Origin of the sequence: Thermoactinomyces sp. CICC 23799, from assembly GCF_016055145.1 — a bacterium.
GTDB lineage: Bacteria > Bacillota > Bacilli > Thermoactinomycetales > Thermoactinomycetaceae > Thermoactinomyces > Thermoactinomyces intermedius.
In genome coordinates this window covers 230,685-288,355 of the sequence record NZ_JAECVV010000002.1, presented here as the reverse complement: position 1 = coordinate 288,355, position 57,671 = coordinate 230,685, and the positions used below count along the sequence as shown (strand labels likewise).

Below are 57,671 nucleotides of genomic sequence, written 5' to 3'. Positions count from 1 at the left end.
TTCTTTTCAAGATCAACAAAAACCTCAGTGTCTTTTAATGCATTCAGATTTGCATTTGCAATCTTTACCTCTTCCCACTTGTCATCAAGTTTTTTAACCTCTTCCATTTTCGCGTTTGCTTCATTTGCCTTCCCTTTTTCAATCAAAGATTCTGCTTCATCCATCAAGGCCTTGCGTTGAGCCTTATACTGTTCGAGGTTCATAAAATCACTCCTTTTAATTTCAAATAGTTAAATTTGGCCAACAAAATACCCGGTTGAATCTCGTCTTTAGAAGATTCAACCGGGTTCTTGATTTTGTCTTGCATATTACGGAGCTTGTTAATGACTTGTTTTGGCAAAAGTTGCAAATGGCTTGCACACGCCACCATTTGCATGTTCTTTTCTTCGAACAGGATTTCATCAACAAACCCTTTTTCCTTCGCTTCCTGGGCATTCATCCAGGTTTCGCGATCCATCATACCAAGCAATTCATTTTCACTTAAACCAGTTTTATTTTGGTATGCCGCAGCAATGGAACGATTCATATTTTTTAGCACATCCGACTCATGTTTCATGTCTCGATAATCTCCTACAGCCATAGACCACACATTATGAATCATGATTTGCGCTGTTGGGCTTATTTTTACTTTGTCACCAGCCATCGCAATGACTGAACCCATGCTTGCGGCTACACCGGTAATCTTAATCGTCACCTCCCCTTTGTAGTCTTTTAGCAAAGTGTAAATTTCTGAGCCTGCAAACACATCACCGCCAGGGGAGTTAATTAAGACTTCTAACTGTTCGCCATTTGCTTTTTCAAGGGCATCTGCCACTTCATTGGGGCTTGTGGCCTCAAGTCCGAAAAAGTCATAAGCCCATTTATCGTCATTAGACACAATAGCCCCCTTAATTTTGACCTTCGCCATCTTCGACACCCCCTTTCAATTATTCATCAGCCGGCCTGGTATCCAGGCGGCGAATCATTTCATCTCCTCCCTCATATGGGGCACGACCAAGGGTTTCCCTTACCTCATTCGGGCTCATGATTGCCCGGTCAACATATTCAACTAATCTTAATTTTGTATCCATGCTTGCAAATGTCAGGTTAGAGCTTTCAAACACAATTCGATTTCCAAATCCTCTTTCTCGCCTGGTAAACAACTTCCTTGTAAATTCATTACTCATTTGTACGATGTCAGGTTCAATCGCTGACTCGTAATATGAAATCCATTCATCTTCAGTGTAATTGCCCTGGACAATCTTTTCATTTGTATTGAAAAAGGAGTAAATTCGTTGTACTGTTTTGTCCATTTGCTTATCGTTTGGTACATAATCTTTGGGTTCAACTTGTATAGCATCAGCTTTTGCATCTGTTGCAGCTGCGCCGGCACTACTTTCAGTTGAAAGAAAGTCCTCTACAAATCTTTTTGTCTCTTTTTTGATGTCCTCGGGCCTCAAACTTTGATGGAACTTCAACAGCCAGCGAATAACTCCGCTGTTTTTAATGGCTTTTACGATCCCTTGGTCTGTCGTATTGACGATTTCCATTAATGGGGTTAAAGCCTCTGCCGGGGATGTCCCAAAAATATCATCTTCGTTGAAGTCTTTCCTTAAATGAATAATATCCGCATACGGCAGTGTGGCTGTTTTCCCATTTCGCAATGTAAACCGTAAATAAAGACGATTCTGATCATCTAGCAGAGCAGAAACGCTGGTTGAAGTAATCGGGTAAATCGCGATTGGCATTCCGTTTTCATCTCGATCAATATAGGCAAAAGCGTTATTGTTTAATTCAAGTTGTGTCGCCAATTTTTCTTGTAGCTGTTGACCGCTCATATAGCTGTTTGGTTCTTCCAGTAAAAATCGCATATATGCATCAGGATTAACTTTTGTTCCTTTGGGATCTTGGCGGACATGCTTTGCTACAGCTTTCCCTATAGCTCGAACCTTCGGTCTGATAGCTGCTCTTACTATGTCTGATTGATACAAGCGGCCATTCCAAGCATAAAAACCATGGCCATTTTCCGTGATCATTTGATACGATGTTACCTTCACTTTTTTATTTCTAAATCTATCTAACAATCCAATCTGAAACACCCCCTTTACTGAGCTGGCCAAGGAATATCATACGTTGTTCCATCAGACATATGAAATGTAATGTTTGTTCCATCTGATGTGATATTTACAACTCCAACTCCATCCTCACCAGGATCACCTTTTGGTCCTTGTTCCCCTTGCGGCCCTTCTGGTCCTTGAGGCCCTTGAGGTCCTTGGGGTCCTCTCAATGTCCCGATCTGAGTCCAAGTGCCATTTTGATTTTGATAAAAATCACCATTGACACTGTTTAAATAAACATCACCCGGCGCGCCTAGGCTTTCTCCAGGTGCACCTTCTCCAAAGTGAAATCTCATATTTCCGCCACCTCCGCCTGTTTGTAATAAATCAACAATGTTATAAATCTGGCCATCTTCTCCAATGATTCGCCCGCTACGCGGGGCATAATCATTAATACTTGGCATCTAACGCACCCCCTAAATGATGTTTACATAATCATTCCACTTGTCTTGTAGCACAACATAGGCATTTAACATGGCCGCTGTTCCATCAATCCGTCGACGCTGAGCATTTTTGACTGGCTGGATATTATCGTTTTTATCTATATCAATTGATGTATTACTTAGGCACCATTTCGTAATAGGATTGTTGTTATATACAATTTTCTTCGCTTCCAAATCTGCCCCGAGTTTTTTCATTGGTCCTGAAAGTGTCTTTTTCCCCTGGATGACCGGAACCATCACTTGCTTCCCGAATGTATTTTCCATTTCTTCAACCCAATATTTAGCGCTCCAAGAATCGTAACCCACCCATGATAAATAAATATCTTTTTCGTTCATCATCTCCAAAAACCATTCAGTGACATATTTAGGGTGTACGCTATTCCCTGGGCAGGTTCTCAATAACCCTTGTTCATGCCATAAGTCATAAGGGATTTTGTCTTCCTGCGCGCGCTTCTCCAGCAAGTCTTCAGGAAGCCAATACATATGCTCAAAATAAATTTTGTCACTCCCTGGGACCATGAACAGAACACAAGCAGCCGTCAAGTCTGTTGTACTGGAAAGGTCCGCGCCGCCGATCCCATAGCGCGGTTTAAGCTTGGATATATCAAATGTTTCTTTGTTGTCGAGCTGTTCAAAGGTAAGCCAGGCTTCAGTTGTTGTTTCCCGAACATTGAAATCCTTTGTCAGCAAATTTTTTACTAACAAAGGATTTGCTTGGGCTTTCTTCACCTTTTGGCGTAGCTGGTCAATGCTTTTGATCGTTCCCAAGCCAGGATTTGCTTTTTTCCATGCCTTTTCATCTGTCCATTCTTCGCGCCTGTCGAGCTCGTAGATGATCGGTAATACTCTTTCATCTTTGTATCCATCCGGATCATCATAACCATTAATAATCCGCTCGGCCTCGTCATATTTGATATCAAAAATCCCCTCGCGAACGGTTCCGGCTGTTGTGGTAATGATCGAAAGCGGCTGTTCACGAGCCGACATACCATCCACAATAACGTCATACAAGTTCTTGTCTTGAATCGCGTGAAGTTCATCGATAAGAGAGCAATGGACATTAAGGCCGTCAAGCGTGTTGGAATCACTTGATAGCGGTCTGAACGAACCATCATTAAAATCACTAATTAGTTCTGCAACAAGTGTCCTGATTCGCTTGGATAATACCGGCGATTTCTTAACCATTCGCTTTGATTCCAGCCAGATGATTTTTGCCTGGTCCTTTTTAGTCGCTGCTGATACAACTTCTGGCCCTGCCTCCCCATCAGCAACCAACATATAAAGAGCAATCGCAGAGCCGAGAGCTGATTTACCATTCTTCCTGGCAACAATAAATAAGAGTTCCCTATATTTTCGTGTCTGGTCGATCTTATGAACAAAGCCAAAAAGCGCCGCGATCATTGCTTTTTGCCACAGCTCCAGGATAAATGGTTTTCCGCCCATTTTCCCTTTACTGTGTTTGCAAAAGTTCTCAATAAACTCAATGGCATGATTGGCCCTTTTGGGGTTATATTCCCATTCACTCTTTTTGTCATTTAAATCAGATACAAGCTTCTGATATACACGCTTAACTTTTTGAGATACAACCTCTTCCCCGGCTTGAATCCTCTCCCAATACTCAAGGATCGGGTTATAATCAAGCGGATACCTAATCACGGGACATCACAAACGCCTCAAATCCGTCATCCGGCTCTTGCTGTATTTCTTTAGGCAATAGATCAGTCAATTGCTTCATAATTGTTCCGTATCGCTGAATCATAGTGTTATAAGTCTTAACAGCCGGATGTTCCCTTAGAATTGAATAATCTCCCTGTGGCATTTCATCAATAGGCCCCTTCTCATCAATTAATATCTTCAACTCTTCAAGTGTAGCTTTCATAAATGCAGCTTCATTAATAAGTCCCTCTGCAACCTGCTTCTTTTTACCTTCTAAGTCTTTGTATATCCTCTTAAGTCTCCTAATCTCTTTCTTTATCTTTTCATCTTTGGTTAATTCCTTTTTTCTAGCCATCGTTATTTCACCTCTTTATCACTCCTCAATGGGTGGGGGTCATGGGAGATTGAGGCGTGTATTTTTCGAAGGTGCCCCCACCGGTCCCTAGCCAGGGGGTTTTACTTTTTGAACCGGGGGGGCTATAACTTCACCAGGTTCCCGCTCTCATCAAACATGACATCATCTCTTGTCGCTTTACCACCATGGTGTTCTTTGTTGTGACAGTCCTGGCATAACAACTCCAGGTTATTAAAGTTAAGACTTATGCTAGGATCATTGATATTGTCTTGAGTTAGATAAACTTTGTGGTGAACAATTTTGCCTGGACCGCCACACCTTTCACACAATCCAAACTTAGATGCAAAAAAAGCGTCACGACACTGCCGCCACGCCTTCCCTTTATAAAATGATTTGGCCCATTCCTTCATATCTTCACCCCCAAACAAAAAAGACCACATCAAGTGGTCCGCCCCATCTTCTTCAACGCTTTTTTCATTTGTCTTTCATTTGCTTTGACAGCTTGGCTGTCTACATCATCAACACCACGATAAACATACTTAGTGTTCTGCCAGAAATCAAAAGCAAATTCATCAATTGGCACTTGATATTTATCGTGATACTGCCGATTAACTACATCAGCCTTGAAAATGTTTGTTAACATGTACAAATCATCCTCAGGCGTTTTCAAATACCGGCCGCTTATAAATTCGCGAACTATATGTGATTCAAAATCTGCTAGTTCATTTTCATCCGGCCTGTAGTTTTTCGATAGGATTGATACCTCGTCAAATTTTTCTGTTTTAGTCTTATCTGACGCCGCGATCTTTTTAATTTCGCCTTCCCAATCCTCCACTTTTATTGTTTCTGCTGACTTAGTTACATCTTTTGTTGCTTCCTCTGACTTAGTCGGATCTTTTATCGGCTCTTGAGCTGATGGCTTAACAGGTTGCGCTGGTCGGCTTTGCGCCTCAGGATCCGGCGAATTAATGACCACAACAAAAAAAGCAATAAAGGACACAAAGAACAAGGCAACATTCCTCAATCTATTGCCCAACTTCATTCGTTTGTGGAGTTTGGTTGGATAAATGGCCCCAACAAATCCAAAAATAAAAAACAATACAAATATTGACGCTAAAAGTATAAACATCATATCTCCCCCTACTTTTTCATTCGGAAGGAGAAAGCGATTTATTACCTTTCCTGGTCAAACAGACAGTTTCAATCGTTCATTTGCGATCTTCACATACTCTGCCTCTTTCTCGATGCCGACATAATTAAACCCCTCGCGCTTGGCGGCTACCAATGTGCTGCCGGATCCCGCAAAGGGGTCAAGCACAATTCCACCTGGTGGAGTGGTCGCTTTTATTAATTCGGCAAGCAATTCAACTGGTTTCTCTACAGGGTGTTTCCTATCTTTGGATTTAGTCGCCTTGAATCGTAATATATCACTTCTTAAAACCCCGTCGTTCGGCTCATAAGCGCCTTTATTCCGACCAGCAATAATTAATTCATGTTGATGTCTCCATATTCGGCCTAACCCAACTCTTTCTTTATCCCACACCAAACAGACCAATTTATCCCATCTGTTAAACATCGGAGGGTAAAAGGCCGGATAACTATCGGAATTACAAAATACTATTATATGACCGGTTGGCTTCAAAACTCGCCTCAAGTTATCACAAATAAGCCTCCACCAATGCTCTAAAACGCTCATATCCGACCATTTTCTGCCCCAATTAACCCTGCTTTGATAGTGGGTAGCTGGACAAAAAAATGGTGGATCAGTGATGATACTATCAATGCTATTATCAGGTAGCTTTTTCAGTTCTTCTAAACAATCACCCTGTATGATTCTCTCCATATTTTCCCCCCAAATAAAAAAGACCACATCATGCGGTCTGCTTTCCATTTATCCATTTCTATATAAAAAACCGGGAGGCACTACATATAGAGAGAGAAGAGAGGGGATACACCTCCATGTTTTTAGTATCTCCCGGTTTTTAGCAAATCCTATTTTAGGTCGTACTGGTTTCACGTTCTTTTAACTGTATAACATCGGTCCGCAAGTCGCAATCAAACCCATTAGTAAGTTGGTCATTGCAAAAAGCCCTTAACGCCTCGTTAAAAACAGCGACTTTGTCTATTTCTTCTAGCGATTCGTATTTGTAAGTATAAATAACGGTATTGTCAGTAGAAGGGTTTTTAATAAAATCGACTATTAATTGATTCACATTTTGAACCTCACTTACTTCTGCCGCTGTTAATTCTAAAGGCTGATATCTCTTTGCCAAAAAGCCATCAGGGTCATCAATCATTTGAAGATAGTGAATGAAAGGAGCTTCTTGTGAGCTTTCAGCAACAATCTCACGCGGTCCATCACGGAAACCATCACTAACTTTACCTGTACCTTCGCTCCAACATGTAAAATAGATCTTCGATTCGAATACAGCCATTAATTTCATTCTCCTATCTTGTTTACTTGAAATACCAGAAAGCGGCCATAAACAGCCGCTTCCTCCCCCTTAAGCTATTGCAATGCCTTCGATTCGGCACTATCATATTATCATCTAAATGGCCTTTAAAACGGTCAAAAAACGGCCAAAAAACGGTCAAGCTAAATTTAAAGCCACGGCAATTTTCTCTAACGCCCTAGACTTGATCCGTCTATAGGTTCTTTCACTAAACTTTAACTCCATGCAGACTTGAATCGTAGACAGTTCTTCAAAGTAAGTCCTTTCAATAACTTCCCGCTCTTCCTGGCTTAATACATTCAGGGCCTTCTCTATTTGCTGAACAAGCTTTCTTCTTTCCGCTCGTTTAATAGCGTAACGCTCAGTAGATGAACAAAAAGAAGAAGCTGAACCGCTCTCTTCTCCATATGCCGGGACACAGGAAGGGAACAGATCCCATCCCTTTAATGACTCTTTCATTGGCACAAAGTCACAAAGAAGACGTTCAACTTTTTTCCGGTGTTCTGGTTTTTTCCATTTTCTTGCTGCTCCCATCCTGCTTCCCCCCATATTATAATAATGTTGTCTAATCTTAGGGCAGCCCAAAATGACGGGCTGCTCTTTTTCACGCGCCTTTTTCAAACAATACATCCCAAAGCTTTTTGTAAAACTCATATTTATCGCTCTTTTTTAATTTTCGGACGGTCTGAGATATGGTCTTTGGTGATCTATTCAGGGCTATGCCTAAACGGGACGGCCCGTCATACTCATAGAACTTGCATATGTACGCAAGCTCTGCTGTGGTATAATCGTCAGTTCGATATCTTCCCATTTCTCTTTTCTCCTTTCTCCATTGCAAATTGCCCCAGACAAGCCCACGAGCAAAAATGCCACTCGTCGGGGTCTCCTATTTGCTTTAGTTCAGAGTCGACTGTAATGTTTGCATAGGGGCCAATAGTGTTTTTGCATTGATCGCAGATAACAGCTCTCATATCTTTCACTCCTTCATCATCCTCCGACCGCAACCACAAACAACAACGGCCGGGATATATACTTCGATTGCTCTTTTGCATTTAGCGCATGAATAAACAACACCTTTGTTTCTTTTACGCGTTATTGTCTTTGTTTTTGGCCTAGCAATGGCTTTCATGCTCCTCGACTCCTAGGAATTTCTGATATTCTCGCTTTTACTGCTTGCATCAGATCATTTTGTGTCAGCGCCTTCCTTGCCAGAGCCTTCATCACATTCTCGTCAATCGTTCCCTCTGTGACCAGATGGTAGATGATCACATTTTCCTTTTGCCCTTGTCGATATAATCGGGCGTTTGCTTGTTCGTAAAGCTCAAGGCTGTGAGGAAGTCCAAACCAAACGATGGTATTACCTCCGGCTTGCAGGTTTAGACCGTGTCCGGCGCTGGCCGGGTGAGCCAGTAAGACCGGAATCCGGCCGGCATTCCAATCGGAGATGTCCTTGGAAGATTCCAGCGTCCTCACGGAAAAACGTTTTTGGATCCGGTGTAGATCGTGTTGATAGGTATAAAACACCAGAATGGGCTTCCCATTAGCTGCTTCGATGATATCCCCCAACGCTTCCAACTTGGCTTTATGGATTTCCTGTACTTTGTGGTTTTCGTCATAGACCGCCCCGTTTGCTAGTTGCAACAATTTGCCGGCCAAGACCGCCGCTGTATTCGCCACCACATCCCCATCGGCAAACGGTAAAAGGAGATCCCGCTCCAATTGCTTGTATCTGGCCCGTGCCGCTGGCGGTAGCGTAACAGTTACGGTTCGGTCTATCCGTTGCGGCATATCCAACCAGTCCTCCGCCTTCATGCTGATGCAGATGTCCGATATTTTCTCGTAAATCACCTCCTCTGAAATCGGGATCCACTCATACACGATGTGGTCCCTCCTCTTACCCGGTATGAAATACCGGTTCCTGTAGCCGGTAATGGTCGGACCTAAACGCTCCCCCTGATCCAGCAGGTAGATTTGTGACCACAGGTCAATCAGTCCGTTCGGAGCCGGGGTCCCGGTCAGCCCGACGATCCGATTAATTAGCGGCAGCACTTTTCGCAGTGCCCGGAATCGCCGGGAGGATGGGGACTTAAAGGAGCTCAGCTCGTCGATGACCACCATGTCAAACGGCCAGGACCGACCATAATGATTCACTATCCACTCTACATTTTCACGGTTGATCACATAAACGTCCGCTGGCGTATTCAAGGCCTCAATCCGTTTCTTTTTCGGTCCCAATACCTTGGAGATTCTCAGGTGTCGTGTATGGTCCCACTTCTCAGCCTCTGCGGTCCACACAGTATCCGCCACACGCAGAGGCGCGATGACTAGCACCCGTTCAATTTCAAAGCTGTTGTGTAGCAGCTCGGTAATCGCGGTTAGCGTAATAACACTCTTTCCAAGCCCCATCTCTAAGAACAACCCGGCAGAAGGATGGTCGAGAATATGTTGAATCGCGCGCTTCTGGTATGGATAAGGTGTAAATTTCATGACAGCCACTCCTCGATAAATTCATTTATCCCATCCACTGAATGAATCACTGCCACATAAAACCCCATGGCCCGGAGTTCATCGATCCGTTTTCGTTGAAGAGGTCTCACTCTTCCTCCAGGCGCTTTCAGTTCAACAAATGCCACACGGCCGCCAGGCATTAATACGATTCGATCCGGCGCGCCTACCCAGCCAGGGGGCGTAAATTTCAACGCCAAACCTCCCCGTCTCTCCACCTCACGTTTAAAACGCTGTTCGATCTGTTTTTCTCTCATTTCTGCCTCCCGATGACACTGTGAACAATGTGCGTGTTCAAAAACATCTATCCCCTAATAGAGCGTATAGAGGGTATTTGAGAGGTCATTTTACCTCTCTAACCTCTCTAATCTCCCTACCACCCCATAACTTTATTTAACCGTTCACATTGTATACACTGTTCACTTAATAAAAGAGAATATAGATAATATAAGGGTTTAGGGGCGTGAACAGTTTTAATGTCAGGTGTGAACAATGTGAACGCTGGAAAATTTTAGGTGTGAACAGTTTACCCTAAACTGTTCACGGTAACTGTTCACGGATAAAGGCCCTTTGGGTTCCGTAGTGTTTGAACCGCAGCCTGCCCCATCGTTTCCAGCCCGGAGTATTAGCGATGATCGCCCCAATTTCTCTTGAGGCCCTCAAATCCAGCCTTGCCGGGTCGTTTCCCAGCAGCTCCGTCCAGACTTCCATGACGCAGACTTTTGTCCGGGGCTGGCCATTCATTGGCGCGCCCTCAATCCCTTCGAGGTATGCCCGCCGGCTGGCAATGTCCCGCTCTTCCCAATCTTCCGGCAGTGGCAGGTCGAGAAAATCTTGGATGAGTCCAGTCAGGGAGTTTTCCTCTGTGTGCTCGTGTTGCATCTCCTTCACCCAAGCGATGGTATCCGCGTCTTCTTCCGGATCCAAGTAAGTGGGGTATCCTTCCCGGTAGTACGTGACCGCCTCCGCCCAAATTTGATCAACCTCATCATCTGTTAGCTCCGCCAACGACCGCACCGGCTCATTGACACATTGGAAAGGCCAAAAGCGCCGGTTACCGGTTTTATCAACCAAGAATTCAAAAGTGTTGGTGGATCCGATAAAAATACATTGCCTTGGATACTCCTCCACCATTCGGGAGTAAGGCGGCCGATAGCGGTCATATTGTTTCGAGAGAAATTTTTTCACCATTTCCACATCTGCCGCCCTTTTAATGGCTGACATCTCGGCCATTTCCACCAACCACACGCCCTGCAGGGATTCATAAGCGTCCTTGCCATTCAGATTGTCCAGAGAATCCGTAAACCACCCTTTGGATAATTTGTGGATAATCCGGCTCTTCCCAATACCCTGTGGCCCGACAAGTGTAATCATTTCATCGAATTTAGCGCCAGGCTCAAAGATGCGTTTGACGGCGGCGACAAGGGCTTTCTTGGTCAGTTTCCGGGTATGCAGACTGTCTTTAACGCCTAAATATTCAATGAACACCGTCTCCAACCGGGGGACCCCATCCCATTCCAAGCCGTTCAGGTAGTCTTCGACCGGGTGAAAAGCGTTTTTCCGTGACGTCATCAGCAGGGCGTCCGTCAAGCGGTCCTTATGCCGGATGCCGTATGTGTTCTCGATGTAGCCTCTAAGCGCGGCATCGTCCATGTTGTCAAACAGCCCGGGTTTATCTTTCCACGGCAGAGGTCTTAGCACGGCGACACGATGTGCAAAACGGTCATAACCAAAACAGCCTTTTAACTTCGGGTCGTTCTCAAGGATTAATTCAAAGTTACGGAAAGTGACCATTAATTGCCCGGATCTCGGATGACGTTCGAGCCTTGACAACCAATCTATGCTGCCGTCTTGGAAATCTTCTTTCGCAGCCCCCAATTGCTCAAGGCCCATTGTCTTTTTGACTTCCTCATCCTCCAAAGCCAGACTCATCATGGCCTTATAGGAGGGTAGCCGGTTGACGGGCGTACCCGGTGCTGCCTCTTCATCCCGATCGCCGAACAAGTGGATCCTCACCAAGTCGAAAGCGTTAACCAATTTTCCGCCGATTGGGTCTGTTGCATGGAAGGAATAGGCGAATTTCCCATCGTCGTAAACCACTACACCGCCGGCGGTGGATCCGGCTTTATACGTATATCGGGCTTCCCCAAACGGCTCATACACGTCGCTTAAAAATTCCTCAATGGCCATTTCGATGTCATAGGTCCGGCAGAACGCCCCAACAACACCGGGTTTTTCGTGCGGGTCGCCCTGCTTTTTCGCCTGCCGCTTTATCCCCCGGTCCTCTCGGGAGGATCGTGGCCACTGTGCGGCATCTTCCCAGTTTTCATACTGTGCCAGGATCTCAGCCGGATCCACCCAACGTCCTTTTTGTTCCCAGCAGACAAATTCTCCATCTTTCGAAGCGCTTGGCCAGTACATCAGCCGGTTAACCTCGAAAGTCGTCGGATCCACCCATTCCATAATTCCGAGACTGTTTGCCACCCAGCGCGCGACCGCCGGATATTGCTCAGGGCTGATGTTATATTTAAGCGGCACGATCAGGCGAAAGCGCGGCTTGTCGGGTGAATGGGAATGGGTCGTATACAGAAAGCAGGCGAAATCCACTTCTGACTGATCAAGCAGCCTTGGAGCGTAATCGCAATCCAAGGTGATGAGGCTGCGCCAAGCAACACTTTCCGCCCGGCGCCGGCCACCTTTTAGCGCGCCTCCGACAAATCCGCCGACATCTTTTAGGCTGTCACGTTTTGTTTTTGGCATGCTTTGGTAAGCTTCAAAGGTCTCATAGGTCCGCACCACTTCTGACAAACGGCCTACAAGCTCCCCCCATGTCAGGGTTTCAGGGGACCACTCGCGCGCGTCCCGGCTGGGGCCAACATAAATGGTTAATTCATGTGTATTTTGGAGTTTGTATTCTTGCAATCATTTTCACCCCTTCGTGTAATAGTCAGTTTCAAAAGCGTCAGCCTCCAGCGGCAACCCTGGAGCCCACGGGATCGGCTCGGACATAATTGCCGCCATCTCATCAGCTGAGCCGTGAGCCTGATCGCAAACAACCTCATCGTGTACATGGAATGCAATCCGGTAACCCGCATTTTCCAGCCGGCGCAATGCCTCCGCCAAGCAATCCCTGGCGACTGCCTGAACGCAGTTTTCCACCAGCTTGCCGCCATAGGTTTTCTCCCGTCCGTTGTTGGATTCATAAGTTAAAGACTCTTTGCCAAATTGATCGTCTGTTTCAATCCTCGGTCTGACATAGGCGATTTTTCGGCTGGATGGCAGCTGGAGAAACAAGACACCGGGGCGATAGATAAACGCCAGCCCGTATTGAAGCCGGACCGTTTTTTTATCCCGCACCGCCTCCAACGCTGCATGCTCCATATCCCGCCAGAACTGAACGATTCGGGGATTTGAGGACCGCCAGGAGCTTACCAAGTCCGGGAGGTCATCTTCCGTCAATCCCTTATCTAACGCTCCCATTTGGATTAGCGCTCCTTTGCCGCCTTGGTAACCCAAAGCCAACTCCGCCACTTTCCCTTTCTGCCGCAGTTCGCTGCCTTTGGTGATCTGCTCAATTGGAACGTTGAACATCCGGCTAGCGGAGGCCTCATAAATCTTCCCGTGAGAGTTAAACACATCCAATCGCCATTTCTCACCGGCCAGCCATGCAATAACCCGGGCTTCAATAGCGGAGAAGTCCGAAACGATGAACCGGCAGCCGGGAGACGGGATAAAAGCCGTCCGGATCAACTGAGAGAGAACATCTTGTGGGCTGCCGTACAATAACTCCAAGTCTTCAAAGTGCCCCTCTTTCAGGAGCTGCCGGGCAAGGTCCAAGTCTTCCAGCTCATTCCTCGGCAGGTTCTGCACTTGGATCAGGCGACCAGCCCAGCGCCCGGTTCGGTTTGCGCCGTAATATTGCAGGAGCCCTCGCGCGCGCCCGTCTTGACATACGGCCCGCTCCATCGCCTGATACTTTTTAACGCTGGTCTTAGACAGCTCCTGTCTAATCTCAAGAACCCGCTTGGCTGCTCCGTTTGCAGCCCTCATCAGTTTGGGCACAATCTTTTTAGTCAGACTGTCTGTCTCTATACCTTCACGGGCTAACCAATCTTTCAACTGCGCCACGCTGTTGGGGTTTTCTAACCCTGTTAACCGGGCTGCTTCCGCTTCCAACTGTTCCCGATACTGCGTATCACATTCAATCGCACGGCGGACCAGCTCCAAATCCAAACGGATCCCCGTGTCATTAATCCGTTGGTCAATCGCCCATAGATCCTTTTCAGTGAGGGGGTATTTGGCCAACTTATTCCGTATCGCCCGTTCCACCTCTACGTCCTGCCGACAATATTCCTTAAACGCTTCCCACTTCTCGGGGTCGTGCTCTGGTAAGTTCCGCTTGCGCCCTCCGTTGGCCTTTGTGGGCTTACAGGGAATGCTAAAATATCGGATCAACCGTTTACCGGCTGCGTCTTTCTGCTGTTCCAGCTTCATTGCTTTTGCCACGCCGTCCAGGCTTCCCGGCAGCCCGAGTGTCAGGGCATGAACCATGCTGCACTGCCAATGCTCCGGGAGCGTAGGGATGCCAAAGTGTTTTTGAATACAAACCCTTTCAAAGTTCGCATTAAAAGCCGTTTTTACCACGTCGGGATCTGTGAGCGCCCGTCTTACCTCAGCCGGCAGCTCTTCCCCTTGAGCCAGATCAACAATCTGGACGGGTTCGTCATTAAAAGCATAAGCGAAAAGAAGAATCTCAAAATCCGGAGCTTCTACATAGCGATATACGCCATGCGTCTTCAAGTCAATGCTGGAATAGGTTTCAATGTCGATACTGAGGATCATATAAAACGCTCCCTTTATGAGGTTTAGAAAGGAGAAGGGCTTAAGCCCCTCTCCTGTTTATTAGCTCAAGAAATCCTCATCTTCTTCATCGTCGAGCCCGCCAAACTCGCTTTGAGCGCTGACACGTCCGCCAAGGGGCTCACCGTCTTCCAGCTTTTGCAGATTGTTCAACCCTGCGGCGATTCCGCGATTTCCGGATACACTGTAGGCGTAGAAGTTAATGGAGGCCCGGCCATAGCAACCACTGTAAAATTCGGTTTGGTCCATGATCGGATCCAGGTTTCTGTCGACGATTCCCGGCTTAAATTTGCTGTTGGCGTTCAGGAAATAGTGGCCTTGGAACTCCGGTTGATCCGGGCGCTCCACATCTCCATCACGCAGCGGGGTTTTCAGGTTTGCCGGAACACGCCCACCCCAGCGTTCTTTTCCTTGCTCAGCGGCGGCTTTAATGGCAGCGTTGATCTTCGCGAGAGTCTTTTTGTCCGTTTTCGGGATCAAAATGCAGATGGAATATTTCGGTTCTTGACCTTCAACAGCAGCACGCGGTTGAAATACATTCGCATAGCTAAAACGGACTTTCCCGGTAACAACTTTAGTGTTCAGTTTTTTCGCAGTTTGTGCCATTGATATCAATCCCCTTTTAGTTAATTTTTGAAGTCTTCGGCAGCAGCCGTTAAAATTTCAGGTCTTTTATCCGTCTCGGGTACAAGCGCCGGTCTGCCAGACGGCTTTTCGATCAGATCGCCAATGACCTCCCCGACGCGTTTCCTGCCGAGTTGCTTTTCAAGCTCCGTAATCGTCAACAGCACCTTTTTATAAGGGTCGTGTCCTTCCTCCTGCAAGCGTCTGGCCACAGCTTCTTCATCGGTGTATTTCCGAACGCTGCGCCCTTCTACCACTTTCCAGCCGGGGAATTTAACCCCGTGCCGATAGGCTTGATTCAGCGCATACTCTTTAACGTCTCTCACCCAACGCTGCAAGTCTTCCGCTTGCTTGAGCACTTCAGCGATTTCCTCAACGGTCAGGGTCTCCGGCTCCCGGAAATCAAGCCTCGCAAGCTCCAGATTTGCCTCTGCCCGCGCCCGGCAGGTATACCGGGCTTTACAGAACCGGCAATGCTCACCAGGGATAAAATCCCCCTCGCCGATAAAAGCCCGCATTGCCAGCGGCTTAATTGATTCTCCCCATTGCCACAACTCATCGACAGTCATTTCTTCTGATGAGATGTTATCCAATCGGGGCTGGACGATCGTCATCCGGACGGTGTCAAAGTCATACAACCAGTCGAAGTCATTGATAGCTCCCAGAGCGTACAACCTCAACTGCGGGTTTTCCTCTGCTGACACCGGCACGCCTTTACCGTACTTCAAATCAACGATTTCCAGCCTGCCGTCAGCGATAATCACAGCATCTCCTGTCCCGAAACCCTCCGGAACCCAGGGGCTGAAATCCAGCCGTTGCTCAAGCAGGACCGTTGCTCCTGGTGTGATCCGCTCCAATACAGCGTTCACGTACACCTCTACGTAATCCGTCATCTCCGGTTCTCCCTGGGGCGGATCGGAGCGCTCCCCCAGATGATACTGGAGCCACTGCTCCGCCAACTGGTGGGCTTTCGTGCCTTCTTTGGCGTATGGGCTCTGCTCGTCCTTGAAATCCTGCTCCAGCCGGGCGCTCGGCGTGCACTTCATCCACCGATGCGCCCCGGAAGCAGATAAAATAGCGTGCTTCAAGCGATCTCCCTCACCTTCTCCATCAGCTCACCGAGTTTATCTTTTGGAATCTCTGTCAGCTTTTTAACCCCAAAGGATTGGATCAGCTCTTTGACTTGGCGGCGTTTGCCGTTCCGTGACAGATCGGCGAGTTTCGCCCTGACTGCCTCCAAGCTGACTTTGGGCTGTGGATCCGGCTTTTGCTCGGGTTTGGCTGGTTTTTGCCCTGGCTTTTGCTCAGGAGATTCCGTTACAACAGTGACAGTCCTGGCGATGGTTTGCAGCGCCACCGCCATATCTTTCAGCATTTCGACCGCTTCATCGGGGATCTCTATAACGATTTTCACGTTTAGACCTCCTCGTTGATTCCCCTACCGTTTTTATGTAGGATAGAGGAAGGAACTTTTTATTTTTGCCGGGTACTTTGTGTCCCGGTTTATTTTTCTTTGGCCATCTCTTTAATCTGTTGGTACGCATCCTTGAGCTGCGACTTCAAGAGATCCAAGGTTGCAAAGACCATGATGGTCTCGAAGCATTCCCGAGAGATCGTCTCCGTTCTGCCATCTAACAGCTCCACGGTTACTTTCCCTTCTCCGGCGCTTTTACCAGCGACTTCATCAATCCGTCGCGTCCGCTCCTCATCCGGAAGCGCCAACCATTCTCTGGGGTTGATTTTCACTGGGACGCCCTCCTTTCGCATTGATTCTCCAGCCAGCGCTCCAATTGCCGGCGGGGGATTAATCTCCGATTTCCGACGTCAACCACCGGGAAGTCCGGGCGATGGAGAATGTCATACATCTTAGACCGGGAAACGCCCAAAACTTCAGCGGCCTGCTCCACGCTGTAGGTCAACGCCTCCGACCGGTCCATTTGGCTGGCCAGCCGCAGGACCTGTTTGTTCAGATCGGCAACCGCCTGGAGGAGTTGTACGATCGGATCGGATTCCTCATGATAAGCCATCAGCCCACTCTCCTCCCTGAGATTTCGCGGATATCAATGACCTGTCTGACTACTGAGTAGCGTTTGAACTCCGCCGGAAAGTCGGTCACCCAACTCCAAAGAAGATCCTCAATGATTTTTTTCCGGCTGTTCACGGGACCGTACCAAACACGTCCGAGATCCTTCATCGTTTCGTCCACCATGCCCCAATCGCCCTCTGAGGCAAAGTTGGCGGCCAGTCCGCGAAGACATTCAACAACAAAGTCAGTAATCTCAGGTGTCAGCCGCCATTTCGGCTTAACCCGTATTTGGTGGCCTTTACACTCAGTCCAATCGGTCAGCATGCGATCCCCCCTTTCTACAGCCGGACTGTCAGTCTATGATGTAAATCTCATCGGGTCGGACCTGGAAAATCCTAGCTAGTTCTAAAAGGTGATCCACCGTCGGGGCCGACACCCCTCGCTCCCACCGGGATATATAGGTGGGATGCACGGGATCCCGGAACATGAGCGCAAGCTCATATTGCGTTAAACCGCGCTGCTTTCGGAATTCCCTAATCCGATTTTTCCTCATTTGATCTCACCTCTCTTCAATGACTGACTTGTCTGGCTCAATTATAATTTCGTCTAGACAATCTTGTCAATGGATTTTTTCAAGGCGAAAAAACCTTATCTGTCGGGCTTTTCCGCCTTAGACTTTTTGTCTATAGCAAGTATATCGCGCCTTTATTTTGGCGTCAAGACTTTTTTGTCTAGATGGTATTTTTGTCTTGTTGATATTGACAATATTGTCTAGAATAAAATATAATCATTCGATGGTAATTATTAAAGGAAGAAAGGAGGGATAAACGATGACTTATGCTGAATTGTTGCAACGTTACATTAAACAATCCGGTAAAACTCTAGAACAGATTTCAAAAGAGTGTGCGAAAAAAGGCGTCCAGATTCACCCCACTTATATCAGCAAACTCCGATTAGGAAAAAGGCCCGCCCCATCTGAAGAAATTTCAAGGGTGCTTGCCGAAGTAACCGGAGGCGATCCGCAACGTCTTATTATAAAAGGGTTTGTTGAGAAAATCCCAAAGGATCTAAAAGAGGAAATGGGGCTGTATCGGTATATCAGCAGCCTTGATGATTTGGTCGATGATGTATCGTCAAAAGTCAAAGATCTGGGAGGCTTTGACTCAGCGTTAGAAACGATTATTAAGTGGGTAATCTCACCCAATAAGGATTTAATCATCAAGGAATTGGAAAACAGGGGAGAGGATGGTGAAACATATAGAAAGTACTTGGAAATGATGCAATCCCACCCTGAAGAGTTGCTGAAATATCTTAAAGAAGACGAAAAACTTGATTTGCTGGTAACGGTTCTGCCCTGGGCAGAGATTGTACGTCCTTTAAAAATAGAAGCTCTTAAAGCCGTCTTGGAACAAGGTTTGTTAACGGATGATGAGGGGAACCCATTGCCGGATCATCAGGTTCGGCCCTTGCTTGCACATGTTGATGCCATCATTGAAGGCTTAAAGGGGGAGTCGGATGAAGGGGCACATTCGTAAACGCGGTTCTAAATGGTGTTTCGTCCTGGACATTGGCCGGGATCCGAAAACAGGACAGAGAAGGCAAAAATGGTTCTCTGGTTTCAAAACAAAAAGAGAAGCCGAGCGCGCAATGGCCGCAAAGATTCACGAACTGAATCAAGGGGGACTCATAGAGCCGGCGAAAATCACGCTTGAGGAATACCTGAAACGCTGGCTTGAAGACTATGCGAAGACCAACTGCGCACCTCGGACCTATGAAGGTTACGAATATATAATAACCAGGCATCTGATCCCGTCTTTAGGTAAAATGACGCTCGACAAACTAAAGCCGCTCCATATCCAAAGATACTACTCTGAGAAGCTGAGCAGCGGGAGAACGGATGGAAAAGGCGGCTTATCAGCCCGATCCGTCTATCACCATCACAGGGTCTTGCATGAAGCGCTGGAGCAAGCCGTAAAATGGCAAGTTATTGCTGTTAACCCGGTAAGGGCTGTGTCGCCACCAAAACCAAAGCGGAAGCAACTAACGGTATTAACACGAGATGAAGTTCTCCGGCTGCTAAAAGCGGCGGAGGGCTCTAAGTTGTACGAGCCCATATTTTTTGCTGTCAATACCGGAATGAGACGCGGGGAGCTGTTCGCCCTCCGATGGAGTGACGTTGACTTTGAGAACCAAGTAATCAGCGTAAGACAAACCTTGTATCGGACAAAAGGTGACGGTTTCGTGTTTCGTGATGCGGCAAAAACAGACGGTAGCCGCCGATCCGTAGCTGTATCTGGTTCTATTGTAAACATGCTAAAACGGATAAAGAAAGAACAGGCTGCAAATAAACTTGCCCTGGGCCCTGCATACCAGGACCACGACTTGATATTTTGCAAAGATGACGGATCGCCTTACAATCTCGACTATGTATCCCGGGATTTTGGTCGCCTGGTCCGCAAACATAATTTGCCGCCGATCCGTTTCCACGATCTGAGACATACTCATGCAACGCTCCTCCTCCAGCAAGGGGAACACCCGAAAATCGTTTCAGAGCGCTTAGGCCATTCAACAATTACCATTACAATGGACCTTTACTCACACGTTTTACCAAACATGCAAAAAGAGGCCGCCCAGAAACTGGACGACCACTTATTTGGGGGAAAATAATCGGAGGTTTGCAAAATGTTTGCAAACCTCCTTTTTTCTTGTTTTCGCTAATTGCGAAAGTCCTTGTTTGGCGGAGAGGGTGGGATTCGAACCCACGGTACGGGGAATACCCGCACAACGGTTTTCGAGACCGCCTCCTTAAACCACTCGGACACCTCTCCAAGATGATATCCTGATCATACAGTTGTATATTGTACAGGAGAAATGGATGTCTGTCAAGGGAAAAAGAGAAAGAGGAATTGCCGTGAGTTTTGTGGATATGAGCGGCAATCAGGATTTTTCCTGCATTTTTTGTTCTTTTTTCCGGCGGCGGAGTTCTTTGAAGAAAGAAGTCAGGATGGTGCTGCATTCTTCTTTCATGACTCCGGTGATCATTTCGGTTTGGTGATTGAACCGCCCGTCCTGAAGGATGTTCATCAAGGTTCCGGCACATCCGGCTTTCGGATCTTCTGTCCCGTAGACCACGGTGTCGATGCGTGCTTGGATGATGGCGCCGGCACACATGGGGCACGGCTCCAGGGTGACGTACAAGGTGCAATCATTTAACCGCCAGCTTCCCGTTTTCGCGGCGGCCTCGCGAATGGCGATCATTTCCGCATGGGCGGTCGGGTCATTTCCCGTTTCCCTGAGATTGTATCCGCGTCCGATCACTTCCCCGTCTTTGACAATCACCGCCCCGATCGGGACTTCGCCAATTTCTCCCGCTTTTTTCGCTTCGGCCAGCGCTTCTTTCATATACGTTTCATGATCCATTCCGGACTTCACCTCCTTTGTGGACCGCCCGTGCAAAAAAGGACCTGCTTTTTTTTTGCAAGTCCCAACCCATCCCATTTTTCCCTATTGTGTTGTCTGCTCTCCTCCACAATCGGAACAAATTCCGTAGATCTCGAACTTGTGTCCGGTAATGGCGAAGTTTTCCGGCTCTCCCAAAATGGAATGCATCGGGCAAAGCTGGATGGCACGGGTCCGTCCGCACTCCGTGCAAATGATATGATGATGGTGTGAATCCCGGTCACAGTGAAAACGATACCGCCTTTCCCCGCCCCATTCCGTTCCTTCGATGATACCCAACCGTTCAAAAAGGGAAAGGTTCCGGTACACGGTGTCAAAACTGAGCCCGGGAAAATCCTCCTGCATTTGGTCCAACACTTCTTTGGCCGTTAAATAGCGGCCTTCTTCCCAAAAAATATGCATCATGGTTTCCCGCTTGCCGGTGTATTTATATCCATTTTTTTTCAGCACTTCCAATGCCTGTTTTAAATCCATCCCTCTCTCTCCTATTTTCCACCATTACTTTCCCTTTATTTTATAATAAATTCTTCCCGTTTTCCTCGTCATTTTTTTGAAACACAAAATAAAAAGCCAAATGATCAGCGAAACGATGACAATGGTTCCTCCCGAAGCCCAGTCCAGATAATAAGCGGCAATCAGTCCGCTGAAAACGGCCAACTCCGAAAAAAGCACCGACCAAAACAGCGCTTGTTTAAAGCTTTTTGCCAACTGCAACCCGGCGGCCACCGGAAGGGTCATGAGGGCGGAGACCAATAAAATCCCGACCACCCGGATGGAAGCCGTAATCACAAGCGCCACGATCACCAAAAATAAAAAGTGCAAAGTTTTGCGGGGGATACCTGTTAAAACGGCATGTTCCTCATCAAAGGCAAGGGCAAACATTTCTTTGTAAAAGATCAGGATGAATAAGACCACGATTCCCCCGATGGCTGCCATAAAACCCAATTCCTCACGGGTGACGGCCAGGATATTCCCGAACAAATACCCGGCGATATCGACATTGAAACCGTCCGCCGCACTGATAAGCACGACGCCCAATCCGATTCCGCCCGACAACAAGATCGGGATGGCGATTTCTTCAAAGGATTTGTACAAGCGGCGGATTTGTTCCACCAAAACCGAACCGGCGACGGCAAAAGCCATGCCGACATAAAGCGGGTTGACCGCATAAAAAAGCGGCAGCTCTTTTTGCAACAGCATTCCGGCCGCCACCCCCGACAGTGTGATATGGGACAACGCATCGGCAATCAAAGACATGCGCCGGACCACCAAAAATACGCCGACAAGCGGTGAAATGAACCCGATGATGATTCCGGCATAAAACGCGTTTTGCATCCATTCATATTGCAAGATCTCCATCATCATAGGAAAAAAGCTCTTCCCTCCCTGTCTTTCTCCGGTCAGACGCCCATCAGTTCATATTGATAGGCTTTGCTCAAAATTTCCTGCTGTCTTTGTTGAAACTCCCCAGGATCGCCGTGAAAGATCAAGCGCCGGTTGAGGCAGGCCACCTGATCCGCCAACCCGGACACCGCTTGAAGATCGTGATTCACCATCAGCAAGGTCAAACCCTCTTCCCGGTGAAGCCGGTTTAACAAATCATAAAACTGTCCGGTTGTTTTTTCGTCCACCCCCACGGTAGGCTCGTCCAATACAAGGAGCTCCGGTTCAGCCACCAATGCCCTGGCGATAAAAGCCCGTTGCTGCTGACCGCCGGACAGTTTGCCGATGCTCCTGTTTTGGACGGACGTCAAACCGACCAGATCGATGGCATTTTCCACCTGTTCGATATGTTCTTTTTTCAGCCGCCGAAATAACCCCAGTTTTCCATACAAGCCGGATTGAACCACTTCTTTCACCGTGGCGGGAAACATCGAATGGAAACTGTTCGCTTTTTGGGAAACGTAGCCGACATTCAGCCGGTCTTGCAGTTTGGAGACTTCCTCGCCTCTTACCCGGATGCGTCCTTGCCGGGTTTTTAAAAAGCCGAGCAGGCACCGGACCAAGGTCGATTTGCCCGATCCGTTTGGCCCCACGATCCCGAGGAATTCCCCTTCCTCCACAGTCAAATGGATATCTTCCAGTACGGGTTGTTCCGCATAGGCATAATGTAAATGCTCAATTTCAATCAGAGGCGTTTTCATCTGTAGAAGAAACCCCCAATGCTTTTGCAAGGTTTTCCTTATTTTCACGCATGACACTAAAATAATCCTTCCCTTGCTTCATTTCCTGTTCCGTCAATCCTTCCAGCGGGTTTAAAACCAGAACTTCGGCTCCGGCTTCCTTTTTCACCACATTGGCAATCCGGTTGCTGACCAGGGTTTCAAAGAAAATCACATCAATGTCATGGGATTTGACTTGTTCCACCACTTGTTGAAGTTCTTTGGGGCTCGGTTCGTCGGAAGGACTCAGTCCGGAAACGGCAATTTGCGTCAGTCCGTAACGCTTCGCCAGATAGGAAAACGAGGCATGGGAAACGGCAAACTCCTTTTTGGCGGCTTTCTCCGTCATGTCCCGGTATTCCCGGTCCAGTTGATCCAGCCCGGCGGCCAACGCTTTATAATTTTTTTCATAGTCCTTCTGGTGTTGGGGATCCAGCTGAATGAAGGCATCCAAAATGGCCGATGCCTGCTTTTTCGCCAACATCGGATCCAGCCACACATGCGGATCAGTTTGTCCCTCGTGTCGATCATCGCGGAGCAGGGAAATCGACTTGGATGCTTCCACGATTTTGGTTTTCTCCGGATTTAACATCCGGCTGACCCGCTCGATCCACGGTTCAAACCCGCCGCCGTTATAAACAAATAAATCCGCTTCACTCATCTTGCTCATATCACGTGCTGTGAATTCAAAGTCATGCGGCTCTACCCCCGGGGGAACCAGATTGGTCACCGCCGCATGCTCGCCGCCGATTTTTTTCGCAAAATCGTAAAGCGGGTATATACTGGTATAGACCTGTATTTTATCCCCCGGCTGCTTGGTCTTTTCCGGGGAAACCGCCGAACAGCCCGTGAGCGCAAGGACCGTGAAAAGGATCCAGCACACGGCGCTTTTCAGGTGTTTCATGTTTTGGATCACCTTCTCCAGACAAAATTCGTTCACAGATCTTTATCATTATAACCTCCTTAGACATCTATGTAAATCGTAAATATTACGATTTAAATCTTTTTCGTTCCAAAGGAGAATCCTTTTAAAAATGGATAAGTACGCGAATTTTAAAGAACTGTCGGCTCATGAGCAAATCGGAAAAGACTATACGATTCACATTCAGTATGCACTTCCCGACATCGTGATTTTAGCCATTCACGGCGGGAGGATTGAAGCCGGCACCAGCGAAATTGCCCGGGCCATCGCCGGTAAAAGGTGGAGCCTTTATGATTTCAGCGGGGAAAAAAGGAAAAATAACCGGGATCTCCACATTACTTCCACCCGCTTTGACGAACCGCGCGCCTTGCATCTGGTGGCACGTGCCTCCGGTGTGGTCGCGGTTCACGGAACCAAAGGCGACAAGCCTTTCGTTTACCTCGGCGGCCGGGATGAGGAGTTGTTGAAAAAAACCCGGTTTCACCTGTTGGAGGCATCCTTTCCGGTCGGTGCCACCCCCGGCCATCTGCAAGGGAAGGACCCGAAAAACATCGTCAATCGCGGAGCCCGGGGCAAAGGACTGCAAATCGAACTGACCCGGGGCATGCGTTCGGAGCTTTTCAAAGATTTGAGCCACGGAAGAAAAGAGCCTACTCCCCGTTTTCAATCGTTTGTGGAAGCGATCCGTTCCTCCATTTACAGTCTTCCCAAAAAAAAGCGTCCGGATTAATCCGGACGCTTTCATGATGCTTTGCTCCATTTTAATTTGATTTGATGCACGCCTTTTTTCAACAACGGTTTTCCGATTTGAAGGTGGAACTGGGTGATCACAATCGCCGCGGCCATAAACGCGAACAACAGATACATGCAATGTTCCACGATCTCCATGTTTCCGCTGGACAAAATCGCGCGCAATCCCTGAACGGTGTAAGTCATGGGTAAATAATCATGGATCGTGCGGAAAAACGAAGGCAAAAGCTCCAGCGGATACGTCCCGGCACTGGATGCCAGTTGCAGCATCAAAATCCCGATCGACAAGAAGCGTCCCACATTGCCCAAAAAGACATTTAACATGTGGTTCAAAGCGATAAAGGTGATCGACATCACGATGCTGAACAGGTAGAGCCAGCCCGGAAGTTCCGGCTCGATCTTCAGTCCCCAGATGACGGCCGTGATAAGCAACACCGCCTGCCCGATGCCGATCAATCCGGCGGCCGGCACGGATAGCGGCTCTTTGCGGTCGGAAAACACTTGATACAAATCAACCACGGTAAACAACAACATGGCGCCCACCCAGAGCGACAAGGAGATAAAATACGGGGCAAATCCGGTTGCATAGTTCGGCACATCATGATGAACGTTTTCCTTGATCTGTACCGGATCGGAAATAACTTCTTCTTTTTGGTCCGAACCTTGAAGCTGATCTTTCGCTTTATCCACCCCGTCACTCAAACCTTGGGCCAACTCGCTTTGTCCGGACTGGATTTTGCCCAATCCTTCCGACAATTTCCTCGCTCCCGTTTCCAACTGCCGGATGCCGCTGACCAGTTGTTGCTGTCCGTCGGAAAGCTGGGAAGTCGCCTGAACCAACTGGCTCGCTTTTCCTTTTAACTCCTTGGCTTTCGCCACTGCCTGATCCACTTTTTGCGTCAACTGATTTGCATGGTCCGCCACTTTTTGTCTCTCATTTAAAAACTCTTTCCAATGTTTCTCCCAGTCGGGGATCTTTTGGTCGATTTCGCGGAACCGGTTCATTCCCGATGTGTTGCCCGCTTCCGCTTGTTTTAATGCCTCCTTCATGGAAAGAACCGACGGGTCTTGGGCCAGTTCCGGATGTTTTTCAATCAACCGGTTTAAATCGGCTTCGGTTTTCCGGACATCCTCCGCCGCTTTTTTCACCGACCGTTGCCCTTCCGACAGCGGTGTTTTAAGATCCGGGGGATCCTCAGGCAGCGGAATCCGGGCAAGCTTTTGAATCTCATCATTCACTTGGTGGATGATTTGTTGCGCCTTTTCCATATCCTCCATCGAAATCTTGTTGATTTCCTTCTCTGCTTGCGTTGCTTTTTGATTAAACAGTTGCAAATACCCGAGAATTTTGGAGGCGCCTTGATCCAGCTTGGATAAGCTGCTGGCAATGGTTTGGGAACCGGACCGGGCATCCCCGGTTTTTTCCGCCAACAAGCCGGCCCCGTTTGCCGCTTTTTGCAATTCTTCCACCGAATCCGACAGTTGCGCAAAAATTTGTTCCACGTAAATCTTGCTTAACTTTTCATCCAGGTTCATTTCCAATTCCCGTTTGATGGAATCCCCGATCGTTCCGGACAAATAGTTGTTGCTCTTGTCCACATGATACTCCAATTGCCCTTTCAGCGGTTCGGGGGAATCCACGGACGCCACGGCTTGCGAGAAGTTTTTGGGGATGACGATTCCCATGTAATAGGTCCCTTTATCCAGTCCTTCCTCCAGCTTGTTCCGGTCGGTCAATTCCCATTTCACCTTGGAATCCTTTTGCAGTTCCTCCACCAGTTCGTTTCCGACATTCAGGTTCTCTCCGTCCCGCACGGTCCCCTGGTCTTCATTCACCAACGCCACCGGGAGGTATTTTAAATTCTCATAGGGATCATAAAACGCCGACAGGTAAATGACACAGTAGATCAGGGGGATCAAAAGGATCCCGATCAACCCGAGCCGCATGGGCTTGGAATCCCATAACCGCTCCAGATCCTTAAAACCGGACAAAAACAAAAATTGGTTCTCTTTCCTACTTTTCATGATTCCCCTCCTCACAGGGACAAAAAACTGACTGGTCAGTATAAATGATATTATACTACGCCTGTTTGCATAAACAAGTATAATTTCCTTAAAAATATGGCGAATTTTTAATACTGCACAAAACAATATGCTGAAGGCTTTCAATCATTTGCGGAACATCCTTCTCGATTTGATCCGTATCCAATTCTTCCAAACTGTACAATTTTTGTAAAACGACAACGCTGGCTGCCCCAAAAAATGCACTGGCCGCTTCCGGAACATGCTTGACACGGAATTCGCCGATCCGGTTTCCTTCCTCCATCACTTTCTCAATCAACTTCAAATATTCGCCAATTTTAATCCGGAACTGGTGTTGTCTTGTTTTGGTCCCAAACGCTTCGCTCAACAACAGCTTGGCCAATTTTCCGTTTTGCACATAAAAATGGACCTGATTCTCCACCAATGCCAGCAATTGGTCCGTCGGCGACTCGTGTAAATCCACATTCCGCTGTGCACAGTCAATCAACTTTTGGACGCCTTCATTCATCAAACCGACAAACAGTTCCTCTTTGCTTTTAAAGTGATAATAAATGGTTCCTTTCGCAACGCCGGCCACTTTGGCGATATCATCCATTTTGGCCTGATCAAAACCGCTTTCGGCAAACACTTCAATGGCAGCTTTAAAAATCAAATCCACTTTTTCATGACGCATAATAAGTCCTCCCAGTTTTCTGTCGATCCGATACGAACCCATTTAAAATCAGTATACGCTAAAACAATAATATATTGAAGTAATCAAACAGAAGTTTAGAAAAAAATAGAATCCCGTCTCTATTTGCGTTATACTACAAATAGATTTTCATTTTTTATTTACCAGCCAAATAAGCTATGTCTTTTCAGAAGACTACATAAGGCAAAAAGAGTCTGTCCCCACAGACTCTTTTTCCTGCAATCGGGGACCTTTTTATCTTCATGCCGCTTGTTTGCCAATTGTTCCAAATTGCAAGGAATAAGGATAGAATATTCTATATAAATCATCTATACAGAACCTTTTTGCAGGAGGGTGGTTGCATGTTTGACATTGCCATCGTCGGGGCCGGCCCCACGGGTGCGAGCGCCGCGATTTTCGCAGCCAAAGCAGGCAAGAAAACCATACTGATCGATCATGAAAAAACTCCCATTGGAAGAGCTTTGTTGAAAAATTACCCCGGCATCAGGGAAATCAACGGGGCTGATTTGCTGAAAACCATTCAGGAACAAGCCGTTTCGTTTGGCGCGGAATGGGTGAAAGTCAGTGTCTCCGACATCCGCAAAGAATCGGAAGGCTTCGTCATTGAAACCGATAACAGGGAACCCATCCAAGCCAAGCAAGTCATTCTGGCCACCGGAATGGCCACCAAACTGGCTGACAAAACCGGCCTCAAAACCAAACCGAGAACCGAGCCGTTCATCAAAACCATCTTTGACGTGGATGAAAACGGAAAAACCAATATTGAAGGAATCTGGGCAGCCGGAATTTGTGCCGGCGCGAGCTTCCACACCGTTATTGCCGCCGGAGACGGAGCCCGCGTCGCCATCAATGTGATCAGTGAATTAAACGGGGAAAGATATGTGGATCATGATGCCCTTCCCAAAAAATAAACCAAAAGAAGGCATCTTCCCGAACGCCCGGAAGGTGCCCTCTTTCTCTTCACTTTGCCAGGTATGACGTCAGCATCCAAATATGTTTTTCCAGGTTTGTCCGGATGTCGGTCAACAAATCGGCACTGGAATCATCTTTGGCACGTTCCGCCTCTTGGATGCCTTGTTTCACCTCATCCACCATCACTTGAAAGTCTTGGATCAATTGCTCCACCATTTGTTCAGCGGTTTCGTTGCCCACCGCTTCCCGGATGGTGGCATGATCCAAATACTCTTTCATGGTGCTGAGCGGAATGCCTTGGATGGCCAAAATCCGTTCTGCAATTTCGTCAATGTAAGATGCCGCTTCTTTGTAAAATTCCTCAAATTTGGCATGGAGTTCAAAAAACTTTTCTCCTTTGACAAACCAATGATAATGATAAAGCTTGAAATAAAGAACACTGAAATTGGCCAGTTGCTGATTCAAGGTCTTATGCAATTCTTGCATCATCATCCCTCTTTTCCATGCGAAGTTCACGTCCCTATTTTTTTCAAAACGCGTTTTATTATGCATGGATGAAGGGATTTCCGGCCAAAATACGCTCTTTTTCGGCCATCCGCAATATCTGGACATTTTGATTCCGGAACGTTATAATGAAGATTGGATCATTAAAACATCGAGCGCCCGTAGCTCAGCAGGATAGAGCAGCGGTTTCCTAAACCGCGTGTCGGAGGTTCGAATCCTCTCGGGTGCACCAAGCCGGATAGGATGCAGGGTTTCACGGTTGAGACCGTAATAAATCCTGATCCGCGCGTACAGCCGCCACTTTACCAGGGATTGACGGTAAAGAAAGGCGGCGTTTTATTTTGTGAACAGCCGCTACCCCGAACACTGAAGAAAATTTGATGATCATTGAAGAGAATTCGAAGATATGATATAATTAGGGTATCGAAATAATTTTACCGTGTGATGTCGGGTCATGGACTATTTTCACCCGCGTACCGGGGGTTTCAAGTCTTCGGTGCGCCGAAAACGCGCTGGCTCCACTGTGGAGGGCGCATTTTATTATGCTTTTTAAAGAAGTCGCCGATCGGGGCCGGCTTCTTTTTCATTACAGGATAAAGGAGTGATGGTTTTATATGGAAAAGGACAAGCTGTGGACGAAAAATTTCCTTTTTTTATTTTTGTCCAATTCTTTCGTGTCCCTAATTTTTTATTTGCTGATGACCACCATGGCCGTTTATGCCGTGAAACAGTATCATGCCTCTGAAAGCTCGGCCGGGCTGGCTGCGGGGATTTTTGTCATCGGGGCATTGGTTTCCCGGTTGTTTGCCGGAAAATACATTGAAGTGATCGGTCGAAGACGCCTGCTTTTGGGAGGATTGTTTTTTTACCTGATTGCCACCTTGTGCTATTTTCTTGCTGATCATTTGATTTGGTTGCTGTTGATCCGTTTTCTCCACGGAGCTGCTTTCGGGTGCGCTTCCACAGCCATGCAAACCGCGGTCATGGACATGATTCCACATCACCGGAAAGGCGAAGGCATCGGTTATTTCACCTTGAGCACCACCGTGGCAACCGCCATCGGTCCGTTTCTCGGTCTTTTTATTTCCCAACACGCGGATTACCAAGTAATCTTTGAGTTTTGTGCACTCTTTTCATTCCTTTCTTTAATCATCGCTTTTTTTGCCGACATTCCTCAAGTCTCCGTCACCGAGGAACAACTGCAGGCGATGAAAAGCGGATTCAGTTTTTGGGATTTCTTTGAAAAGAAAGCTCTTCCGATTTCCTTATACATGGTTCTCATCGGGATCACTTATTCCGGCATCGTTTCGTTTATCAATTCCTACGCCATCGAAGTAAATTTGACCGAGTCCGCCGGATTCTTTTTTATCGTCTACGCCGTCATGCTTTTGATCTCGCGCCCGCTTGCCGGGAGACTGCTGGACTTGAAAGGGGAAAACATGGTTCTGTATCCGGCCATCATTTTGCATGCACTTTGTTTCCTGTTCCTCAGCCAAGCACGGCACGGATCGGTTTTGCTGTTGGCAGGCGCATTGCTTGCGCTCGGGTTCGGCGCCCTCATGTCCTGTTGCCAGGTGGTTGCCATTAAAGAATCCCCTAAGCACAAAGTCGGTTTGGCCACTTCCACCTTCTATTCTCTGGTGGACGGAGGCGTGGGTGTCGGTCCTTACCTGATCGGGATTGTCATCCAGTACATGGACTTCAGGAACATGTATTTGATGCTTTCATTCCTTGTTCTCCTGTCGATTTTCCTGTATTTTATCTTGCATGGCAAAAAGGCCTCCTTGAGAAAGAAACAACAACAACGCTCCCAACAAGCTGCCTGATGATCCGGGGGAATCCTGCCAAAGGTCCGGAAACCGGTCCGGATCTTTGGTCCCGGTAACACACGGCTGAAAAAGGATTCGGGCGATCGGAAATACAAAAAAGTGCCGCCGGCATTTCAGCTCCGGCGACACTTTTTTATTGATCCGCAAGTTTTTCTTTTCGTTTCATCCATCCGTAAAACGGCAAACCGGCTAAAGCAATGAGAAGAGTGATCACGGCCCCTTCCAAGTCGTGGGTCAACATACTGAAGACCACAAACAAAGAACCGATGATCGCCAGAACGGGAGTCACCGGATAAAGCGGCACCCTGTAATTTCCTTTGTCGCGGACCCATTCCGGATCTCTCTTTCTCAGCAAGAATACGGCAATAAATGCCTGGATGTAGAAAATGAAAATAGCAAAGATGGCGATTTCCGACAGACGATCCGGGTCACTCAGCACCATGAAAAGGACAGCCAGCAGGATTTGCAACAAAATCGCGCGGATCGGCGTGCCGAATTTGGGATGTACCTGCGACAAAAAGTTTCCTCCCGGCAACAGGCGGTCATTGGCCATGGCGAACGCAAGCCGGGGATAGCTTAAAATTTTCCCGTTTAAACCACCAAAAATGGAAATGATGATACCGATACTGATGATTTGTTGTCCGACCTCTCCAAACAAAAGACCGGCGGCCGTCCCCGCTGCATTTTCCCCCAACGCCTGAATCTGACCGGCTGGCATGACGGCAAGCAAAGCCAGATTGACTGCAAGATAAGCGACTATAATGACAATCAAACCGAGGCTCAGCGCCTTGGGAAGGATTCTTGCCGGGTTTTTCATTTCCCCTGCCACCGAGGAAGCCGCAATCCAACCGTCGTATGCAAACATGGCGGCAAGCATGGCGGCCCCCAATCCTTCTTTGCTTCCCCCGAAGGTTGCGGAAGAAAAAATGTCGCCGGAACCTTGCCACAATCCGAATACAGAAATCAGGACAATGGGCACCATTTTGGCAATCGTGGTGATCACTTGGATGATTCCGCCGTATTTCACGCCCAGACTGTTGACGATGGTCAGAAAAAGCACGGCTCCGATGCCAATCCACAGATGCCAGGATTCATCCAAAGACAAATAATTCCCTACCAACAATCCAAAATAAAGCCCCATGGATCCGATCAGCGTCGGCTGATAAATCACCGTCTGCACCCAACCGCTCAAGAAACCGGAAAACCTTCCGTATACGTTCTCCAAATAAATATAAAGCCCGCCGGTTTTGGGAATCCGGGCACTCAGTTCGGCAACGGTCAGTCCCGCGGCCAACATCAATAAACCGCCCAACAACCAAGCCAACAAGGCCAGGGAGGAGTCCCCTCCCACATAATCCAGCACCGTGCCAGGCTTGACGAAGATTCCTGAACCGATGACGACTCCCACCACCAAGGAAATCGCAGGCCAAAAACCCAGATCCTTTTTCAATTTTGTTTCTTGATTTTGCATTGTTTCATCACCGTCCAAAGTACAATCATGCCCCATCCATTATAACGCCATTGCTTTAATGAAGTAAATTATTAATATAAAAAAGGACGGTGTTATTTTATGCCAATAAACGCGGGATTGGGGTTCATTCCCGCGTTTATTGGATCACCACTTTATACCGCTTCATCCATTCATTGATTTGCCACCAGTAAGCCAATAAGGCCGGCACGTTCATCAATTGGCCAAACCAAGGCAAATGCAACTGGGTCAAATCCTGATTCATGAAGCTTTCCACTTCCTTCGGATCCAACAATTGAAATAACGGCGCTGACGGGTCATCCAGGATTTCGCGAATTTGTTTTTTCATCAGGCGCAAATAATCGGGATGATGGGTCTTGGGATAAGGGCTTTTTTTGCGCTCGACAATAGGTTTGGGGAGCACCTCTTTCATGGCATAACGCAATAATCCTTTTTCCCGGTTTCCGTGCTTTTTCATCGACCAGGGGATGTTCCACACATATTCCACCAAATGATGATCGCAAAACGGCACGCGCACTTCCAACCCGAATGCCATGCTCATTCGGTCATTCCGGTCCAGCAACGTGGGCATCCACCGCGTTAAATTCAAATAAAACATTTCCCGCATCCGTGCTTCCCGGGTGTAATCTTCGGAAAAGCGCGGAACTTCTGCCAAGGCTTCTTGATACCTTGCTTCCACATATTCCGGCAAATTCACCCGCTCTTTTATTTCCGGGGAAATAAAGGGGAGCCGTTTTTCCACCAAACGCGCCCAAGGGAAGGTATCGGCATTCACCATCTCTTCCCGGTGAAACCACGGATACCCGCCGAACACTTCATCTGCGGATTCCCCGGAGAGCACCACGGACATTTCTTTCTTGATTTCTCTGGCGAACAGGAGCATGGAAGCATCGACATCCGCCATCCCCGGCAAATCCCTTGCCTCCATCGCCTGGATGATGCTGCGAAACAGTTCATGATTATCCAGTAAAATGGTATGGTGCTCGGACCCGATCTCTTCCGACATCATTTTGACCCAAGGGGGATCGGCATTGGGTTGAAATTCATTGACATGAAAGTATTTTTCATTATCAATGTAATCCACCGAAAAGGTATGCAACGGGCCCCGGTTTTCTTCCTGATAAACCTGTGCCATACATGCCGCGATGGCGCTGGAATCCAGTCCTCCCGACAGCATCGTGCCCACCGGAATATCCGAAACCAATTGCCTTTTCACTGCATCCCGGAAAAGCTCGCGCACTTTTTCGGCCGTGGTTTTCAGATCGTCTTCATGCTCACGGCTGGTCAGCTCCCAGTAAGTCCACGTTTTAAGGCCGTTCCGGTCGTAACGGAGCACCTGTCCGGGACGCAATTCATGGATATCTTTAAAAACTCCGCATCCCGGGGTTCTCGCCGGACCCATCACCAAAATTTCGGCCAGCCCCTGATCATCCAGAACCGGTTCCACTTCCGGATGGGCCAGGATGGCTTTCAATTCGGATCCGAACAGGAAAGCATTATCTTTTGTTTTGGTATAAAAGAACGGTTTTACTCCCAACCGGTCCCTGGCCGCAAAACAAGCCTGCTTTTTCCCGTCCCAAATGACAAAAGCGAAAATTCCGTTTAAATACTTGGGACAATCTTCCCCCCATTCCAAGTATGCCGTCAAGATCAATTCCACATCGGAACGGGTCTCCAAGGTATGGCCCAAGGAGCGGAGCTTGAGGCGGAGTTCCTCCATGTTGTAGATTTCACCGTTATAATTGATGACAAATTCATACCCATCCACTTTTTTGACCATCGGTTGGCTTCCGCCTTCCGGATCAATCACGATCAGCCGACGGTGTCCCAAAGCGGCATGTTCGGAAAACCAAAACCCCTCTCCATCCGGCCCCCTGGATTGGAGCGTTTCATTCATCCGGCGTAAAATTTCCCATTCTTGGGTCAAATCCCTCGTAAAATCAATCCATCCGGTAATTCCGCACATGGACATCCCCCATTTTTTCTCATAAAGTGTCTTCTTCTCATACTATGTAAAAACCCTGGAAAAGTGCCCATAAAAAACATAAAAATATTCAATATCGGAAAATGTCCTATTTTGTGTTATGATATAATTGGTCATTTTAGCCAAAATTTTCGACCAAAGGAGGGATCCTGTTGATTTTCAAATCATTAGCCAGCTTGGGAATCGGAGCCGCACAAGTGGACACCCGCCTGAACCAACAAACCTTTTACGCCGGCGATTCGGTTCAAGGCGTTGTATTTATACAAGGCGGACAAGCCGAACAACAAATTGACGATATTTATTTGTATCTGGTGATTCATTATTTAAGGAACAATAAAAAAACTTCTTTCATCCTGCAAGAGTACCAGTTGTCCAAATCCTTTGTCATTCAAGCCAATGAAACCAAGGAAATTCCGTTTCAGATTCATCTGCCGCTTGTCACGCCGATGTCCACAGGCAGTTACCCCATTTACTTAAAAACGGGGTTGGACATCAAAATGGCCATCGATCCCAGTGATGAAGACCTGATTGAGGTGCTTCCCCATCCAACCGTGCAAAATTGCCTGAAGCAAATCGAGGATTCGGAATTTATCTTGTACCAGATTTATAACCAATATGATCCGGGAGCCAAGCCTTTCGGTTTTCAACAAGTATTCCAATTCCGGCCCATCGGACGTTATCACGGTTACATCGACGAGTTGAATGTCGTTTTCAATCTCTCTGACAGCGAAGTGTTGATGAACCTGGAAATGATCCGGGCCAATCAGTCTTTTTACACCACGCTTTCCTGGAATCCCCACGAACTGGGCCATGTTTATGTCAACGGACAACAAACGTTGACCAACCCCACCAACAAATTAAAGGAAATCCTGAGCCGAAAATTGGTTTAATCCGCAGGGCGATGCATTTTACCGGACCACATCGCCCCCTTTTTCGGCGGTGTCAAGTTGTTCGACCAAGATGCGGGAAATGCGCCACTGGTCCATCTCCTTGACCGTGAACACGAACCCTTCAAACTCCACTTGATCCCCGACACTCGGCACTTTCTCCAGCTTGGAAAACAGCCAGCCCCCGATGGTGTCATTATCCTCGTCTTCAATATGGATGTTGAAATAATTGTTGATTTCTTCAATCAACAACCCGGAATCGATCAGGATGCCTTGTTTTTCTTTTTGGAAAAACGGCCTTTCATCATCAAATTCATCCTGAATCTCGCCGAAAATTTCTTCGATGATATCTTCTGTGGTGACCAATCCGGATGTCCCGCCAAATTCATCGATGACAATGGCCATTCCTGTTTTCTTCTTCTGTAATTGGCGAAGCACGTCTTTGATTTCCATCGTTTCCGGCACAACGACGACCGGGCGTGCCAACGCCGTTAAATCAGGCTTTTTCCCTTCTACCAGCTGCTCATACACATCCCGGATGTGAATCAATCCCTGGATGTTGTCTTTGTCATATTTGCACAAGGGAAAACGGGTGTGATGAAACTGCTTGATGATGTTCAGATTTTCTTCGAGCGGTTTTTCCACGTACATACAATGCATTCGCACACGGGGAACCATCACTTCCCTGGCAACGCGTTCAGTGAAATCAAACACATTGTCAAACAGTTTGAGTTCGGTCTGGTCAATGAAACCGCTGCGATGGCTTTGGGCAATCAGCATGCGGATTTCTTCTTCCGTATGCGCTTGTTGCGTTTCGCTCGTTCCGACGCCAAACCGTTTGAGAAACCAATTGGCGGACCGGTTCAACAAAAAAATAAACGGGCGAAACAACTTGTAAAATCCGTGCAAAAAAACCGACGTCCATAAAGTGACCCGTTCCGACTGGCGGATGGCAAGCGATTTGGGGGCCATTTCCCCGATCACGATATGCAAAAAGGTGATCAGGGAAAAAGCAATCGCAAAAGAAACCGGATGAATCAGAAGTTCCGGAATCCCGACCCAACGAAAAAAGGGCTCCAAAGACCGTGCGATCGCCGGTTCCCCGATCCATCCAAGCCCCAGAGACGCCAAGGTGATTCCCAATTGGGTGGCCGATAAATATTCATCCAGATTGGACAAAACCTGTTGTGCAATTCTTCCGCGCTTGGTATCAATCTGCGCGATCCGGCTGGAACGGACTTTCACAATGGCAAACTCGGATGCCACAAAAAAACCGTTTAATAAGACAAAGATGAGGACCAAAAAAAGATAAAAAAGATGCCTGATAAGCTCCTGCATAACAACTCCTCCACCTGAAGCGGACCACTTTTTCTTAGTATGTCCCGTCTTTTCATAAATAAATTTGCTATCATAACAAAAGAAATATAACGATACGGAGGGTCATCATGCCATACCATATTTTGGTCATTGAAGATGACGCTGACATTCAGGAGCTGATTCGTGAATTTTTAACGGTTCAGGACTACCATGTCGATGTGGCCGGTGACGGAAAAGAAGGAATCCAAAAATTCATGGAAACGGATCCGGACCTGTTGATTTTGGATGTCATGCTCCCGGAGATGGACGGATATCAGGTCTTGAAAACCATCCGCCAACAGTCCGGTGTTCCCGTGATCATGCTGACGGCGTTGGATGATGAAGCCGACCAACTGAAAGGATTTGAGTTGGGGGTGGATGATTACATCACCAAACCGTTTTCTTTTCATATTTTGATCAAACGCGTCGAAGCCGTGCTGCGCAGAACCTATCAGACAGAAGAGTCAACAAGAAAATTAAAGTATCAGGAAATCACATTGGATTTGGACGGCTATGCCGTTTATGTCGGCAAGCATCAAAAACACTTGACGACCAAGGAATTTGAAATATTGCAAACCCTGATGAAACACAAGGGAAAAGTGTGTTCAAGAGAGCTTCTGCTCAATAACGTTTGGGGATTGGATTATTACGGAGATCCCCGGGTTGTCGACACCCATATCAAAAACTTGCGCAAAAAATTGGGGGTCCCGTACATCCGGACGGTAAAAGGAGTGGGCTACAAACTTGATACAGCGTAAAAAAAGCATTACCCTGAAAATTTTTTGGATCACCAGCCTGCTGATCGCTCTGACCACCAGCATCCTGTTTGCTGCCTTTTATTTTTTGTTGCCTTCTTTTTATTATGAATACAAAATCAACAAATTAAATCACGGCATCGACCAATTATTGAACGATGTTTCGGAGGTTCCCGTTTCCCAGGCCCAAAACCTTTTATACGAATTCACCCATGACTACAACATCCATCTGCTGATCCGGGATCAACAGGGAAACATGATTTCAATTCCGTCTTCTTCTTCTCCTTTGGTTAAAATTCCGTCCCAATCGAATTACGAAATAGACGGCATCCCGCCAATCCGGATCATCGAAAAACCCATTTCTTTCCAGGATGGCCGTTTTATCGCCATTTTTGTCGCCACCTTGCAACCCATCGATGAGGCATCCAATGCCATTTTGATGCTGATGCCGTACATGGGTTTTTTTGTCCTGTTGATTTCCATGGCGGGTGCATTTCTCTACACCAAACTGATCACCCAACCCCTGCTTAAAATTAATCAAGTGGCCAAGCGAATGGCCAAACTGGATTTCAGCCAGAGGTTGGAAAACCGGTCCGATGACGAAATCGGGGAATTGTCCCAGAGCCTGAATGAATTGTCGCAAAACCTGAAACAAACGATGTCCGAATTGCAACAAGCCAATGCGAAATTAAAAGATGACATCCAACGCGAAAGGGAGCAAGAAGCGAAACGGAGGGAATGGATGGCGACCATCTCACATGAATTGAAATCACCGATCACGGCCGTGATGGGGCAACTGGAAGGCATGATCCACCAAATCGGCATATACAAAGACCGGGATAAGTATTTGCGCCGATCGTATTCGATTATCAAAAACATGGAGCAACTGGTAAAAGAAATCCTGGAAGTCTCCAAACTGGAATCGGATGCATTTCATCCGCTGAAAAAAACGGTTCCTTTATCAAGCATGATTCAATCCGTCATCAAAAGGCTGGAATTTTTCCGCGAAGACAAACAAATCCGATTCGACGTGAGCATCGAGCCGGACTTGTTTGTCACGGCCGACCCCGGCTATCTGCAAAAAGCGGTGGCAAACATCATCCACAATGCCATCAACTATTCTCCTTCCGGTGAAACCGTCCGGATCTCCCTTGCACAAAAAAACACCCATATCGAGTTTCGCGTGCTGAACACCGGATCCTCCATCCCGGAAGCCGAACTGGAAAAAATCTTCGAACCCTTTTACCGTTTGGAAAAATCCCGGAACCGGAACACCGGGGGAAGCGGTTTGGGTCTTTATATCGTGAAACAGATTTTGGATATCCATTCGTTCCCTTACCGGCTGAGCAACGAAGAAAACGGCGTTTTGTTTACGATTCATTTTCCTCTGCCTGAACAAAACGATTAATCCCGTCTTTTAAAGCAGTCCGGGGACAATCCATCCCCGGTTTTTCTCCCGGAAACGGAAAAAAAGCCTGATGATTACAATATCCATACGAAAACATAAACAGTACAAAAAACACTTAAATACCCGAATAAACCGTCTATCAATTCATTAGTACAGATTTTTAAACACATCTAAAACAGATGATCACAATACGGAATCATCAAGATATCCACAACTTTATCCACATTATCCACAACATATAGTGCAATGCCGGAATAAAATGCTTTTCAATCCAAAATCAGAACACATGTTCCCGTATCGCCAAAGATATGATATAATAATAAAACAATACCACTTCCAATAAAGGAGCCGATGGAATGCAAAATCCATGGCTGGTCTGGGCCGCCCGTATCATTGAAGAAACCCTTCCCCTGGTCCGAGAGCAATTATCCCATAATCAAAACGTGATCTTAAAAATGGAGAATATGTTTGAGGAATTAACCCCCAAAACTTCTTCTTCCAAAAAACGTCATTCATAATTATGCATGTGTCTTTTTTATGACCCTTTCCATAATAATATTTCGAATCCATCGATGATTCGTTATAATGAAAATGTAAGATTTCAACGGGATTGAATCACGGGAAAAAAACCGATACCCTCCGGTGAGTCGTGCTATAAAGCCGGCTCCTTTTTTCATTCATTATGTTGTATAAAAATAAAAAGTTATCACTGTTCAACTTTTTCCTTATCTCAAACTTCAACCTGAACTTCTTTCCAATTGCTTTTGTCAGTACTGATAAAGAAGCGGCTGGATTCGTGTTTTTTGGGAAACAAGCGAATCAGCGATTTTATGTATTCGTTGGCGGATTCTTCAGTCTCAAATCCGGCGGGGTATTCATGCGTTTTGATTTCCCCGTTTTTTTCAGTTTCAATTTTTAAGTAAAACATTCTTCACCCTCCTCATTTTAAATGTGAAATCAGATTTTAACATTTGATCAAATCATTGTGAAAACTATATCTTTAATTCTGAATTTACATGAATCAGGCCGTCAGTTCAATCCTTTTATTTAAGAACCCCTGCTGATGAAAGGCGATTCTCTTTCTATTTGATTAATTTTTTATGTTTTTTTAATGTTTTCCCGTGGAGAGATGTCTTTTGTGTATAAACAACCGGCGACCAAACGATTAGTACCTGAACGTGTCCCGTAAAAATTTAACCCCGTCGGCAAAGAAAAAGGTTTCGCTGTCCGCGAAACCTTTCTGTCCATTTGGCGGAGAGGGTGGGATTCGAACCCACGGAGGGCGTGAACCCTCGGCGGTTTTCAAGACCGCTGCCTTAAACCACTCGACCACCTCTCCACAATGTAAATATTCAATTACAAAGTTATATTATACTGATTTTTTGTGCGATGTCAACCAACCCCCAAAACATAAATCCCTGCAAATGTTGCAGGGATTTATGTTATCCGATCTTGTCGATTCCGCCCATGTAAGGACGCAACGCTTCGGGAATCCGGACCGTTCCATCCGGTTGCTGGTGATTTTCCAAAATGGCGGCAACGGTCCGCCCCACGGCCAAACCCGAACCATTGAGCGTATGGACATACTCCGGTTTGCTTTTGGGACCGGGACGGAAACGGATTTGTGCGCGGCGCGCTTGGAAATCTTCACAATTGCTGCAGGAAGAGATTTCCCGGTAGCTTTGATTGCTGGGCATCCATACCTCCAGATCATAGGTTTTGGCGGCAGAAAACCCGAGATCCCCCGTGCACAACGCGACCACCCGATAGGGGAGTTCCAACAATTGCAAGACCTTTTCGGCATTCTCCACCATTTTTTCCAGCTCTTCATAGGATGATTCCGGATGAACCAATTTCAGCAATTCCACTTTGTTAAATTGATGGAGACGGATCAAACCGCGGGTATCCCGTCCGGCCGATCCCGCTTCCGAACGGAAGCAACTGCTGTAAGCCGTGTAATATTTGGGCAAATCTTCCATAGACAAAATCTCGCCGGCATGATAGTTAATGACCGGCACCTCAGATGTGGGAATCAAAAAATAATCCGTATTCTCCGCCAGCTTAAAGGCATCGTTCTCAAATTTGGGCAATTGCCCTGTTCCGGTCATGGTGCGGCGGTTTACGATATAAGGCGGAATGATTTCCGTATATCCATGCTCCCTGGTGTGCAGATCCAGCATGAAATCGATCAACGCCCGCTCCAGACGCGCTCCAAGCCCTTTGTAAAAGACAAACCGGGAACCCGTTACTTTGGCAGCACGTTCAAAATCAAGCAAATCTAATTCTTCCGCCAGTTCCCAGTGCGGCTTTTGCCCGAAAGAAGGAGCGGGAACTTCTCCCCATGTGCGAACCACTACGTTTTCTTCTTCCGACTTCCCGACGGGAACGCTTTCATGAGGAATGTTAGGAAGTTTGAACAGGATTTGATTCATTTCTTCTTCATAACGGCGCAATTCTTCATCCAACCGTTTGATTTCCTCTCCCACCTGGCGCATTTCCTTGATTTTATCTTCTGCATCCTCATTGTTCTTTTTCTTTTGGGAGATTTCTTTGGATACCACGTTCCGTTTGTTTTTCATTTGCTCACTTTGCTGAATCAATTCGCGCCGACGCTGATCCAATTCCGTGAAGGCGCGGAGTCCTTCCAATTCATCATTCCGTGTCGATAATTTTTTCTTCACATCCTCCATTTGATTGCGAAGGATTTTCATATCCAGCACTCACACACACCTCCTATAAAATAATAAACCTTCCCCCCTCATACAAGGGACGGAAGGTTCCGCGTTGCCACCCTTCTTGACCGTGGACGCATCCACGGCCCGCTCTGACGAGATAACGGTTCGTTCACCGAAAACACTTACGCGAACCCGGTTCGCTTCGTGCCTCGCTCCAAGGTGGATTCACTGATCATTTTGGGCGGTTCGCACCTTCCACCGCCTCTCTGGATGGCAAAACAATCAGTTACTCGCCTTTTCCTCGCGGCCTGCCATTTCAAATTTTACCTTTTATTATATCCGATTGTACACCCTTTGTAACCATCAAACCAAAAAAACCTCCCCAAAACGGGGAGGATTCCGTCCAAAATGAACGTTTTTCGTTACACGGCTTTTTCTGCCATCGATTCACGAACCATCTCTGCAAAATAAGCGTGAACCCGCGGATCTTCGGTCAATTCCGGATGGAAAGACATCGCGAGCAAATTCCCTTGCTTGGCAGCGACGATCTTTCCGTCCACTTCGGCGAGGACTTCGACTCCCGGTTCCACCTTTTCAATATAAGGAGCACGAATAAAGACCGCCGGGTAATCATCGGCAATGTTTTTCACCGCCAGCTCCGCTTCAAAGCTTTCCCGCTGGCGTCCAAAACCATTCCGCTTCACCGTGATATCCATGATGCCCAAATGGGGTTCTTCTTCCGGCCCGATATTTTTTGCAATCAGGATCATTCCTGCACAGGTTCCGAAAATGGGTTTCCCGGCACGATGAAGCGCAAGAATCGGTTCGGTCAATTCATATTTTTTCACTAATTTGCCAATCGTTGTGGATTCCCCGCCCGGAATCACGAGACCGTCCAGATCCGACAACTCTTCCGCCCTTTTGACCGCCACGGCCGTTGCCCCGGTTTGTTGCAGCAGGCGGATATGTTCACGGACTGCACCTTGTAATGCCAATACTCCTATTTTCATCGGATCTGTCCTCCTTATGTCACCAACCGCGCTCTTGCATCCGTTCTTCCGCACTCAGTTTGGAAATTTCAATCCCGGTCATCGCCGAACCCAGATCTTTGGATACTTCTGCAATCAATGCAAAATCTTCATAATGGGTGGTCGCTTCCACAATCGCGCGAGCATATTTTTCGGGGTTTTCCGATTTGAAAATACCGGAGCCCACAAACACACCGTCGGATCCCAAGTGCATCATCAATGCGGCATCTGCCGGGGTTGCGACGCCACCTGCCGCAAAGTTGACCACCGGCAATCTTCCGGTCTCATGCACTTGCAGGAGCAGTTCATACGGAGCCCCCAGTTTTTTCGCCTCGGCCATCAATTCATCACGGGACATGTTTTGCACCTGGCGGATTTGCGCCTGCATTTTCCGCATATGGCGAACCGCTTCCACGATATTTCCGGTACCGGGTTCCCCTTTGGTCCGGATCATGGATGCCCCTTCCCCGATGCGACGCAACGCTTCTCCCAAATCACGGGCACCGCATACAAAAGGAACGGTGAATTGGGATTTGTCGATATGGAACAAATCATCCGCCGGGGTCAACACTTCACTCTCATCAATATAATCAACCCCCATGGATTCCAATACACGCGCTTCGACAAAATGGCCGATCCGTGCTTTGGCCATTACCGGAATGGAAACAGCGTTCATCACTTCTTCCACCACACGCGGATCAGCCATGCGGGCAACGCCGCCTGCCGCACGGATATCCGACGGCACGCGCTCCAACGCCATTACCGCCACCGCACCGGCTTGTTCAGCAATTTTTGCCTGCTCGGCGTTCACCACGTCCATGATGACGCCGCCTTTTTGCATTTCTGCCATCCCGCGTTTTACCCGGTCCGTTCCTGTTTTCCGTGTTTGACTCATCTTGCCGCCTCCTCTGTGATCTTGTGGATGTCTTCAACTGTGATCGTCATGAAAGGGTGGTTTCATTTTGCGAGAGAGTAAATCCCCTTTTTCCTCCCTCTTTTATTATAATTGAATGGAAGCATTTGAAAAATAATCAATCAAACCAACTTGAAATTTCATCCCCCACCGACCGAAAAAAGAGGCGAATCCAGCTCCCTTCTTCCACGGATTGAGAGGTGACCACATTGATTGGTTTGAAGCCTTCCATTTTCTTTCCATCATAAAACACATATGCTTTTCCGACAATGGTGCCTTTCTCCAGAGGGGCTTTCACATTGGAATCAAACTCGACTTTTACGGAATATTTTCCTTGTTCTCCTTTTTGAACCGGCAGCGACACGGCTTTTTCCACTTCCACCGGGACGGTCCGTTCCACACCGTTGGGCAAAGCCAATGATTCTTGTCCTTTTACTTTTCCGTGTTCCGGAACCAAAGTGGTGAATGCAAATTGGTCAAATCCATAATCCAACAGTTTTTTCGTTTCGGAAAAACGCCTTTGATCATTCGCCGTCCCCATCACGACCGAAACCAAGCGGTATCCGTCCCGTTGCGCGGTTCCCGTGAAACAATAGCCGGCGGCATTGGTATGTCCGGTCTTCAATCCGTCCACTCCCGGATAGGCATACACAAAACCGGGAAGCATCAGGTTCCAGTTCGTCACTGTTTGTTCCCGGTTGGTACCGGGCCGGACCTTATATTTTGTCGTCGCCGTGACGTTTAGCACTTCCGGGTGTCTTTGGATCAACGTCGAAGCCAAAATTGCCGTGTCCCGGGCCGACATCACATGTTTCCCGGGCACCTTGGGCGGATCGGGATACAGATGCAGATCCAAACCGGAGGCTCCTTGAAAATGGGTGTGGTTCATCCCGATTTCTTTTGCTTTTTCATTCATCCGGTTGACAAATCCTTCTTCGCTTCCGCCCACATGTTCCGCCAGGGCCACGGTTGCATCGTTGGCGGAATAAATCAACATGGCTTCAAAAAGCTCCTTGACCGTGATCTTTTCGCCTTCGGTTAAATAAATTTGTGCTTCTTCCACATCTGCAGCCCGTTTGCTGACCGTCACCACGTCATCCCAACGCAATTTTCCGGCCTGAATGTCGTCCAAAACCACCAAGGCCGTCATCATTTTGGTCATGCTGGCCGGGGGATAAGGCGTCTCTTCATCTTTCGCGGCCAAAACCACCCCGGAATAAAAATCCATCAAATAATAAGAACGCGCCTCCACCGGAGGCAGCTTTCCCTGTTCAGCCTGCACCGGAACAGGAAACAGCCATATGAAGAAGGCAAACGCACTGAAAAACAACCAAACTTTTTTTCTGTGAAAATGATTCATCATCGCTCATTCCTTACTTCTCTGTCTCTGTTTTAAATGTCCCCTACCAAAACATTCGGAAAGAATGAAAAGGATGAGAATCATTTTACAAAATTGCAATAAAAAAAGAAATGGACAAGAAAAGAAAAATTTCGCATCACGAAGAAAAGCTGTTGACCGGACCAACGATCAACAGCTTGTATTTAAACGGATGGATTATAAATGATAATTGGGCGCTTCTTTGGTGATTTGGACATCATGCGGATGGCTTTCGCGCAAAGAGGCATTGGTGATCCGGATAAACCGGCTGTTTTCCTTCAGTTCTTTCAATGTGGCCGCACCGCAGTAACCCATTCCGGCACGGATGCCTCCGATCAATTGATACACGGTGTCGGCCAGAGGTCCTTTGTACGGAACCCGTCCTTCGATACCTTCCGGAACGAGTTTTTGCGCATCTTCCTGGAAGTAACGGTCTTTGCTTCCCTGTTGCATGGCGCCGATGGATCCCATTCCCCGGTACACCTTGAACCGGCGTCCTTGGTAAATTTCTGATTCCCCGGGAGATTCTTCTGTTCCGGCAAACAGGCTTCCCAACATGACTGCATCCGCACCCGCCGCCAAAGCTTTGACGATATCGCCGGAATAACGGATTCCTCCGTCGGCAATGATTGGCACACCGTATTGGCGGGCCACGGTCGCGCAATCATAAATCGCCGTGATTTGCGGAACGCCGATACCGGCAACCACACGGGTCGTGCAGATGGATCCCGGCCCGATTCCGACTTTCACGATATTGGCGCCTGCCTCGATAAGATCACGGGTAGCTTCACCAGTTGCGACATTTCCGGCGACAATGACCAGATCCGGATGCTTCCGGCGGAGCGTGTGAATGGCATCCAAAACCCCTTTGGAGTGGCCGTGGGCCGTATCCACAACAATCAAGTCGACTTCGGCATCGATCAGGGCTTGAACCCGGCGTTCCATATCTTTGGACACCCCGACAGCCGCCCCGACCAAAAGACGTCCTTGTTTATCTTTGGCCGCATCGGGAAATTGTGTCGCCTTTTCAATGTCTTTGATGGTGATGAGCCCTTTTAAAATCCCGTTTTCATCCACCAGCGGCAATTTTTCGATTTTATGCTTTTGCAGGATTTCTTCCGCTTGTTCGAGCGTGGTCCCGACCGGTGCCGTGATCAGCGGTTCGGTGGTCATCACTTCTTGAATCGGCATGGCATAATCCCGTACAAAGCGAAGGTCACGGTTGGTGATAATGCCAACCAGTTTCCGGTTTTCATCCACAATCGGCACACCGGAAATCCGGTATTTGGCCATCAATTCTTCCGCGTCGTGGACTTTGTGTTGGGGTGTCAGATAAAACGGATTGGTGATCACTCCGCTCTCGGAACGTTTGACGCGGTCAACTTCCTCGGCTTGTTCTTCCACTTTCATGTTTTTATGGATGATTCCGATTCCGCCTTGCCGGGCAATGGCAATCGCCAATTTGGATTCGGTGACGGTGTCCATTCCCGCGCTTATCAACGGAATATTCAATTCAATTCCTTCCGCCAGCTTGGTTCCCACATTGACTTGACGAGGCAATACCTCTGATTTTGCCGGCAATAATAGTACATCATCAAAAGTTAATCCTTCTTTGGCGAATTTCTGTTCCCACATAGACGTTTTCCCCTTTTGGCCTAATAATTTTAAAGCAGTTTAACAGTCTCCTGCATAACTGTCAAGATTTTTCAAGATCCAGTCATGGCTGTATTGCATTTATCCATAGATTATCCACAAAAGCCTGTGGATAACTAACAAAGTCTTGTGGATAAATGCGTTCAAGGCAACAGCTTGGACACAAATTCGGCAACCAGCGGGCTTTGGATCAACTCCAAATGGTTTAAATGCCAAAAAGTTTTCACATGATAAGCGCCGGGAAGCGTGGCTTTTCCTTCTTCCACAACCCCGTCGCTGTCCGTATGATATTTCAGGGTCAGCAAGGTCCAACCGACGGCCAATTCCCCTTTCCATCCCCGGTCGCCCCAACCATCTGCATCCCCGGCAATCGTATACAGTTTTCCATCTTGAAAAAAGGGACTTTTTTCCACCGGAAAGCGCCGGTTAAACCGGGCCACTGCTTCCGGCGTCACATCTTTGATCCCTTCCTGCCCGTTAACAAACATCCCCAGCCATTCATATTCTTTCGCAAGTGGTGTCCCTTGATGCGGAGTCCCGAGCGTCACCAGGTCCACCACTTCCCCGGGACGCATGTAAACCAAACGCCGGGCAACCAGTCCTCCCATGCTGTGAGCCAAAATGTAGTAGTTTTTCCCCAGTCCGTATTGTTTTTGGAGAATCGAAATTTTCCGGGAAATCACCCGGGCCTGCTCCTCAATGGAATCATTCCCGGCCTGATGGTTTTTCGCCCCCATCATGATCACCCGTTTTCCTTGCACCGGCATTGACCAGACTTTCATGGACGAATTGGAATACACCACATAAACATTCCCCGATCCCCAACTCCGGGCCAAACGGTTTAAAAATTCATAACCCCATTGATGGCGGTTGTTAAATCCGTGAATCAACACCAGATCATATTTTTTCGGAACCGTTGTCTTTCCGGAACCCGGAGGCGGCAACAGTCCAAATACAAAAGCCGACAACAGACAAAGGCATAAAACCTTTCTTTTCATGGATGCTGCCTCTCTCCCGTTTTTCTTTCTTGTCATAGCCCTTTTTATTTTGTCAAACAATAGAAAAAAAAGAAAGAAAAATCGAGGTGACGGGTGTGCCGTTTTGCTCAGACCCTTCTGCCCGTGATGGCTTCCATGAACCCAATCTTTTTTTAAAACTTAAAAATGAAGAATGGGCGCGCAAATTTCTGCAGCAAAAATATGAGGATGCTTCTTTCAAGGAGCCGGGGGTGCTGGCCTACAAAAATGTCCAATCGTTTGTCGCTTACATTCGTCAAGCTTGCTCCCTGTTTCAAACAGCCGGGGCATGTGACCAATGGATGCAACCCCTTTTGCTGTACTATGGGATGATGGATTTTTTTAAAGCCTGGATTTTAACCAAAGATCCCGATTATCCCAAGAGCACGGCCGTGTTGCGGCACGGGTTGTCCACCCGCAAACGGAAAAAGGAACCCTTTCGCTTTTCGCAGGATGAAATCCGGATCCAAAAAGAGGGGCTGTTTCCGTATCTGGCTGAGTTGATGGAGCTTCCGGTCTCTGCCGGGGATTCCTACCGTGTCAAGGAATTGCTCGGCTTTTTACCTGAATTACAGCCGACGTACCGGGCGATCTTCGGTGAGTGCACTTGGTTTCCCGTGGATTGGATTCCTGCGTCCTCCCTTCTGATCGTCCCTGAAAAAATTCTGGATCAATGCCACCTTGCTCCTTCATCCTTTGTGGAAAAATTAAACGCACAAAGCGGGGAAATCCGGTTTTCATTGCACCATCAAGAGCAAGGAGCGCTTTACCTGAACTGTTTTGCCTCCGGCCCGCCACACCGGCTTCATCCTTGGATCAAAAAAAACAAAAAGGGCGACCATTACCTGTATACCGGTAATCATCGCCCTCATCCGCTCCCGCGGGTCATATCCCTGATGATGCTTTGTTTTTCCATGAGTATGCTGTGCCGGTATGATCCTCCCTTGTGGGAAGAAATCATGCTGGCGTCCGTTCATCAGGAACAGCTGATGTTAATCCATCTGACCGATCTGATTCTTTACGGGTTCCCCCGCTTTATGGCCCCGCTTTGGGATTGGCCGGATTAAGCATCCGGTTCTTTCTCTTCTTTTTCATCGTTTTCTTCCTCAGCCGGCACCCGGGCCACCGCGGAAACTTCGTCTTCATCCACCCGAATCAGACGAACGCCTTGGGCATACCGGCCCATGATGGAAATATCCGCAACTTTGATCCGGATCACGACGCCCGATTGCGTGGCAATCATGAGATCCTCATCTTCCGACACCACTTTGTGCGCAACCACTTCGCCTTTTTTCTCCGTCAGGCTTAACGTTTTAATCCCTTTGCCCCCACGCGATTGAATCCGGTATTCATCAATCGGCGTCCGTTTTCCGTAGCCGTTTTCGGTCACGATCATGACGTAGCTGTCCGGAACCACGATATCCATGTCAATGATGCGGTCTCCTTCGCCCAAGGTGATTCCTTTTACCCCGGTGGCAGAACGTCCCATTTCACGGACGTCGGATTCATGGAAACGGATGGACATGCCGTGCCGTGTTCCCATGATCACTTCCTGATCCCCGTCGGTCAGGCGCACGCCCACCAGATCGTCCCCGTCACGCAAATTGATGGCGAACAATCCGTTGCGGCGGATGTTTTCAAACTCGCTTAATGCGGTTTTCTTCACCACTCCTTCTGCTGTGACAAAGAAGAGGAATTGGTTCGGGGTAAATTCTTTGACCGGAATGACGGCTTCGATCCGTTCCCCTTGATCAATTTGAATCAAATTGATCACCGGGGTGCCTTTCGCCGTCCGTCCCAGTTCCGGAACTTCATAAGCTTTCAGGCGATAAACCTTTCCTTTGTTGGAAAAGAAAAGCAGCGTGCTGTGTGAATGGGTGACAAACATGTGCTGAACCAGATCGTCGTCACGGGTTCCCATTCCCGTGATGCCTTTTCCGCCCCGTTTTTGCGCGCGGTAGGTGGAAAGCGGCACCCGCTTGATATACCCTCTTTGCGTCATCATGATGGAGACTTCATCTTCCGGGATCAGATCCTCAATGTCGATGTTGTCTTCTTCAATTTTGATCATGGTCCGGCGTTCGTCGCCGTATTTCTCTTTGATTTCGGTGATTTCCTTGCGCAACACTCCCCGGATTTTGTTCTCGTCGGCAAGAATGGCACGCAATTTGGAGATCAACTTTTGCAGTTCTTTATATTCACTCTCGATTTTTTCCCGTTCCAAACCGGTTAAACGGTGCAGCCGCATGTCGAGGATGGCCTGGGCTTGTTTTTCGGACAGGCCGAACCGTTCCATCAGGCCGGTTCTCGCTTCCTGCGTGGTTTTTGAGGAGCGGATCAAATCAATCACTTCGTCAATGTGATCCAGAGCAATCCGGAGCCCTTCCAAAATGTGTGCCCGGTCTTCCGCTTTGTTCAAATCATATTGGGTCCGGCGACGAATCACTTCGATTTGATGGTCCGCGTAATGTTGGATCATCTGCTTCAAATTTAACACGCGCGGTTGGCCGTCGACCAAAGCCAGCATGTTGATACCAAAACTGGTTTGCAAGTTGGTGTATTTGTACAGGTTGTTCAAAACCACCTGCGGATTCACATCTTTGCGGAGCTCAATCACCACACGCATCCCGTTGCGGTCGGATTCATCCCTTAAATCGGTGATTCCGTCGATCTTTTTATCCCGTACCAGTTCGGCGATTTTTTCGATCAGTTTCGCTTTATTGACCTGGAACGGAAGTTCGTCCACCACAATCCGCATTTTTCCGTTTCGGGCTTCTTCAATCCGCGTTTTCGCCCGGATTTGAATGCTTCCGCGACCGGTGCGGTACGCTTTGCGGATTCCGTCATATCCCAAAATGATGCCGCCGGTGGGGAAATCCGGCCCTTTGATCACTTTGAGCAATTCCTCAACGGACACATCCTGATTTTCCAGCAACAACAGGATGCCGTCGATCACTTCTTTCAAATTATGCGGGGGGATGTTGGTTGCCATCCCGACCGCAATCCCCGAAGCCCCGTTGACAAGGAGATTCGGAAAACGGGAAGGCAGCACCACCGGTTCCTCTTGTTGCCCGTCGTAGTTCGGCGTGAAATCGATGGTGTCTTTTTGGATGTCGCGAAGCATTTCCAGATTGATGGCAGCCATCCTCGCTTCGGTATAACGCATGGCCGCCGGCGGGTCCCCGTCCACGGATCCGAAGTTCCCGTGTCCGTCGACAAGCGGATAACGGTAAGTAAAGTCTTGTGCCATCCGCACCATGGAATCGTACACGGCTGCATCCCCGTGCGGGTGATAATTTGCCGTCACGTTTCCGACGAGACGGGAAGATTTTTTGTACGGCTTATCCGGCGTCATCCCCAACTCGTAAAAGGTGTACAAAATCCGCCGGTGAACCGGTTTTAACCCATCGCGGACATCCGGCAACGCCCGGCTCACGATCACGCTCATCGCATAGTCCAGGAAAGAGGTTTTCATTTCCTTACTGATATTGACTTCTTGGATACGGTTCATTTCTTCCATTGTTCATCTCTCCGTTCTACACTCGCCTAAATATCAAGGTTCGCCTGCTGTGCATACTCCTTGATAAATTCCCGACGCGGTGCTACGCGGTCACCCATCAACATCTCAAACACTTCATCGGCATCCATGGCATCTTGCAAAGAAACCCGGAGCAATGTGCGGCTTTCCGGATCCATGGTGGTTTCCCACAGCTGGGTGGCGTTCATTTCCCCCAACCCTTTGTACCGTTGGATCTCGATTTTCCCTTTGCCTTCGAGTTCGGCCACGATTTCATCTTTCATCTTGTCATTGAACGCATACCGGATCTTTTTGCCTTGCGTGATTTTATACAGAGGCGGTTGGGCAATATACACATATCCATGTTCAATCAACGGACGCATGTACCGGTAAAAGAAGGTGAGCAGCAAAGTCCGGATGTGGGCACCGTCGACGTCGGCATCCGTCATGATGATGATTTTGTGATAACGGGCCTTTTCAATATTGAAATCATCACCGATTCCGGTCCCCAATGCCGTAATGATGGTGCGAATCTCATCATTGGAAAGCGCCCGGTCCAGTCGCGCTTTTTCCACATTGATGATTTTTCCTTTCAACGGCAAAATGGCTTGGAACATCCGATCCCGACCTTGTTTTGCCGTACCGCCGGCAGAATCCCCCTCCACAATGAAAAGCTCGCTGTCCTGAGCGCTGCGGGAGGTGCAATCCGCCAATTTCCCGGGCAATGCACTGACCTCCAACGCGTTTTTGCGCCGCGTCAATTCCCGGGCTTTGCGGGCGGCTTGGCGGGCACGGGACGCCATCACTGCTTTGTTGATGATTTTTTTCGCTTCCGCGGGATGTTCGTCCAAATAGGTTTGGAAATGATCGGCAAAGAGCTGCTCGGTTGCGGAACGGGCTTCACTGTTCCCCAGTTTGGTTTTGGTTTGCCCTTCAAACTGAGGATCCATAATTTTCACGCTGATAATGGCGGTCAAGCCTTCCCGTACGTCATCCCCGGTCAGATTGCTGTCATTATCCTTCAAAAGGTTGTTCCGGCGGGCATAATCATTGATCACGCGCGTCAGAGCCGATTTAAAGCCGGCTTCATGCGTGCCGCCTTCGTGTGTGTGAATGTTATTGGCATAAGAATAAATGTTGGATGTAAAAGAATCGTTGTATTGCAAAGCGATTTCAATCAGGATGGAATCCCGTTCCCCCTGAATGTATACCGGCGGTTGATTCAACACTTCGCGATTCCGGTTCAAATGCTCCACAAACGACCGGATTCCGCCTTCAAACTGGAAAACCACTTCTTTTTCTTCTTCGCCGCGCAAATCTTTCAAAATAATTTTTACGCCGCCGTTTAAGAAAGCGAGTTCGCGCAGGCGGTTTTGCAAAATGTTGAAATCAAACTCAGTGGTTTCCGTGAAGATTTCGGGATCCGGTTTAAAGGTGATTATGGTCCCTGTTTCCTCTGTTTCCCCGATCACTTCCAAATCCGCTTCCGGAACCCCTCGTTGATAACGTTGATGATAAATCTTCCCGTCCCGCTTCACTTCGACCGACAACCACGTGGACAACGCGTTGACAACGGAAACCCCCACGCCGTGCAAACCGCCTGAAAATTTGTATCCGTCTCCGCCGAATTTACCCCCGGCATGAAGGACCGTCATCACAACCTCCACCGCCGGACGGCCCATTTTTGGGTGGATCCCGACAGGAATCCCGCCTCCGTTGTCAATCACGGTCACACTGTTGTCTTCATTGACAATCACCTGAATGGTATCGCAACGGCCGGCCAGTGCTTCGTCGATGCTGTTGTCCACCACTTCCCACACCAAATGATGGAGACCGCGGCTGGAAGTGGAACCAATATACATCCCCGGCCGCTTTCGGACGGCTTCCAGACCTTCTAACACCTGAATTTGTGTTTCATCATAATTTGTTTGTTGAATGGACACTCTCGGTCACCTGCTTCCTTCTTCCATAACTGATAAACTCGGTTCTATATCTTTTGAGTCAAATCGGCCCGTTTTTTCAATGTGGTTGAAGAAATGGGCGATGCATAGATGTGATGTGTGGTGATCACATACGATTTGATTTCGTCAGGAGACAAATGTTCAATTTTCTTTTTCTGATGGCAAGCGTTCAAAAACGGTGGCGTTGCATTCTTCGCAACATTTGCGTCCAGTATGGCGATCACTTCGCGAATGCAAATCATCCGGCTTCCACCCAAGTGGATAAACACTTCATTCACCCCGATTCCGTAATATGTCCTTGCTTCACCTGATAGATTTTGGCTCCGGACAAGATATCCGGATGGATCCCGTCCAAACCGGTGGTGGTCACAAAGGTTTGGACACGTCCGGAAATGGCCTTCAATAAATGCGTTTTACGCATGTCATCCAATTCGGACAACACATCATCCAATAATAATATGGGATAATAACCGATTTCCTGATGAATCAATTCGATTTCCGCCAGCTTGAGCGACAAGGCGGCGGTTCGTTGCTGTCCCTGGGAACCGTAATGATGAAGATCCATCTCCCCCAGAAACAACCGGATGTCATCCCGTTGCGGCCCGATGACGGTACTTCCCCGCATCACTTCTTTTCGGCGGTTTTTTTTCAGTTCCGACCGCAAAATCCCCGCCCATTCATCCGGCCCGGATGATTCAGGCAAAGGAAAAGAAGGGCGGTACTTGATCACCAGCTCATCCGGCTGTTGCGTAATGGCCTGATGAATTTCACACGCCCATCGGGTGAGGGATTTCAAAAATTGTTTTCTTTTTTTCCATAAACGGACGGACAAAGCGGCAAATTGTTCATCCAATACCTCCAATAAAGGGGAGTCCTCCTGCTTTTGCCGGTAAAGTTGTTTCAACAAGCTGTTTCTCTGCACGAGCAATTTGTTTAATTGCGACAAATCATGCACATATTGAGGACTCACCTGGCCAATCTCCATATCTAAAAAACGGCGTCGAACCTGCGGGCTTCCTTTGACCAGCGCCAGATCCTCCGGCGCAAAGAGGACAGCAGGAAGCGAGCCGATATACTGACTCAACTTCCTTTGTTCCACCCCGTTCCGACTCACTTTTTTTCCTTTGTCCGATAAACTGATTTCCAGACGCTGGATCTCATTTCCTTTTTTTACTCTGCACTTGAGAAAGGATGCCTTTTGGCCAAAACGGATCAGTTCTTTATGAGTCCGTGTGCGGTGTGATTTGCCAAGCGCAAGGACATAAAGGGATTCGAGGATGTTGGTTTTTCCTTGGGCATTGGGGCCGACAAAAAAATGAAGCTCCTCCGGACAATGCAGATGAAGTTTCTCAATGTTTCGGTACTGTTTCAATTCCAGGGTTTGGACACGCAAAACGAAGATCCTCCCTTACCGGCCCGACACGATCACAGACCCGAACCCGGAGATATCCACTTGATCTTGGGGATAAATTTTTCTTCCCCGTCTCGTTTCCACTTCGCCGTTGACTTTTACCGTTTCCTCTTGCAAAAAGTATTTGGCTTGTCCGCCGCTGTCGATCACATCCAGGCGTTTTAAGAGTTGTCCCAATGTGATGTACGGTGTGTCAATCTTGATGGATTCCAATCCCAGTCCTCCTTTTCGGGCGTCATCCGTGCCGATTTATTCTAACGGGTGCGAACCGGCACGATCAGATGGAGCGAATCATCCCGGTCCGTCGGTTGGATCATAAACGGTGTCATCGCGCCTGTGAATTGAATTCGGATTTCATCGCTATCAATGGAGCGGAGAGCTTCCATCATGTAACGCGCATTAAAAGAGATGCTCATTTCCGGCCCGTTCACCTTGGCATTCACTTCTTCAGACACACTTCCAATATCTTGGGCGGTGGAGTGAACTTCCACTTTTCCGTCTTTTATAGTCCATTTTATCACATTATCCCGGCCATCCCGACTGATCAGGGATGCACGATCAACGGATTGTAACAATTCCTTGGTGGAGGAAACCAGTTCCGTCTCACCGCGTTCGGGAATCACCCGGTTGGTGTCAGGATAGGTCCCATCCAGCAAACGGGAATAAAACGAGAATTCATCGGTTTTTACCAGAATTTGATTTTCCGCAATCAGGATATCCACATATCCGGAATAATCCCCCAGGGTCTTGGCCAGTTCCGACAAACTTTTGCCCGGGACGATCACATTTTTCAGTGTCACTTCCGGGGAAGCTTCCACTTGAGCCTGTTGTTTGGACAAACGGTGGCTGTCCGTGGCGATGCAGGTCAACACCCCGTTTTCCAGTTGAAACAAAACTCCGGTCAATACGCCCCTTGCTTCTTTGGCGGCCACGGCAAATCCGGTCTGCCGGATCAGGGACTTGAGTGCATCGGCGGAAATACTGAACATCTGGTCTGTGGATAAATACGGCAAGCGCGGATATTCCACCGGATCCAATCCGTTCAGTTGAAATTCCGCCATATCCGATCGGATGGTGGTTTGGAATTGATCATTGGTGATCCATTCCACTTCATCGCCGGGCAATTTGCGGACAAGCTCGCCAAAGATGCGTCCGGGGAGTACGATACTACCTATTTTTTCCACGAACACCTGATCCAAGTCCTCTTTTTTGACGGGAACATGCACCTGAATGGTAATGTCCGAATTGCTTCCGGTCAGAGTGAGCCCATCTTCATCCACAGCAATTTTAATCCCGGTGAGAATGGGGATGGTTGTTTTGGAAGAAACCGCTTTGGATACTTGAGAAACAGCATCAACCAAAGCTGATTTGATGACACGGAACTTCATATCGATCCTCCTTGTTGGTGATAAAACCAAAAATTGTTTTGGGAAAAATCATGACAGGCATGCATAAAACAGGACGCTTGTACATATATATATTTTTTAAAATTGCAGTAGCACTAGTAGTAGGAGTTGTGGATAATGTGGAAAACCTCGTTTGGTCCAGGTATAAAGCGGATTGCCGGCTGTGGAGAAAGTGTGCATAAGCTTGTACACCTTATCCACAGTTTCCACAGGCACCGCTTTTAAGCTTTGCGTTGGAGTTGTTGTTTCAACTGTTTGATCACTTCTTTGACTTGCGGGTCTTCTTCGATCATGCGGCTGATTTTTTCGTGTGCATGAATCACGGTCGTATGATCGCGCCCTCCGAAATCTTCCCCGATTTTCGGCAAAGAGAACTCCGTCATTTCCCGGCACAGGTACATGGCAATCTGTCTCGGAAATGCCACCGACTTGGTTCGCTTTTTACTTTTTAAATCCTCTATGCGGAGCCGGTAATAATCACAGACCGTCTGTTGAATAATATGAATGCTGAGCATTCTTGGCTTTGAATCGGGCATGATATCCTTCAGTGCCTCCAGTGCAAGATCGGGAGTGATGGGTTGGTTTAACAGGGCCGAATAAGCCACAACCCGGATCAACGCACCTTCCAGCTCGCGAATGTTTGTATCCACACGATCCGCGATAAATGCAAGGACTTCACTTGGAACATCTAAATTATCAGCTATTGCTTTCTTTCGCAAGATCGCGATCCGCGTTTCCAAATCCGGCGGTTGCACATCAGTGATCAGCCCCCATTCAAAGCGCGAGCGCAAACGGTCTTCCAGTGTGGGAATTTCCTTGGGCGGCCGGTCGCTGGAAATGATGATTTGTTTGTTGGCGTCATGCAATGCGTTGAAGGTGTGGAAAAACTCTTCTTGGGTCTGTTCTTTACCCGCCAAAAACTGAATGTCGTCGATCAACAGGATATCCACGGAACGGTATTTGTTCCGGAACTGGATCGTTTTGTTGTCCCGGATCGAATTGATGAATTCATTGGTGAATTTTTCGGATGAGATGTACACCACCCGGCTGGACGGATCATGTTTCAGTACATAATGACCGATGGCATGCATCAAGTGTGTTTTTCCAAGGCCGACGCCGCCGTAGATGAACAAAGGGTTGTAAGCTTTGGCCGGCGCTTCGGCCACCGCCAGGGAAGCCGCGTGGGCAAACCGGTTCCCGGAACCGATGACAAACGTGTCAAAAGTGTACCTCGGATTCAGTTGGGAGCCGGGGTCCTTTTCGTCTTCCCCGTTTTCCGCCGCGGGTTGTTGCGGTTCATTTGCCGATTCATGATGGCTTTTTTCCTGGGTTTGGCTGACAAATTTGACGCCGATTTTTGAGCCGCCGGTTACTTCCTTCAAGGTGTCCCGCACCAAATCGGCATAGCGCGATTCCAGCCAGTCCCGGGCAAAATCATTGGGGGCGCAGACAATCAGGATGTCATTTTCCATGTCGATGGCTTCGGTCGCCTTGAGCCAGGTTTCAAAACTGGGCTTGCTGATTTTGTTTTGGATGGAATCCAACGTTTGGGACCATAATTCTTGGATGTGAATCACCCAAAGAACCTCCTTCCTGACAAAAAATTGAACATGACTTATCCACAGTTGAAAGCGGCGATACATCAAAGTCTGTTGCATTTATTCACATTATCCACAGCCTGTGGATACTTTTTTCCACAGGTTGTGGTTAATTGATCTCCCGACTTATCCACAATTGTGGATATTCACTGATCCGCAACATATTTATCCACAGGAAAACAAGAATAGAATATCAAAATATACCAATATTTACAATGAAAAATCGTGAGTTATCCACAATTCACAAAGCGGAAAAAACCTTGTTATCCACAGCCGGGGATTTGTGGATAAATCGTGGATAATTTTGGGATAACGGGTGGATTAAGAAAAAATTATCCACATGTGGATAAACAGGAAGGGATGCAGCCGGATTCTTGACAGTGATTGCCGATGCTGTCTATAATGATAGAGATTGTCCATCGGTTATTCACGGACTTGATTGAAGAAGGGAGGTATCCTGGAACGCGGTCCTCAGCCGGCATACTTGCCGTGGCTGAGTGATGGGAACCAGGTGAGTGAAAATGAAACGCACATTTCAACCAAGTAACCGCAGACGTAAAAACAAGCACGGTTTCCGTGCACGCATGAGCACGAAAAACGGACGTCGTGTTCTTGCAAGACGCAGAAGAAAAGGAAGAAAAGTATTATCTGCTTAATAAATGCCGGCCACGTGTTTTGTGGCCTTTTTTCCTATTTAATTCACGTTGAAAGTGTTTAATCTGCTTCTTTTTGTTTTATAATGTGAAGTAAAAAAACGGGGATTTTAGCGAGGAAGGAGATTTTCATTGCAGCGGGAATACCGTCTGAAGAAGAGAAAAGATTTTCGGAGGGTTTTTCAGGCCGGTCAATCTTTTGCCAACCGGCAATTCGTCGTGATCCAATATGGCCGTTCTCCTTCCGGACCGCCGCGTATCGGCATCTCCGTGAGCAAAAAGGTCGGGAATGC

General features: G+C 47.7%; 59 protein-coding genes, 3 tRNA genes and 1 other annotated feature (2 of these 63 cut by a window edge). Of the genes, 13 read left to right on the top strand and 49 right to left on the bottom strand.

Annotated features, from left to right (window positions below; translation table 11 throughout):
• From I8U21_RS03880 to I8U21_RS15255, 22 genes are all read right to left on the bottom strand, one after another.
• Positions 1-203: the 5' end (the start) of a phage major capsid protein gene (locus I8U21_RS03880; protein ID WP_198053322.1), read on the bottom strand. 1,024 nt of this gene lie to the left of the window's left edge; the window shows 203 of its 1,227 coding nt (coding positions 1-203); its start codon is at positions 201-203; its stop codon lies beyond the left edge, outside the window.
• Positions 200-907: a head maturation protease, ClpP-related gene (locus I8U21_RS03875; RefSeq protein WP_198053321.1), complete on the bottom strand. Its 708-nt coding sequence runs from the start codon at positions 905-907 to the stop codon at positions 200-202. The genes I8U21_RS03880 and I8U21_RS03875 overlap by 4 nt, the downstream gene beginning before the upstream one ends.
• Before the next feature lie 19 nt (positions 908-926).
• Positions 927-2,063 (bottom strand): phage portal protein, encoded by a 1,137-nt coding sequence (locus I8U21_RS03870; RefSeq protein WP_232337492.1) that lies wholly within the window; start codon positions 2,061-2,063, stop codon positions 927-929.
• Positions 2,064-2,083: 20 nt separating this feature from the next.
• Positions 2,084-2,500 (bottom strand): hypothetical protein, encoded by a 417-nt coding sequence (locus I8U21_RS14915; protein ID WP_232337491.1) that lies wholly within the window; start codon positions 2,498-2,500, stop codon positions 2,084-2,086.
• 12 nt (positions 2,501-2,512) lie between these two features.
• The gene (locus I8U21_RS03860; protein WP_198053320.1) at positions 2,513-4,195 is read right to left on the bottom strand and encodes a terminase large subunit; all 1,683 of its coding nucleotides are present in this window, start codon (positions 4,193-4,195) and stop codon (positions 2,513-2,515) included.
• On the bottom strand, positions 4,188-4,550 hold the full coding sequence (locus I8U21_RS03855) for a hypothetical protein (protein WP_181732310.1): 363 nt from the start codon (positions 4,548-4,550) through the stop codon (positions 4,188-4,190). Before I8U21_RS03855 ends, I8U21_RS03860 begins: the two co-directional genes overlap by 8 nt.
• Before the next feature lie 122 nt (positions 4,551-4,672).
• On the bottom strand, positions 4,673-4,960 hold the full coding sequence (locus I8U21_RS03850) for an HNH endonuclease (protein WP_198053319.1): 288 nt from the start codon (positions 4,958-4,960) through the stop codon (positions 4,673-4,675).
• Positions 4,961-4,989: 29 nt separating this feature from the next.
• The gene (locus tag I8U21_RS03845) at positions 4,990-5,679 is read right to left on the bottom strand and encodes a hypothetical protein (RefSeq protein WP_198053318.1); all 690 of its coding nucleotides are present in this window, start codon (positions 5,677-5,679) and stop codon (positions 4,990-4,992) included.
• Between the two features lie 57 nt (positions 5,680-5,736).
• Complete coding sequence (locus tag I8U21_RS03840) at positions 5,737-6,441, bottom strand: DNA-methyltransferase (protein ID WP_198053317.1); 705 nt, start codon at positions 6,439-6,441, stop codon at positions 5,737-5,739.
• A gap of 106 nt (positions 6,442-6,547) precedes the next feature.
• A complete protein-coding gene (locus I8U21_RS03835) occupies positions 6,548-6,985 on the bottom strand; it encodes a hypothetical protein (RefSeq protein WP_198053316.1) in 438 nt (145 codons plus the stop codon).
• A 156-nt stretch (positions 6,986-7,141) separates the two neighbouring features.
• Entirely contained in the window at positions 7,142-7,657 is a 516-nt protein-coding gene (locus tag I8U21_RS03830; RefSeq protein WP_198053315.1) for an ArpU family phage packaging/lysis transcriptional regulator, read from the bottom strand.
• Positions 7,658-8,128: 471 nt separating this feature from the next.
• Positions 8,129-9,490, bottom strand: a complete 1,362-nt coding sequence (locus I8U21_RS03825; protein WP_198053314.1) for a DEAD/DEAH box helicase — start codon at positions 9,488-9,490, stop codon at positions 8,129-8,131.
• Entirely contained in the window at positions 9,487-9,765 is a 279-nt protein-coding gene (locus tag I8U21_RS03820) for a VRR-NUC domain-containing protein (RefSeq protein WP_198053313.1), read from the bottom strand. Before I8U21_RS03820 ends, I8U21_RS03825 begins: the two co-directional genes overlap by 4 nt.
• A gap of 283 nt (positions 9,766-10,048) precedes the next feature.
• Positions 10,049-12,430, bottom strand: coding sequence for a virulence-associated E family protein (locus I8U21_RS03815; protein WP_198053312.1), 2,382 nt, complete (start codon positions 12,428-12,430; stop codon positions 10,049-10,051).
• Between the two features lie 6 nt (positions 12,431-12,436).
• On the bottom strand, positions 12,437-14,350 hold the full coding sequence (locus I8U21_RS03810; protein WP_198053311.1) for a DNA polymerase: 1,914 nt from the start codon (positions 14,348-14,350) through the stop codon (positions 12,437-12,439).
• A 60-nt stretch (positions 14,351-14,410) separates the two neighbouring features.
• Complete coding sequence (locus I8U21_RS03805; protein WP_198053310.1) at positions 14,411-14,974, bottom strand: DUF2815 family protein; 564 nt, start codon at positions 14,972-14,974, stop codon at positions 14,411-14,413.
• A gap of 20 nt (positions 14,975-14,994) precedes the next feature.
• Positions 14,995-16,080, bottom strand: coding sequence for a DUF2800 domain-containing protein (locus I8U21_RS03800; protein WP_255516920.1), 1,086 nt, complete (start codon positions 16,078-16,080; stop codon positions 14,995-14,997).
• Positions 16,077-16,406 carry a hypothetical protein gene (locus I8U21_RS03795; protein WP_198053309.1) on the bottom strand — a complete coding sequence of 110 codons (330 nt, stop codon included), beginning with the start codon at positions 16,404-16,406 and terminating at the stop codon, positions 16,077-16,079. The genes I8U21_RS03800 and I8U21_RS03795 overlap by 4 nt, the downstream gene beginning before the upstream one ends.
• Positions 16,407-16,495: 89 nt before the next feature.
• Complete coding sequence (locus tag I8U21_RS03790) at positions 16,496-16,738, bottom strand: hypothetical protein (RefSeq protein ID WP_198053308.1); 243 nt, start codon at positions 16,736-16,738, stop codon at positions 16,496-16,498.
• Positions 16,735-17,019 (bottom strand): helix-turn-helix domain-containing protein, encoded by a 285-nt coding sequence (locus I8U21_RS03785; protein WP_198053307.1) that lies wholly within the window; start codon positions 17,017-17,019, stop codon positions 16,735-16,737. Before I8U21_RS03785 ends, I8U21_RS03790 begins: the two co-directional genes overlap by 4 nt.
• Positions 17,019-17,342 (bottom strand): hypothetical protein, encoded by a 324-nt coding sequence (locus tag I8U21_RS03780; protein WP_198053306.1) that lies wholly within the window; start codon positions 17,340-17,342, stop codon positions 17,019-17,021. The genes I8U21_RS03785 and I8U21_RS03780 overlap by 1 nt, the downstream gene beginning before the upstream one ends.
• Positions 17,343-17,370: 28 nt before the next feature.
• Positions 17,371-17,571, bottom strand: a complete 201-nt coding sequence (locus tag I8U21_RS15255; RefSeq protein WP_181733006.1) for a helix-turn-helix transcriptional regulator — start codon at positions 17,569-17,571, stop codon at positions 17,371-17,373.
• 277 nt (positions 17,572-17,848) lie between these two features.
• Between I8U21_RS15255 and I8U21_RS03770 the strand changes: the two genes are divergently transcribed.
• Together I8U21_RS03770 and I8U21_RS03765 are read left to right on the top strand one after the other, a co-directional pair.
• A complete protein-coding gene (locus I8U21_RS03770) occupies positions 17,849-18,553 on the top strand; it encodes a hypothetical protein (protein ID WP_198053305.1) in 705 nt (234 codons plus the stop codon).
• Positions 18,534-19,685, top strand: a complete 1,152-nt coding sequence (locus I8U21_RS03765) for a site-specific integrase (protein ID WP_198053304.1) — start codon at positions 18,534-18,536, stop codon at positions 19,683-19,685. Before I8U21_RS03770 ends, I8U21_RS03765 begins: the two co-directional genes overlap by 20 nt.
• 68 nt (positions 19,686-19,753) lie before the next feature.
• Here I8U21_RS03765 and I8U21_RS03760 read toward each other — a convergent pair.
• The 6 genes from I8U21_RS03760 to I8U21_RS03735 all read right to left on the bottom strand — a co-directional run bounded on the left by I8U21_RS03760 (position 19,754) and on the right by I8U21_RS03735 (position 23,543).
• Positions 19,754-19,846 (bottom strand) — tRNA-Ser (locus I8U21_RS03760).
• Between the two features lie 109 nt (positions 19,847-19,955).
• Entirely contained in the window at positions 19,956-20,438 is a 483-nt protein-coding gene (gene tadA, locus I8U21_RS03755) for a tRNA adenosine(34) deaminase TadA (RefSeq protein WP_037996612.1), read from the bottom strand.
• Between the two features lie 84 nt (positions 20,439-20,522).
• On the bottom strand, positions 20,523-20,951 hold the full coding sequence (locus tag I8U21_RS03750; RefSeq protein WP_037996594.1) for a Fur family transcriptional regulator: 429 nt from the start codon (positions 20,949-20,951) through the stop codon (positions 20,523-20,525).
• A gap of 24 nt (positions 20,952-20,975) precedes the next feature.
• Positions 20,976-21,842 (bottom strand): metal ABC transporter permease, encoded by an 867-nt coding sequence (locus I8U21_RS03745; RefSeq protein WP_198053303.1) that lies wholly within the window; start codon positions 21,840-21,842, stop codon positions 20,976-20,978.
• A gap of 35 nt (positions 21,843-21,877) precedes the next feature.
• A complete protein-coding gene (locus I8U21_RS03740; protein WP_037996590.1) occupies positions 21,878-22,621 on the bottom strand; it encodes a metal ABC transporter ATP-binding protein in 744 nt (247 codons plus the stop codon).
• Entirely contained in the window at positions 22,602-23,543 is a 942-nt protein-coding gene (locus I8U21_RS03735) for a metal ABC transporter substrate-binding protein (protein WP_198053302.1), read from the bottom strand. The genes I8U21_RS03740 and I8U21_RS03735 overlap by 20 nt, the downstream gene beginning before the upstream one ends.
• Before the next feature lie 130 nt (positions 23,544-23,673).
• Between I8U21_RS03735 and I8U21_RS03730 the strand changes: the two genes are divergently transcribed.
• Positions 23,674-24,291 (top strand): poly-gamma-glutamate hydrolase family protein, encoded by a 618-nt coding sequence (locus I8U21_RS03730; RefSeq protein WP_198053301.1) that lies wholly within the window; start codon positions 23,674-23,676, stop codon positions 24,289-24,291.
• 11 nt (positions 24,292-24,302) lie between these two features.
• Here I8U21_RS03730 and I8U21_RS03725 read toward each other — a convergent pair whose 3' ends face one another.
• A complete protein-coding gene (locus tag I8U21_RS03725; RefSeq protein ID WP_198053300.1) occupies positions 24,303-26,336 on the bottom strand; it encodes a YhgE/Pip domain-containing protein in 2,034 nt (677 codons plus the stop codon).
• A gap of 88 nt (positions 26,337-26,424) precedes the next feature.
• On the bottom strand, positions 26,425-27,027 hold the full coding sequence (locus I8U21_RS03720) for a TetR/AcrR family transcriptional regulator (protein ID WP_181732998.1): 603 nt from the start codon (positions 27,025-27,027) through the stop codon (positions 26,425-26,427).
• Positions 27,028-27,386: 359 nt separating this feature from the next.
• Between I8U21_RS03720 and I8U21_RS03715 the strand changes: the two genes are divergently transcribed.
• Positions 27,387-27,956, top strand: a complete 570-nt coding sequence (locus tag I8U21_RS03715; protein ID WP_198053299.1) for an FAD-dependent oxidoreductase — start codon at positions 27,387-27,389, stop codon at positions 27,954-27,956.
• Positions 27,957-28,005: 49 nt separating this feature from the next.
• Here I8U21_RS03715 and I8U21_RS03710 read toward each other — a convergent pair whose 3' ends face one another.
• Positions 28,006-28,446 (bottom strand): Dps family protein, encoded by a 441-nt coding sequence (locus tag I8U21_RS03710; protein WP_198053298.1) that lies wholly within the window; start codon positions 28,444-28,446, stop codon positions 28,006-28,008.
• Between the two features lie 170 nt (positions 28,447-28,616).
• Here I8U21_RS03710 and I8U21_RS03705 point away from each other — a divergent pair.
• Positions 28,617-28,693 (top strand) — tRNA-Arg (locus I8U21_RS03705).
• 382 nt (positions 28,694-29,075) lie between these two features.
• Positions 29,076-30,287: an MFS transporter gene (locus I8U21_RS03700; RefSeq protein ID WP_181732995.1), complete on the top strand. Its 1,212-nt coding sequence runs from the start codon at positions 29,076-29,078 to the stop codon at positions 30,285-30,287.
• A 136-nt stretch (positions 30,288-30,423) separates the two neighbouring features.
• On the opposite strand, the gene I8U21_RS03695 is transcribed toward I8U21_RS03700, so the two are convergent.
• On the bottom strand, positions 30,424-31,761 hold the full coding sequence (locus tag I8U21_RS03695; protein ID WP_181732994.1) for an APC family permease: 1,338 nt from the start codon (positions 31,759-31,761) through the stop codon (positions 30,424-30,426).
• 136 nt (positions 31,762-31,897) lie between these two features.
• Complete coding sequence (gene asnB, locus I8U21_RS03690; RefSeq protein WP_198053297.1) at positions 31,898-33,745, bottom strand: asparagine synthase (glutamine-hydrolyzing); 1,848 nt, start codon at positions 33,743-33,745, stop codon at positions 31,898-31,900.
• Positions 33,746-33,915: 170 nt separating this feature from the next.
• On the opposite strand from asnB, the gene I8U21_RS03685 reads away from it, so the two are divergent.
• Positions 33,916-34,653: a sporulation protein gene (locus I8U21_RS03685; protein ID WP_181732992.1), complete on the top strand. Its 738-nt coding sequence runs from the start codon at positions 33,916-33,918 to the stop codon at positions 34,651-34,653.
• 18 nt (positions 34,654-34,671) lie between these two features.
• Here I8U21_RS03685 and I8U21_RS03680 read toward each other — a convergent pair whose 3' ends face one another.
• Positions 34,672-35,988: a hemolysin family protein gene (locus I8U21_RS03680; RefSeq protein WP_181732991.1), complete on the bottom strand. Its 1,317-nt coding sequence runs from the start codon at positions 35,986-35,988 to the stop codon at positions 34,672-34,674.
• Between the two features lie 107 nt (positions 35,989-36,095).
• On the opposite strand from I8U21_RS03680, the gene I8U21_RS03675 reads away from it, so the two are divergent.
• From I8U21_RS03675 to I8U21_RS03665, 3 genes are all read left to right on the top strand, one after another.
• Complete coding sequence (locus tag I8U21_RS03675) at positions 36,096-36,764, top strand: response regulator transcription factor (protein ID WP_198053296.1); 669 nt, start codon at positions 36,096-36,098, stop codon at positions 36,762-36,764.
• The gene (locus I8U21_RS03670) at positions 36,751-38,169 is read left to right on the top strand and encodes a sensor histidine kinase (protein WP_198053295.1); all 1,419 of its coding nucleotides are present in this window, start codon (positions 36,751-36,753) and stop codon (positions 38,167-38,169) included. The genes I8U21_RS03675 and I8U21_RS03670 overlap by 14 nt, the downstream gene beginning before the upstream one ends.
• A gap of 356 nt (positions 38,170-38,525) precedes the next feature.
• Positions 38,526-38,687 carry a hypothetical protein gene (locus I8U21_RS03665; RefSeq protein WP_181732988.1) on the top strand — a complete coding sequence of 54 codons (162 nt, stop codon included), beginning with the start codon at positions 38,526-38,528 and terminating at the stop codon, positions 38,685-38,687.
• 212 nt (positions 38,688-38,899) lie between these two features.
• Here I8U21_RS03665 and I8U21_RS03660 read toward each other — a convergent pair whose 3' ends face one another.
• The 8 genes from I8U21_RS03660 to I8U21_RS03625 form a co-directional block, all read right to left on the bottom strand.
• Positions 38,900-39,097 carry a hypothetical protein gene (locus tag I8U21_RS03660; RefSeq protein WP_181732987.1) on the bottom strand — a complete coding sequence of 66 codons (198 nt, stop codon included), beginning with the start codon at positions 39,095-39,097 and terminating at the stop codon, positions 38,900-38,902.
• Positions 39,098-39,418: 321 nt separating this feature from the next.
• Positions 39,419-39,508 (bottom strand) — tRNA-Ser (locus tag I8U21_RS03655).
• Between the two features lie 103 nt (positions 39,509-39,611).
• Entirely contained in the window at positions 39,612-40,889 is a 1,278-nt protein-coding gene (gene serS, locus I8U21_RS03650) for a serine--tRNA ligase (RefSeq protein WP_198053294.1), read from the bottom strand.
• Between the two features lie 42 nt (positions 40,890-40,931).
• Positions 40,932-41,155: a binding site (T-box leader), on the bottom strand.
• 111 nt (positions 41,156-41,266) lie between these two features.
• Positions 41,267-41,854 (bottom strand): pyridoxal 5'-phosphate synthase glutaminase subunit PdxT, encoded by a 588-nt coding sequence (gene pdxT, locus I8U21_RS03645; RefSeq protein WP_181732985.1) that lies wholly within the window; start codon positions 41,852-41,854, stop codon positions 41,267-41,269.
• Positions 41,855-41,873: 19 nt separating this feature from the next.
• Positions 41,874-42,767, bottom strand: a complete 894-nt coding sequence (gene pdxS, locus I8U21_RS03640) for a pyridoxal 5'-phosphate synthase lyase subunit PdxS (protein WP_181732984.1) — start codon at positions 42,765-42,767, stop codon at positions 41,874-41,876.
• A 136-nt stretch (positions 42,768-42,903) separates the two neighbouring features.
• Positions 42,904-44,145, bottom strand: coding sequence for a D-alanyl-D-alanine carboxypeptidase family protein (locus I8U21_RS03635; protein ID WP_181732983.1), 1,242 nt, complete (start codon positions 44,143-44,145; stop codon positions 42,904-42,906).
• A 195-nt stretch (positions 44,146-44,340) separates the two neighbouring features.
• Complete coding sequence (gene guaB / locus I8U21_RS03630; RefSeq protein ID WP_181732982.1) at positions 44,341-45,798, bottom strand: IMP dehydrogenase; 1,458 nt, start codon at positions 45,796-45,798, stop codon at positions 44,341-44,343.
• A gap of 161 nt (positions 45,799-45,959) precedes the next feature.
• Positions 45,960-46,814, bottom strand: a complete 855-nt coding sequence (locus I8U21_RS03625) for an alpha/beta fold hydrolase (protein WP_198053293.1) — start codon at positions 46,812-46,814, stop codon at positions 45,960-45,962.
• An 86-nt stretch (positions 46,815-46,900) separates the two neighbouring features.
• On the opposite strand from I8U21_RS03625, the gene I8U21_RS03620 reads away from it, so the two are divergent.
• Positions 46,901-47,899 carry a YaaC family protein gene (locus I8U21_RS03620; RefSeq protein ID WP_309544786.1) on the top strand — a complete coding sequence of 333 codons (999 nt, stop codon included), beginning with the start codon at positions 46,901-46,903 and terminating at the stop codon, positions 47,897-47,899.
• Here the strand turns inward: I8U21_RS03620 and gyrA are convergent.
• The 7 genes from gyrA to dnaA form a co-directional block, all read right to left on the bottom strand.
• Positions 47,896-50,352: a DNA gyrase subunit A gene (gene gyrA, locus I8U21_RS03615; protein WP_198053292.1), complete on the bottom strand. Its 2,457-nt coding sequence runs from the start codon at positions 50,350-50,352 to the stop codon at positions 47,896-47,898. The two genes, I8U21_RS03620 and gyrA, sit on opposite strands and share 4 nt — an antisense overlap.
• A gap of 26 nt (positions 50,353-50,378) precedes the next feature.
• Positions 50,379-52,292, bottom strand: coding sequence for a DNA topoisomerase (ATP-hydrolyzing) subunit B (gene gyrB / locus I8U21_RS03610; protein WP_198053291.1), 1,914 nt, complete (start codon positions 52,290-52,292; stop codon positions 50,379-50,381).
• Positions 52,293-52,336: 44 nt separating this feature from the next.
• On the bottom strand, positions 52,337-52,579 hold the full coding sequence (remB, locus tag I8U21_RS03605; RefSeq protein ID WP_309544785.1) for an extracellular matrix regulator RemB: 243 nt from the start codon (positions 52,577-52,579) through the stop codon (positions 52,337-52,339).
• Between the two features lie 5 nt (positions 52,580-52,584).
• Positions 52,585-53,703 (bottom strand): DNA replication/repair protein RecF, encoded by a 1,119-nt coding sequence (gene recF, locus I8U21_RS03600; RefSeq protein WP_198053290.1) that lies wholly within the window; start codon positions 53,701-53,703, stop codon positions 52,585-52,587.
• A gap of 15 nt (positions 53,704-53,718) precedes the next feature.
• The gene (yaaA, locus tag I8U21_RS03595; protein ID WP_198053289.1) at positions 53,719-53,934 is read right to left on the bottom strand and encodes a S4 domain-containing protein YaaA; all 216 of its coding nucleotides are present in this window, start codon (positions 53,932-53,934) and stop codon (positions 53,719-53,721) included.
• A 41-nt stretch (positions 53,935-53,975) separates the two neighbouring features.
• Positions 53,976-55,109, bottom strand: coding sequence for a DNA polymerase III subunit beta (dnaN, locus tag I8U21_RS03590; protein WP_198053288.1), 1,134 nt, complete (start codon positions 55,107-55,109; stop codon positions 53,976-53,978).
• A 239-nt stretch (positions 55,110-55,348) separates the two neighbouring features.
• Positions 55,349-56,704, bottom strand: a complete 1,356-nt coding sequence (gene dnaA / locus I8U21_RS03585) for a chromosomal replication initiator protein DnaA (RefSeq protein ID WP_198053287.1) — start codon at positions 56,702-56,704, stop codon at positions 55,349-55,351.
• 542 nt (positions 56,705-57,246) lie between these two features.
• Here dnaA and rpmH point away from each other — a divergent pair.
• Positions 57,247-57,381, top strand: a complete 135-nt coding sequence (gene rpmH / locus I8U21_RS03580) for a 50S ribosomal protein L34 (RefSeq protein ID WP_082240799.1) — start codon at positions 57,247-57,249, stop codon at positions 57,379-57,381.
• Positions 57,382-57,510: 129 nt separating this feature from the next.
• Positions 57,511-57,671 carry the 5' portion of a ribonuclease P protein component gene (rnpA, locus tag I8U21_RS03575; RefSeq protein ID WP_037998238.1) on the top strand. 193 nt of this gene lie beyond the right edge of the window, so the window shows 161 of its 354 coding nt (coding positions 1-161); it begins with the start codon at positions 57,511-57,513; its stop codon lies off the right edge, out of view.

Coding starts and splice junctions, on each gene's coding strand:
- I8U21_RS03695 (WP_181732994.1), bottom strand. CDS start 31,761: ATGCAAAATCAAGAAACAAAATTGAAAAAGGATCTGGGTTTTTGGCCT.
- I8U21_RS03785 (WP_198053307.1), bottom strand. CDS start 17,019: ATGGCTTATCATGAGGAATCCGATCCGATCGTACAACTCCTCCAGGCG.
- I8U21_RS03830 (WP_198053315.1), bottom strand. CDS start 7,657: ATGAGTTTTACAAAAAGCTTTGGGATGTATTGTTTGAAAAAGGCGCGT.
- I8U21_RS03770 (WP_198053305.1), top strand. CDS start 17,849: ATGACTTATGCTGAATTGTTGCAACGTTACATTAAACAATCCGGTAAA.
- asnB (WP_198053297.1), bottom strand. CDS start 33,745: ATGTGCGGAATTACCGGATGGATTGATTTTACGAGGGATTTGACCCAA.
- I8U21_RS03750 (WP_037996594.1), bottom strand. CDS start 20,951: ATGGATTTAAAACAGGCATTGGAAGTGCTGAAAAAAAATGGATATAAA.
- I8U21_RS03825 (WP_198053314.1), bottom strand. CDS start 9,490: ATGAAATTTACACCTTATCCATACCAGAAGCGCGCGATTCAACATATT.
- I8U21_RS03700 (WP_181732995.1), top strand. CDS start 29,076: ATGGAAAAGGACAAGCTGTGGACGAAAAATTTCCTTTTTTTATTTTTG.
- guaB (WP_181732982.1), bottom strand. CDS start 45,798: ATGTGGGAACAGAAATTCGCCAAAGAAGGATTAACTTTTGATGATGTA.
- pdxS (WP_181732984.1), bottom strand. CDS start 42,767: ATGAGTCAAACACGGAAAACAGGAACGGACCGGGTAAAACGCGGGATG.
- tadA (WP_037996612.1), bottom strand. CDS start 20,438: ATGGATCATGAAACGTATATGAAAGAAGCGCTGGCCGAAGCGAAAAAA.
- I8U21_RS15255 (WP_181733006.1), bottom strand. CDS start 17,571: ATGAGGAAAAATCGGATTAGGGAATTCCGAAAGCAGCGCGGTTTAACG.
- I8U21_RS03765 (WP_198053304.1), top strand. CDS start 18,534: ATGAAGGGGCACATTCGTAAACGCGGTTCTAAATGGTGTTTCGTCCTG.
- I8U21_RS03845 (WP_198053318.1), bottom strand. CDS start 5,679: ATGTTTATACTTTTAGCGTCAATATTTGTATTGTTTTTTATTTTTGGA.
- I8U21_RS03855 (WP_181732310.1), bottom strand. CDS start 4,550: ATGGCTAGAAAAAAGGAATTAACCAAAGATGAAAAGATAAAGAAAGAG.
- I8U21_RS03715 (WP_198053299.1), top strand. CDS start 27,387: ATGTTTGACATTGCCATCGTCGGGGCCGGCCCCACGGGTGCGAGCGCC.
- I8U21_RS03730 (WP_198053301.1), top strand. CDS start 23,674: ATGGATAAGTACGCGAATTTTAAAGAACTGTCGGCTCATGAGCAAATC.
- I8U21_RS03720 (WP_181732998.1), bottom strand. CDS start 27,027: ATGCGTCATGAAAAAGTGGATTTGATTTTTAAAGCTGCCATTGAAGTG.
- I8U21_RS03625 (WP_198053293.1), bottom strand. CDS start 46,814: ATGAAAAGAAAGGTTTTATGCCTTTGTCTGTTGTCGGCTTTTGTATTT.
- I8U21_RS03820 (WP_198053313.1), bottom strand. CDS start 9,765: ATGAGAGAAAAACAGATCGAACAGCGTTTTAAACGTGAGGTGGAGAGA.
- I8U21_RS03675 (WP_198053296.1), top strand. CDS start 36,096: ATGCCATACCATATTTTGGTCATTGAAGATGACGCTGACATTCAGGAG.
- I8U21_RS03710 (WP_198053298.1), bottom strand. CDS start 28,446: ATGATGCAAGAATTGCATAAGACCTTGAATCAGCAACTGGCCAATTTC.
- I8U21_RS03660 (WP_181732987.1), bottom strand. CDS start 39,097: ATGTTTTACTTAAAAATTGAAACTGAAAAAAACGGGGAAATCAAAACG.
- I8U21_RS03810 (WP_198053311.1), bottom strand. CDS start 14,350: ATGATCCTCAGTATCGACATTGAAACCTATTCCAGCATTGACTTGAAG.
- rpmH (WP_082240799.1), top strand. CDS start 57,247: ATGAAACGCACATTTCAACCAAGTAACCGCAGACGTAAAAACAAGCAC.
- I8U21_RS03740 (WP_037996590.1), bottom strand. CDS start 22,621: ATGAAAACGCCTCTGATTGAAATTGAGCATTTACATTATGCCTATGCG.
- I8U21_RS03735 (WP_198053302.1), bottom strand. CDS start 23,543: ATGAAACACCTGAAAAGCGCCGTGTGCTGGATCCTTTTCACGGTCCTT.
- I8U21_RS03665 (WP_181732988.1), top strand. CDS start 38,526: ATGCAAAATCCATGGCTGGTCTGGGCCGCCCGTATCATTGAAGAAACC.
- I8U21_RS03875 (WP_198053321.1), bottom strand. CDS start 907: ATGGCGAAGGTCAAAATTAAGGGGGCTATTGTGTCTAATGACGATAAA.
- I8U21_RS03780 (WP_198053306.1), bottom strand. CDS start 17,342: ATGCTGACCGATTGGACTGAGTGTAAAGGCCACCAAATACGGGTTAAG.
- I8U21_RS03635 (WP_181732983.1), bottom strand. CDS start 44,145: ATGAATCATTTTCACAGAAAAAAAGTTTGGTTGTTTTTCAGTGCGTTT.
- I8U21_RS14915 (WP_232337491.1), bottom strand. CDS start 2,500: ATGCCAAGTATTAATGATTATGCCCCGCGTAGCGGGCGAATCATTGGA.
- gyrA (WP_198053292.1), bottom strand. CDS start 50,352: ATGGAAGAAATGAACCGTATCCAAGAAGTCAATATCAGTAAGGAAATG.
- I8U21_RS03840 (WP_198053317.1), bottom strand. CDS start 6,441: ATGGAAAGCAGACCGCATGATGTGGTCTTTTTTATTTGGGGGGAAAAT.
- I8U21_RS03835 (WP_198053316.1), bottom strand. CDS start 6,985: ATGGCTGTATTCGAATCGAAGATCTATTTTACATGTTGGAGCGAAGGT.
- I8U21_RS03680 (WP_181732991.1), bottom strand. CDS start 35,988: ATGCAGGAGCTTATCAGGCATCTTTTTTATCTTTTTTTGGTCCTCATC.
- I8U21_RS03850 (WP_198053319.1), bottom strand. CDS start 4,960: ATGAAGGAATGGGCCAAATCATTTTATAAAGGGAAGGCGTGGCGGCAG.
- pdxT (WP_181732985.1), bottom strand. CDS start 41,854: ATGAAAATAGGAGTATTGGCATTACAAGGTGCAGTCCGTGAACATATC.
- I8U21_RS03805 (WP_198053310.1), bottom strand. CDS start 14,974: ATGGCACAAACTGCGAAAAAACTGAACACTAAAGTTGTTACCGGGAAA.
- I8U21_RS03745 (WP_198053303.1), bottom strand. CDS start 21,842: ATGATGATGGAGATCTTGCAATATGAATGGATGCAAAACGCGTTTTAT.
- dnaN (WP_198053288.1), bottom strand. CDS start 55,109: ATGAAGTTCCGTGTCATCAAATCAGCTTTGGTTGATGCTGTTTCTCAA.
- I8U21_RS03725 (WP_198053300.1), bottom strand. CDS start 26,336: ATGAAAAGTAGGAAAGAGAACCAATTTTTGTTTTTGTCCGGTTTTAAG.